We start from the raw sequence: 56348 nt of genomic DNA, 5'->3' as shown, positions 1-56348 counted from the left end.
ACAAGCCATTGAGGCGTTTGTAACCCGCTACAACGAAACAGCCGCCCCGTTTGTTTGGAGGAAACGTGAGGTTCGAGGTGCCCAACTCAGAAATACAATTGTTAATTTACGCAATTAAACACTAGCTCGGAAAGTGAGGTTATCCCCGTATTACCAACGGGGAGCGCTTCGCGCGGAGCGAGTGCGGCTTCGCCGCACATACCGCTTACCCGCGCTACGCGACGAAGGCCCATAGAGGCCAGCCATTGAACATCGAGAAAATCGGCCACTTGACGCCATTGATTCGCGTTGCGCGAACTGGTGCCGTTTTGAAGAGCTTGCTGTTCCATTTGGAGTTCTCTGTTAAAGTGCGTTTTATCGATTAATCGAAATTCGGTTTTTCGAAATGTACAGCACAATTTCGATTTATCGAAATTTAAGGAGAAAAAAAATGGATGTAAAAACCCTAATTGACACAGCGACAAAAGTATGCTCACAAACACAAGCGCAATTAGCCGCTGAAATGGGAAAGTCACCAGCCCGAATTAGTGACTGGAGAAAAGGGCACTGGAAACCAGACGCAAGCGAAATAGCTTTCCTCGCCGACAAAGCGGGACTACCCGTAATCCCGACCGTTATCGAGCTTCAAGCCGAAATGAATCCCCGCTACGCTTCCATTTGGAAGAAAGCTGTAAGCGAGTTACGACAAAATCAGGGTTAATCCTTAGGTTTTTCTGATTTTCCTGATTTAACTCAATGCAAAGAAGCCACTATGTCCCTCGATAACGTTACTCCCGGCAAAAACTGTCCCGAAGCCTTCAATGTCATTATTGAAATTCCGATGAACGCCGACCCCGTGAAGTACGAGGTGGACCATGAAACCCATGCCATCTTTGTGGATCGTTTCATGAGCACGGCGATGCATTACCCGACCAACTACGGTTATGTGCCCCAAACTATCAGCGGTGACGGCGACCCAGTGGACGTGCTGGTCATCACGCCGGTGCCGCTGATCCCGGGCGTGGTAGTGACCTGCCGCGCTATTGGTATCCTGAAGATGGAAGATGAAGCCGGCCAGGACGGCAAAGTACTGGCGGTGCCGATCGACAAGATTCTGTCGCTCTACACGCGCTGGCAAAAGCCCGAAGACCTGAGCCCGGTGCGCCTGAAGACCATTGCGCACTTTTTTGAGCACTACAAAGACCTGGAAGCCAACAAATGGGTCAAGATTTTGGGTTGGGAGGGGCCGGAATCTGCCAAGCAGGAAATCATGGATGGCATTGCCAACTACAACAAGACACTTCCCTGATCTATATCTTTTTAGCCTCTAGCCCCCGTCGAATGGGCGTGAGTAGCTATAATAAATGAAGCGCCTGCCGGTGGTAACACGGCAGGCATTTTTTTTTGGGCACAGGCTCAGCGCGCCGGATTCGGGAAGATCAGCCCATGCAAACCGCCCTTGTGCGCGAACGGCTGCCACTTGCCTTCAGCTTGTGCGAGGCGGTCGGCTACGGCCCACCAGGCGCTGGGGTTGAGCCCAAGCCCGACGTGGCTGGCAATGACTTCGATGTTTTCAGTCAGCCGATTGATCTTGCAAGGCGCCTGGATGCTGGCAGGCCAGGCGACGATGCCGTCGGTGCGGGAAAAAATGGAGGTGGTTGGCACCGGGGGCGCCACCGGCAAATCAAACTGTTCAACTTCGCCGTGAATGTCGCGCCCGCTGACGAGTTGGTACAAGTGCCAGGCGTTGGTGCTTTCGTGTGAACCGGCAAACGGTGTGCCCAGCGTGATGACGTCACGCACACAGTCAGGCAGTTCTTTGGCCAGTTCACGGGCGTAAATGCCGCCCAGGCTCCAGCCCACCAGGCTGACTTTTTGGCCCGTGACCTGACAGGTGTCGATGACTTGCTGGCGCGCGGCCTGCAGCACACCGGCGCGCGGACCAAAGTTGGTGCCCTGGTTCCAGCCAGAAACATCGTGCCCCAGGTTTTCAAGAAAGCTGCGCATCGGCAGGGTGGACGCGTCACTGGCTGACAGGCCAGGAAACACAATCACGGAGTGACCGTCTCCGGTTGGCGCCTGGCGCAAAAAAGGCCAGGCCGGAATGACCGCCCCCAGTTCCCAAAAAGCCCGGAACTCCAGCGCCATGAGCCAGGCGCTCGGCGCAGGCGCGTTGGCGCTAGCAGAAGTGTCTTTTTTTTGCTTGGTTGCCATGGTTGAAGGCTAGCATTCTTTGGGATAAATAAACTAGACGGGTATCGATTTGGCGCGTGATTTCTTGTTTGGAGTCGCCTTCGTGACCTTTTCAATCGGCCTCAGCAGCTCTCGCCCCGCTTGAAACGCGTCTTGTAACGCGTTGGTCAATTCGTGCATCTGAGGCAGCGCCTGTTTGTCGGCAATCAGGCCAAAATCCACGGAGCCGGCGTAGGTCTGGATCGTGATGTTGAGCGCGACACCATGGACCACAATCGACATCGGATGAAAGGTGAGCATTTTGGCGCCCGCCATGTACAGGGGCACTTGCGGGCCGGGCACATTGCTGATGACCAGATTGGCCAGCATCGGCAAGCGGTGCGACAGACCGGTGGCACTGTAGGCTTTGAAAGCCGCTTTTGCAATGCCGCCAACGATCCAGGGCGCGAGCAAGGACGGGTAATCGGTGGGGAGAAGCCCTTTGAGGTCAAGCATCGCAGTTTTGACCTTGGTGGTGGAGCTCATGATGGTCTTGAGGCGCTTCATCGGGTTGGCATATTGCGTTCCGAGTTCCACCACCGTCATCGACGCCTGGGTATTGAGGTCTTGATTGCCATCTTCGCGCAGGCTGATCGGCATGGCGGCCAGCAATGATTTTTTCGGGATGCCGCCATGTTGACTCAAGTAAGTTCGCAGCGCTGTGGCACAAAGCCATAAAACAATGTCGTTGAACGACCCGCCGACTGCTTTGGCCATGGCGCGGCAGTCGGCAAAGGGCAGGCTGACAGTACCAAAGCTGCGTTCTCGTGTGACCGCCACGTTGAAATCAGTCATGGGGGCGAGGCGCAGCGGCGACTTGGGCCGCCTGTTCTGGCCTGTGCCACTGAACGACTGCTTGACCAGCGTGCTGCCCAAGGCGCGCGCCGTCTGGGGAATGGCCTTGATCAGCTTCATGTATTGCGCCAGCGAATTGGAAAACACCGCGCCAATCATGTCGCCCATCTTGAGTTCGTGCTGCGCGTCGTCGCTGCGTCCCTTGCCCGGCGGCGGCACGTCCCGTGGCGTGGCGCTGATGTCCATGATGGCATGGGTCAGCACGGTTCCCGCCTTGCCGTCCAGCGCGGCATGGTGGACTTTGGAGTACACGCCCGCGCACAGGCTGCCGTCCGGACGTTTGATGCGCTCAAACACATGGAATTCCCACAACGGGCGCTCGCGATCCATCAGCTGCATGTGCAGTTCAGCGCAGACCGCCTTAGCCTGGCGCAGCGTCAGGACTTTTCCCTTCACCGGTCGAATATGAAAGTCAAGGTCGAGCTCTTCAACCGCAACCCAGATCGGATGTCCCAGATCCAGTGGCATGAAGCCGAGCCTATGGTTAAAGATGCCGGCCAGATGCAGGCGCTGTGCAATATGCGTCTGGAGCGCTTTGCGCAGTGTTCCCTTGAAGTCTGCGGGCAGTTCATAAAGACAAAATGAACCCACGTGCATCGGCATTTCGGGTGTCTCAAGGTAAAGGAAAGAGGCGTCAAGGCCGCTGAGTGTCTTCATGGTTTATCTCTCTTTATCAGGATAACGCCGCCTGGGTAAGGCACTACCGGGGGCTTGTCTTGCGCGTGTATCATGCCCTACCGACCTATCCGACGCAAAGGAATTGAAGCCATGGAAATGATGCAAAAGAAAACTGCCAACACCTTTCAATCGGGCACGCCTGCTGCTCAAACCGTGGTCGATGGCGGTCAATACCTCACGCTGCGGCTCGGCGGCGAAGAATATGCGATCGATATTTTGCGCGTGCAGGAAATTCGCTCCTATGAAGAGCCCACCCGCATGGTCAATGCGCCCTCGTTCATCAAGGGGGTGATCAATCTGCGTGGTGTCATCGTGCCGATTGTGGATCTGCGTCTCAAGCTCAATATCGACAAGGTCGAGTACAACGAATTTACGGTGGTCATCATTTTGAATGTGCGTGGCACCGTCATTGGCGCCGTGGTGGATTCGGTGTCGGATGTGGTCACGCTGACTTCGCAGGCCATCAAGGCGGCGCCACAATTTGACACTGCCATCGACTCGCGCTTTATCACCGGTCTGGCCAATATTGGCGATCGCATGCTGATTGTGATGAACATGGAGGCCTTGATGAGCAATGCCGAGATGGGCATGCTGGCGGCAGTGTCCTGAGCAAGATTGCCTCATCGGGAATGATTTTTGGCATGCTACAATTCACGCTTTCGCGGCTGTAGCTCAGTTGGATAGAGTACTTGGCTACGAACCAAGGGGTCGTGGGTTCAATTCCTGCCAGCCGCACCAGTAAAGACAAGGGTTAGCACGTTATCGCGTGCTAACCCTTTTGTCATTGGCGCATCAATACCCGTTCGCATGGCGGGTTTTATTTGGATAATTGGCCACCAGCCCTTATTCCAGAAGCGCTGGTAGCTACCAAATTTATAGCACAAAGATTTTGCCCGGATTCATGATGTTCTTCGGATCCAGTGCTTTTTTGATGCAGCGCATCATGTCCACGGCGCCAGCGCCGGTCTCCGTCACCAGAAAATCCATTTTGTGCAGGCCCACGCCGTGCTCGCCACTGCAGGTGCCGTCCAGCGCCAGGGCGCGTGCCACCAGGGCGTGGTTCAACTTTTCGGCGATGTTGCGTTCTTCGGGTTGCTTGGGGTCGATCAGATAGCCAAAGTGGAAGTTGCCGTCGCCGACGTGGCCGACCAGAAAGTAGGGGATGCCACTGGCCTCGGCCTCGGCCACCGAGTCCAGCAGGCAGTCGGCCAGGCGGGAAATCGGCACGCAAGTGTCGGTTGAAATGGCGCGGCAACCGGGCTTGGATTGGATGGCGGCAAAGTAGGCATTGTGGCGGGCGGTCCACAGCCGGGTGCGCTCTTCGGGCGTGGTTGCCCATTCAAATGCGTGGCTGCCGAATTCGCTGGCAATCTCCTGCACCATTTCAGCCTGTTCTTTCACACTGGCGGGCGAGCCGTGAAACTCCATCAGCAGCAAGGGCTCTTCCCTCAGACCCAATTTGGCGTAGTTGTTGACCATGCGCACCGTGTTGGCGTCAATCAGTTCCACGCGCGCAATGGGAATGCCCATCTGGATGATCTGGATGGTGGTGCGTACCGCCGCCTCGATGCTCGGAAACGAGCAGATCGCCGCCGAGATCGCCTCGGGCAGGGGATAGAGCTTGACGGTGACCTCGGTGATCACGCCCAGCGTGCCTTCACTGCCCACCAGCAGGCGCGTCAGGTCATAGCCAGCCGCGGATTTCTTGGCGCGGGTGCCGGTGCGGATGATGTCGCCTTGCGCCGTGACGACTTCCAGCGCCAGCACGTTTTCGCGCATGGTGCCGTAGCGCACGGCGTTGGTGCCGCTGGCGCGGGTGGCACTCATGCCGCCCAGGGTGGCGTCAGCGCCGGGGTCAATCGGGAAAAACAGGCCGGTACTCTTGACTGCTTCATTGAGCTGCTTGCGCGTGACCCCCGCTTGCACCGTCACCGTCAGGTCTTCGGCGTTGATCGACAGCACCTGGTTCATGCGACCGACGTCAAGGCTGATGCCACCCTGTACAGCCAGCAAATGTCCTTCAAGCGACGTGCCGACGCCAAAGGGAATGACCGGAACGCCATGGTCGCTGGCCATTTTCACGGTGAACGCGACATCGGCCGTGCTTTCGGCAAACACCACGGCCGCTGGCGGCGGTGCTTCAAAAGACGACTCATCGCGCCCGTGCTGCTCGCGCACCACCAAAGCGGTCGTGCAGCGCTCGGCAAAGCGTTTCTTTAGCGCGTCGATGAGGGCGGCGGGCACCGCGCGTTGCTGGGTGTCTGGTCGCAGGGGTGAGCTCTTGGCGAGAGGGTTCATGGGTTCTTTCAATCAGTTAGGGGACAGAGCTTTGCTGCGGCCTGTTCCACAAGTTATCAATCTGTATTTTGCTGCAACAATAGCTCAACTTCAGGAGTCATTTTTATGGGACAAAGACTGACGCAAATTGCCACCCGCACCGGCGACAACGGCACCACCGGGCTGGGGGACAACACCCGCGTGTCAAAAGACAGCCTGCGTGTGCACGCCATGGGCGACGTGGATGAGCTCAACTCCAACATTGGTGTGTTGCTGTGCGAAGCCATGCCGCAGGGTGTGCGCACCCTGTTGGTGGAGATCCAGCACCAGCTGTTTAACCTGGGTGGCGAGCTCTCCATCCCCGGTTTTGAGCTGCTCAAGCCCGAGGCGGTGCTGGCGCTCGATGCCGCGCTGGCCGAGCACAACGAGGCACTGCCACGGCTGCAGGAGTTCATCCTGCCTGCGGGTACGCGCGCGGCCTCCTTGGCCCATGTGTGTCGCACGGTGGCGCGTCGCGCCGAGCGCGCTGTGGTGGCGCTGGAAGGGCAGGAGAGCCTGAAAGACACGCCGCGCCAGTACCTCAACCGCTTGAGCGACCTGATGTTTGTGCTGGCCCGCGTGCTCAACCGCTATCGCACCGATGGCAGCGTAGGCGATGACGTGTACTGGAAGAGCGAAAAGCTGGCGCGAGCGTCTGCCGATTGAATGGGGGCTTAAACCGATTCGCGCGTATTCTTCATCTTCAGATTCTTGAGCAGGAATAGCCATGACAAACTCAATCCGGCGTATTGCCGTCAACACCGGCGGCGGTGACGCCCCCGGCCTCAACGCCGTCATCCAGTCGGTGATGATTGCCGCTGCCAACCGGGGCTGGGAGTGCTACGGCATCCGTGATGGTTTTAATGGCATCTTGTTTCCAGAGCGCTACCCGCAAGGCGGCGTGGTTCGGCTGACACGCGACAAGGTGCGCGGCATCGGGCATCTGGGGGGCACCATCCTGGGCACCACCAACAAAGGCGACCCTCTGCATTTTCCGATCACGCTGCCCGACGGTAGTACGCGGGAGATTGACCGCTCGGACGAAATTCTGACCTACTTTGCCACCCACCAGATTGACGCGCTGGTGGCTATCGGCGGCGACGGCTCGCTCACCATTGCGAATGCCCTGCACCAGAAAGGCCTGCGTGTGGTGGGCGTGCCCAAGACCATCGACAACGACCTGGACAAGACCTTTACCACCTTCGGTTTTGACACGGCGGTGGGCTTTGCCACCGAGTGCCTGGACCGCCTGCACAGTACGGCCGAGAGCCACCAGCGCGTGATGGTGGTCGAAGTGATGGGGCGCTATGCCGGCTGGATCGCCCTGCACTCGGGCATTGCGGGCAATGCGCACGTCATTTTGATGCCCGAGATCAGCTTCGATCTGGAGCAGGTGGCGGCCAAGATTCGCGCGCGTGACGCCGAAGGGCGGCTGTATTCCATTGTGCTGGTGGCCGAAGGGGCGCAGCCGGGCGACGGTCACCGCGAGTTGGCGGCCCCGGCCGAGGCGGGCCATGCCGAGCGTCTGGGTGGTATTGGCGAGCGCGTCGGCCGCGCGCTGGCCGAGCGCACCGGCAAAGACACGCGTGTGGTGGTGCTGGGGCATTTGCTGCGCGGTGGCAGTCCGACCGCCTTCGACCGGCTGGCGGCCCTGCGTTTTGGTGCGGCAGCGGTGCGCGCGCTGGACGAAGGGCAGTCCGGCATCATGGTGTCTCTGGGCTTGACCGGCGTCGATTACGTCGCGCTGGAAGAAGTGGCGGGCCACATGAAGGCGGTGCCGCTGGACAGCGACACGCTGCAAACCGGACGTGATCTGGGGATTTGTTTTGGCGATTGAACCACGCGCGATGATGGGTTACCGCTGAAAAATCACACGATTCTGCTGGCGCTTGCGAACGTCATGAGCTATAAAATATATAGCTATATGTGCTTATTTGACGGGGGCTAGAGCGCTATTTTGTTTAAAAAAAGCAGCTACCGGGGTTCCTGTGATCATCTGAGTAAAGCGCGAGGCGAGCCCTCACGCAAGGCTTGTGGCGGCGCGACACGCTGACCGTCATCGGTGCCGAGCTTGAAAACAGCGACCACTTGCACCAGATCCTGCGCCTGGGTTCTGAGGCTGCTAGCCGCCGCCGCCATCTCTTCGACCAGTGCAGCATTTTGCTGTGTCACCTGATCCATTTGGTTCACCGCCTCGCCCACTTGCGACACGCCGGCACTCTGCTGATGGCTGGCTGCACTGATCTCGCTCATGATGTCGGTGACTCGCCGGATGGCGCTAACCACCTCGGTCATGGTGGCTCCGGCCTGGTCCACCAAAGTGGAGCCCTGTTCCACCCGCTCGACACTGGCATTGATCAAGGACTTGATCTCTTTGGCCGCATCGGCTGAACGCCCGGCCAGGCTGCGCACTTCGCTTGCCACCACGGCAAAACCGCGACCCTGCTCACCGGCGCGGGCGGCTTCCACGGCGGCGTTGAGCGCCAGGATGTTGGTTTGAAAGGCGATGCCGTCAATGACGCTGATGATGTCGGAGATTTTTTTCGACGCGTCGTTAATGCCTTTCATGGTCTGCACCACTTGCGCCACGACTTGACCCCCCGTGACCGCCACGGTAGAAGCATTCATGGCGAGCTGGTTGGCTTGGGCGGCGCTGTCGGCGTTGTGCTTGACGTTCGAGTTGAGCTCTTCCATCGAGGCGGTGGTTTCTTCCAGTGAACTGGCCTGGGATTCCGTGCGCGCTGACAGGTCATGGTTGCCCTGCGCAATCTCGGCGCTGGCGCTGGAGACGCTTTGGGCTCCCTGGAGCACCTTGCAGACAACTTGCACCAAGCCGGTTTGCATCTCCTTGAGCGCCTGCAGCAATTGTGAAATTTCGTTTTTGCCGCTGGCGTCAAACTGCATGCTCAGGTCGCCTGCTGCCACCCCGCGAGCGAGTTGCACCGCTTGCAGGATCGGACGGGTGATGGAGCGAATAATCCAGACCGCCAGCAAGATGCCCACCGCCAAAGCAATTACCAGCGTGGCACCAATTACCAGCGGCATGCTCGCTGCCGCCGTCTGTGTAGCGGCCGTGGACTGATCGAGCAGTGTGTTTTGGTACTTGAGCAAACCGTCGAGCGCTTCAAAATAAGCCTGTTGTGCCGGGCGTACTTTGTCAAGCAGCATGGCCTTGGCCTCAAACACCTGTCCGCCGGCGGCCAGGTCCATGGTCTCGGCCTCCAGCGGATCGTATTGACTGCGGGTCGCGGTCACTTTCGCCAGCACGGCCTTGCCTTGGGCCTCGGTAATCTGTGTGTCCAGCTGTTTGAGCCGCTCACCGATGCGCGCACGGGCGGCCGGGATACGGGCGCCTTCCTTGGTGATTTTTTCCGTGTCGCTCAGGATGATCATGTTGCGCAGCGCATCGGCGATCAAGGTGACATCGCCCTTGATGTCGTTGATCAAGACGATTTTTGGGATGCGTTCCGCAATGACCTGGGCAAACAGCTGGTTCATCACGCTGACCTTGAACTGCGCGACTGCGCCCATAAAGGCAATCAACAGACCCAATGTGCCAAACCCGAGAATGAGCCGAGTAGCAATCTTCATATTGTCGAGTTTCATTCTTCGTCTCCTGAAAAACCAACTGCTGTTGACGTGGCACCTTGATTGACGCTCACGGGTACAGCAAAAAAAAACGGGCAGCGGCCAGGCGCAAAGCCTGAACGTGCCCGCTGACACTCGACCAATCGTTCAAGTCAAGCTACATCATTCCCAGCATGCGTGGGAACCAGGTTGACAAGGGCGGCCAGTAGGTCACCAGCACCAGGAAGCCCAGCATCGCCAGCAGCCACGGCCAGACCGCCACCGTCAGCTCGGTAATTCCCATCTTGGTAATGCCGGAGGCCACATACAGGTTCAGGCCCACCGGCGGGTGGCACATGCCCACTTCCATGTTCACCACCATGATGATGCCAAAGTGCACCGGGTCAATGCCCAGCTTCATGGCCACCGGGAACAGGATCGGTGCAAAGATCAGCACAATGGAGGAAGGCTCCATGAAGTTGCCCGCCAGCAGCAGCATCACGTTCACGGCCAGCAAGAAGCTGATCATGCCAAGGCCGTTGCCCAGCATCCAGTCGGCCAGCGCCTGCGGAATGTTCTCATTGGTCATGATGAACGAGAACAGCACCGCGTTGGTGATGATGTAGAGCAGCATCGCCGACATATTGGCCGAATTCAGCAGCACCCGGGGCACGTCCTTGAGCTTCATGTCTTTGTAGACAAACACCGCCACCACAAACGCATAGACCGCGCTCATGGCCGCCGCTTCAGTGGGCGTGAACATGCCGGTATAAATGCCGCCCATCACGATCACGATCAGCAGCAAGCCCCAGGCTGAGGCCTTGAATGTTTTCAGGCGCTCAGGCCAGCTGGCCTTGGGCAAGCGCGGGTAGTTGAACTTGCGGGCGCGGTAAAAAGTAACCCCCCCCAACACGCAGGCCAGTGCGAGGCCCGGTATCACGCCGGCCATGAACAAGGCGCCGACCGAGGTGTTGGTGGCCACCGAATACATCACCATCACGATCGAAGGCGGAATCAAAATGCCCAGCGCGCCTGAGGTGGTGATGACCCCGGCGCCGAAGCTCTTGGGGAAACCGGCTTTGGTCATGGCTGGCAGCAAGATCGAGCCGATCGCCACCACGGTCGCGGGCGAGGAACCCGACACCGCCGCAAACAGGGCGCAGGCCACCACGCCGGCCAGTCCCAGGCCACCGTACCAGTGGCCGACCATGCTGGAGGCAAAGTTGATCATGCGCCGCGCCACACCGCCATGGGTCAAAAAGTTACCCGCCAGGATGAAGAACGGGATCGCCATGATCTCGAACTTCTCAATGCCGGTAAAAAGCTTCAGCGCCACCGACTCCAGCGGCACATGGGTAAAGCCAAACAGGAAGGTCAGAACGGTCAAGCCGAGTGAAATCGAGATCGGCATGCCGGTGAGCATGAGCACCAGCAAGAGGACAAAAATAATGGCGGCATTCATTTCGAATCCCCTTCTTTATTCTGCAAATCAGAAGGGTGCAGGTTGTCATCCATGGCAAGCGGGTTGAAGTCGACCGGGGGTGTTTCGGCTTCCAGACCCTCGACATGGCCGTGGTCATGATGCGGCAGCTCACCGGTTTTAAGAAAATTGACCATGACCTGCAAAAAACGGAAACACATCAGGCTGGTGCCCAGCGGCACAGCGCTGTAAACCATCCAGGTTGGCATTTCGAGGTCGGGTGTGGTCGGGCCTTCGGGTATGCCTTCTACGGACAAACCCAACAGGTTGAACCAGGCATGGTGCGCGCCGTTGTCCCAGACAAAAGTGGCACCCAGGGTGGCCACAATGCCGGTAAACAGGGCGCCCGCACACAGCCCGAAGACGATGAATTTGCTCTTCATCTTGTCTTGCATGCGGTTGATCAGCACGTCCACCCCGACGTGAATGCCGGTGCGCACGCCATAGGCGGCGCCAAACTTGGCCATCCAGACAAACATGATGATGGTCAGCTCTTGCGCCCAGCTCAAGGAGAGCGACAAGAGCCAGTCTTGCACGCCGGGTATCGGCAAGCCAGCGGCGTAGCGGTGCACCACCGCCACAAAGATGATCAGCGTCGCAGCGCCCATCAGGAAGGTGACTAGCCACTCTTCCAGGTGATCAAGAAATTTCATGAATTGAGCTCCGACGCCTTGTCATCAATCTTGCGGTGAACGTCAAACCAGCTTAAAGCTTGGTCGGGTCAAAGCCAGTGGCCTGGTAGATGCTTTGCAGCGTGTCTTTGCCAACGCGATCGGCCATCTTGACGTGCACCGGTGCCATGGCTTTCTTCAGGGCCAGGCGCTCTTCTTTGGTGGGCACGTAAACCGTGGTCTTGCCGCTCGCCTTGACTCCGGCCAACGCCTTGTCGTTTTCGGCTTGGGCAATCTGGTTGGCATAGACGGTGGATTCCTTCATGGCCTGTTCGAGTTGGCCACGCACATCAGCGGGCAAACCGTCCCAGAACTTCTTGTTCACAATGACTGCATAGCCGAGATAGCCATGGTTGGTGAGCGAGAGGTGCTTTTGCACTTCATGCATCTTCTGGGTGAAGAAGTTGGAGATCGGGTTCTCGGTGCCATCGACCACGCCGGTTTGCAGCGCCTGATAAACCTCGGAGAACGCCATCACTTGCGGGATGCCGCCAACGGAGCGAATTTCTTCTTCCAGCACTTTGGAAGACTGAATGCGGAACTTTTTGCCCTTGAAATCAGCCGGGGTCTTCAGCGGTGTATTGGCCGAGAAGGCCTTGAAACCGTTGTCCCAGAACGCCAGGCCATGAATGCCTCTGGAATCGAGCTTGGCCAGTAGACCGGCACCGACCGGGCCTTGCGTGATCTTGTGCAGATCGGCCGTGTCATCAAAGATGAAGGGCAGGTCAAAAGCTTCGAACTCTTTCACGCCCAAGGGGCCAAACTTGGCCAGCGAGGGCGCCAGCATCTGCACTGAACCAATTTGCAGTGCTTCCATTTCTTCCTTGTCTTTGTACAAGGCGCTGTTGGCATAAACCTCGACCTTGACCTTGCCCTTGGTCAGTTCGTCCGCCTTCTTGGCAAAAAACAAAGCCGCCTGGCCCTTGGGTGTATCGACCGCAACGACGTGGCTGAACTTGATGATGGTTTGGGCACTTGCGCTCAAACCGATAGCCAGCAAAGCACTGGCAAGGACTAATTTCAATTTCATGAATGTCTCCTGAATAATAAAAAAACAACACTAACCAGTGAAGATTAACGCCCGCCCGAGGGTAGAGCAACTGTGGCGTTCAACAGCTAGGGTTAACCCGATAGTCGCTGATTCAGGGCCTGGCGCAGCTCGTCCATCCACTGCAAACCAATGCGGTTGGCCAGCGCCTGATGCACGGGTTCAACCGCATGCGCCAGGCGCACGCGCTGGCCATCGGTCAGGGTGTGGATGCGGGTGGTACCCGCCGCACGCAAGGCCGCCAGGGCCTTGTCGTTTTGGGTGTCGGCAATCAGGTTGCCAAAAGCGAGCGCCTCGCGCAGGGCCTGCCCGATCAGCGCGCGGTCGCTTTTGGCCAGACTCATCCAAAAGCGCTGATTGGTCACCACCGCATAACCCAGGTAGCCATGCTCGGTCAGGCTCAGGTCGGTTTGCACTTCGTGCATACGCTGGGTCCAGAAGTTGGACACCGGGTTTTCCGTGCCGTCCACGACCCCGCTGGCCAGTGCGCGGCGGGTTTCACTGAATGCAAGCGTGACCGGGCGCGCGCCCAGCGCGCGCATCTGCGCCGCAATCACGCGCGAGGCCTGCACCCGCATGCGCAAACCGACAAAATCAGCTGGAGCCAGCAAGGGGCGGTTGGCGCTCATTTGCTTGAAGCCGTTGTCAAAGTAACCCAGACCCACCAGGCCCTGTTGGCTTAGACGCGCCAGCAACCGTTTCCCAAGCGGACCTTGGGTGATCCGCCGCACATCAGCCACTTCTTCAAACAGGAACGGCAAGTCAAACAGCTCGAATTCCGGGAAACCGATGCGACCAAACTTGGACAGCGAGGGGGCCAGCAAGTCCACCGCACCGAGTTGCAGGGCCTGCATCTCGTCGTGGTCGCCGTAGAGTTGGGCATCGGGATAGATCAGTACCTGAATGCGCCCGCCGGAGCGCTGCTCCAGCAGCAGCTTGAAGCGGTTGGCCGCCAACCCTTTAGGCGTTTCCTCAGCCACCACGTGCGAAAACCGCAGCGTGATGCCGTGGGCTGGCGCCGCCTTCAGGGCGCCCGATGCCAGCGCGGTGGCGGCCAGCCCGCGCAGCCATTGACGGCGATCAGCGCGGGGTGAGCAGGCGGAAAAAACAGGAGGCGACATGCTGGCTATTATGCGAGGACTTGTTGGAAAAACTCGTGACCAAAACCGAACCTTTACCCACCTATCAGTCGCGCGACTTTGCCATGCTGCAGCAGACGCTGCCGCGCCATGCCAGCCGCAGCCGACGCACGCTCTTGTGGCTGTTGGGTTTGTTGCTGTTGCTGGTGGGCGCGGTGGTTACCCTGGTGCTGTACCTGAATAACTTTGAGGCCGAAGAAGAGACACGCCGTCGCGCCGCCGACGCGCAGTGGCTGGAGCAGAGCGTGCAGTTTCATTTTCGCCGACTGGAAGACGACTTGCTGGTATTGGCCCGTCAGTCCGTGCTGGGCGACGCAAATACCCGCCCCAAGAAGGCAAAGAGTGTTGAAGTACAAGGCGGTTTGCTGTGGCGCGAGCCAGGCGTGGTGTTGTCGCATGGCTGGCTGGCGGCTGGCCTGTCCCATGACGCCGGGGTGGGGCCGCAGCGCTGGCAACTGGACTGGGCGGCGCACCCAGCCAATGCGCAGGCGCTCGCCACCATGCGGGACACCACGCGCGGTCTGCGGCGCTCGGCTTACGCCGGACCGATGCAGCAAGCTGATGGGTCCTTGACGGATGTGGTCTGGCTGGCGGTGCCGTTCTTTGATCGCGGCCAGTTTGTGGGCAATTACCTGGCTGCCTTGTCGCTGGAGCGTGCGGTTCGGTCCTTGGTGCCTGCCTGGTTTGCGCAAAACCACAGCGTGCGGCTGGTCGCTGATGACATCGATGCAACGCCTGCGCAGGCGTCGGCTGCTCATTCGTACCGGGCCAGCATGAATTTGCCAGGGCCGGACCTGTTCCTGGAAGTCGCCCCCATCGGCGAGCAGCCGACCACGGTGCCGCGTATTTTCTTTTTGGTGGCACTGCTTTTTTTGCTGGGGATGCTGATCAGTCTGGTTGCGCTGCGGCGCGACTTTGTCAAACGCCAGCAGGTGCAGGCCCGCTTGCAAGCCGAGGTGGCCTTGCGCACAGCCATGGAAAATTCGGTCACCATCGGCCTGCGGGCCTGGGACCAGCACGGCAAAATCCTGTACGTGAATCAAGCTTTTTGCAGCATGGTGGGCTACCTGGCGACCGATCTGGTGGGCAAGTCTGCCCCCATGCCGTACTGGCCAGCCGATCAGGCCAATGAACTTCAGCTGGTGCATCGCGACATCATTGTTCAGGGTACGCAAGGCGACGGCGTAGAACTGCAGTTTCAACACCGCAACGGGAAACTGTTGGATGTGTTGATCCATGAAGCACCGCTTACCACCGTTAATGGCGAGCAGCTCGGCTGGATGAGCTCCGTATTGGATATCAGTGAGCGCAAACGGGCGCAACGCATGGCCGCCCTGCAACAAGAAAAACTCGAAGCGTCAGGCCGTCTGGTGGCCGTTGGAGAGGTTGCCTCCACCCTGGCGCATGAGCTCAATCAGCCGCTGGGTGCGCTCAGCAGCTTTGCCAACGGGCTACTCAATCGTCTGCGCGGGGGCAACATCACGTTGGACGAGTTGGAGCCGGTGGTGGCGCGCATGGCGCGTTTGGCGGAGCGCGCGGGGGGCGTCATTCAGCGCGTCAATGCCTTTGCGCGCCGGCGTGAACTTTCCCGTCAGCACCTGGACGTGGTGGCGGTCTTGCGGCGGGTTCTCGCCGGCACGGCAGACGCGCAGACACGCCAGGTGTCGCTGGTGGATAACAATCAAGCGATCTGGATTGATGCGGACGAATTGCTCCTGGAGCATCTGATCAACAACCTGGTGGATAACGCCCTGCACTGGGCACATCGGGGTCCGGGATTGGCGCAGGTGCGGGTCGAGATGGCCTGCGACCGGTCCCAAGGTCTCGCTACCCTGGTGGTGGCTGATTCCGGCCCCGGGGTGACGGAAGAAAATGAGGTGACTATTTTTAATGCTTTTTTCAGCACCAAGGAAGGCGGTATGGGCATGGGTCTGGCCATCTGCCGATCTATTGTGGAAGCCCATCATGGGCGGATCGAGGTCGGGCGTGACCCCGAGTTGGGCGGTGCGCGCTTTGTTGTTTGGCTGCCGCTAGCCGATGTGCCCTTGATCGCGCCAGTTTTGCCCAGCCTGCTCGTTGCCCAAGGAGTCCCATGAACCAACCCGCCATTCACATTGTTGACGATGACCCGGACATTCGGGATGGACTGGCCTGGCTGTTCGATTCGCGCGGCTACGTGGCAGCCACGTGGGACGGCGGCCCGGCGTTTTTGGACGCAGCGAAGGCGATGCTGGGTCATTGGGGTCATGCGGTGGTGTTGCTCGATGTCCGCATGACGCCCTTGTCCGGGTTGGTCACGTTTGAGCGGCTCAAGGCGCTGTGCTGCCCCTGGCCCGTGTTGTTTTTGACCGGCAACGGCGACGTTGGCATGGCGGTGGCGGCCGTCAAGAGCGGTGCCTGGGATTTTCTGGAAAAACCGTTTCAGGACAATGAGTTGGTCGACCGAGTGGAGCAAGCGCTGGCGGCGGCGTCAGCGATCAGTGACACCGATCTGGAGGTGTATCGCCTCAAGCAGGCGCTGACCAGCCTGAGCCCGCGTGAGCGTGAAGTTCTGGATGAACTGATTCGCGGTCACTACAACAAGACCATTGCGGACCATCTCGGCATTACCCCACGCACCGTCGAGTTCCACCGATCGCATATTTTTGAGAAAATGGGCGTCAGTTCGGCGGTTGAGCTGGCCCACAAGCTCGGGCGCCTGCAGCCGTTGTCGATCATCCAGCCGCCGCAGACTTGATGGCGCCTGCCTGCCTTTTGCAAGGCAACACATGCGGCTTGCTGCCAGGCGACGGACTGCCGGTACACTGCGCGGCGTTCGACATGAACCACCGCTGGTACCGACTCTGTGAGTGAAGCGGCTGTGTTCAAGAGAGATTTCAATATGTTTGTATTTTCCCGCAAGGCCCTGAAACTGCTGACGCTGGCCTTATGCGTGCCAACCCTGACCTTCGCGCAAGCGACCCAAACGCCCACATCGGCGCCGATCAAGATCGCCATGATCGAGGGCTTGAGTGGCCCGTTTGCCAACACGGGCGAGGCGGTGTTTCGCAACCTGATCTGGGCGGTGGAGCGCGTCAATGCGCGTGGCGGCGTCAAGATTGCCGCTTCCGGCGAGCCCGCTGGGGGCGGCCGACCTCTGGCGTTGGAGCGTTACGACAGCAAGGGTCAGAACGAGGAAGCGCTGACGGCCCTCAAGTCCGCCATCGACGATGGCGCGCAATTCATCATGCAGGGCAACTCATCCGCCACGGCGGCGGCGCTGATTGACGCCATCAACAAGCACAACGAACGAGAGCCCGGCAAACGTGTTCTGTTCATGAACTACTCGGCCGTCGATCCCATCTTGACCAACGAAAAATGCAGTTTTTGGCATTTTCGTTTTGATGCCCATGCCGACATGCGCATCACCGCGCTGATGGAAGTGCTAAAAGAAGACAAAGCCCTCAAGAGTGTTTACATCATTGGCCAGGACTACAGCTTTGGCCATGCCGTGGCACGTGAGGCGAAACGCCAGCTTGCGGCCTTGCGCCCGGATGTGCAGGTGGTGGGCGATGAGCTGCACCCGGTCGGACGCGTCAAGGACTTTTTGCCGTATGCCGCCAAAATCAAGGCCAGCGGCGCGCAGGCAGTCATTACCGGCAACTGGGGCAACGACCTGACGCTGCTGGTGAAGGCGGCGAAAGAAGTGGGTTTCGAAGGCAAGTTCTATACCTTCTACGGCAACGCGCTGGGTGCGCCAGCGGCCATCGGCGACGCGGGCATCGGTAAAGTGGTGGCGGTGGCCGACTGGCTGCCCAACGTCCAGACGGCGCAAAGCGAAGCCTTCTACCAGTCGTTTCGCCAGCGTTTTCCCAATCCGGCTGACGACTACGTTCACATGCGCATGCAACTGATGGTGGAATCACTGGCGCAGGCAATTGAAAAAGCAAATACTACGAATTCGATAGCTGTTGCCAAACAGCTGGAGAGGGCTAGAGTTGTTTTTGGCTCACAAAGCGGGGCGATGCGGGCGGCTGACCACCAGTTTCAGCAGCCGCTGGTGGTGGGTGTGATGGATAAACAAGGCGCGCCCGGCGTGAAGTTTGATGTTGAGGGCTCGGGCTACGGTTTTCGGGTTATTAAAAGCATTGCAGCTAGCCGTGCCGAGTTGCCCACCACCTGCAAAATGCAAAGGCCTGTGGAATAAACGAAGCCTGGATGGGTGGGCTATTCGCTGGAAAGGCCGACATGTTTGGGATATGTTGATGGGTTGGCTATAATCCAAGGCTCTGCAGATTGCAGCAGTGCACGTCAGGGGCAGTTCCAGCGCCTGACGCAAGTTCACATCAAACAGGAAATAAACATGATCGCATCCAGCATTAAAGCCGCTGTCGTCAAAGACAACGCACGTCAACCCGGCGATACCGGTAGTCCTGAAGTGCAAGTCGCACTTTTGACCGCCCGCATCAACGAACTCATGCCTCACTTCAAGACCCACGCCAAAGACCATCACGGTCGTCGTGGTCTGTTGCGCATGGTGAGTCGTCGCCGCAAGTTGCTGGACTATCTGAAGTCCAAAGACGCTGAACGTTACATCGCATTGATCGCCAAGCTGGGTCTGCGTAAGTAATCGTTGAATCAAATGATGAACGCCTGAGTTAGGTTCCTAGCTCAGGCGTTTTTTACTTCGGAGAAGCTGAAAACGGAGCGAAGCTGTGTCATTCCAGATGGATTCGATTTGAATTTTCCTGGAATGGCATCGTGTTCTGTGAGGCGTAATCCGGGCTCGGGTGAGGTGGCCTGCACTTCCCAAATTGACCAGGAGATAAAAATGAGCATATTCAACAAAGTCACCAAAACCTTCCAATGGGGCCAGAACACCGTCACCATGGAAACCGGCGAAATCGCCCGTCAAGCCAGCGGCGCCGTATTGCTGGACATGGATGGCACCGTGGTGCTGGCCACTGTGGTTGCCAAGACCGAAGGCAAAGCCGGTCAGGACTTCTTCCCCTTGACAGTGGACTATCTGGAGAAAACCTATGCTGCCGGCAAGATTCCGGGCAGCTTCTTCAAGCGTGAAGGCCGTCCCAGCGAGTTTGAAACGTTGACCAGCCGCCTGATCGACCGTCCGATCCGCCCGCTGTTCCCGGAAGGCTTCTTCAACGAAGTGCATGTCGTTGTTCACACGCTGTCCTTGAACCCTGAAGTGGACGCGGACATCGCGGCCTTGATCGCGGTCAGCGCTGCGCTGTCCGTTAGCGGCATTCCGTTCAGTGGCCCCATAGGCGCTGCTCGCGTGGGCTACATCAACGGTGAATACGTGCTCAATCCGGGCCAGACTGCCCGCAAAGATTCTGTCATGGATCTGGTGGTGGCCGGTACCGAAGCCGCTGTGCTGATGGTCGAATCCGAAGCCCAGCAACTGAGTGAAGAAATCATGCTCGGCGCCGTGGTGTTTGGCCACGAGCAAGGCAACATCGCCGTCAATGCGATCCATGAGCTGGTGCGTGATGCCGGCAAGCCGGTGTGGGACTGGAAGGCGCCTGCCAAGGACGAGCCATTGATCGCCAAGGTCGGCGCACTGGCCGCCCATAAGCTTGAGGCGGCTTACCAAATTCGCAACAAGCAGGCCCGTACCCGCGCCTGCCGCGAAGCTTATGCTGTCGTGATGGCAGACCTGAAGCTCGATGGTGTCGCGTTTGAAAGTGTTGCCGTTGAAGGCATGCTGTTTGACATTGAAGCCAAGATTGTTCGCAGCCAGATTCTGGCCGGTGAGCCGCGCATTGACGGCCGCGACACCCGTACCGTGCGTCCGATTGAAATCCGCAACAGCGTGCTGCCCCGCACCCACGGTTCTGCCTTGTTCACGCGCGGTGAAACGCAGGCCTTGGTGGTCACCACCCTGGGTACCGAGCGCGATGCCCAGCGCATTGACGCGCTGTCTGGCGACTATGAAGATCGCTTCATGCTGCACTACAACATGCCTCCCTTTGCCACTGGCGAAACCGGTCGCGTCGGTACGCCCAAGCGGCGTGAAATCGGCCACGGACGCCTGGCCAAGCGGGCTTTGATGGCGGTGTTGCCAAGCAAGGAAGAGTTCCCGTACACCATGCGTGTGGTCTCGGAGATCACCGAGTCCAATGGCTCTTCGTCCATGGCTTCGGTCTGCGGCGGCTGCCTCTCCTTGATGGACGCCGGTGTGCCCATGAAGGCGCATGTGGCCGGCATTGCCATGGGTCTGATCAAGGAAGAAAACCGCTTCGCCGTGCTGACCGACATTCTGGGTGATGAAGATCATCTGGGTGACATGGACTTCAAGGTAGCGGGTACGACCAACGGCATTACCGCGCTGCAAATGGACATCAAGATTCAGGGCATTACCAAGGAAATCATGCAAGTGGCATTGGCCCAGGCCAAGGAAGCGCGCATGCACATCCTGGGCAAGATGCAGGAAGCCATGGCCGAAGCCAAGACCGAAGTGTCGACCTTTGCACCGCGCCTGTTCACCATGAAGATCAATCCCGACAAGATCCGTGACGTGATCGGCAAGGGTGGTTCCGTCATCCGTGCGCTGACCGAAGAGACCGGCACCCAGATCAATATCGACGAAGACGGCACCATCACCATCGCGTCGGCTGATCCGGCCAAGGCCGAGGAAGCCAAACGCCGCATCCAGCAGATCACGGCTGAAGTTGAGATCGGCAAGATCTATGAAGGCCCGATCACCAAGATTCTGGACTTCGGTGCCCTGGTGAATCTGCTGCCGGGCAAAGATGGCTTGCTGCACATCAGCCAGATTGCGCACGAGCGTGTTGAAAAGGTGACTGACTATTTGTCAGAGGGCCAGATCGTCAAAGTCAAGGTGATGGAGACTGACGAAAAGGGCCGTATCAAGCTGTCCATGAAAGTGTTGCTGGATCGTCCGGGCCAGGGCGGCCCTGAGCACGTTTGATGGCTTGCTTTTTGATATGAAGTTGATAGCACCCCGTGCATATAACACGGGGGCTAGCGCCTGAAATGATCATGAAAGTCATCGAAATAGCCGCTTTTGGCGCCCCCGACGTTTTGCGCCTGGGTGAGCGTCCCATGCCGGTCCCTGGCGTTGGTGAACTGCTCATTCGAGTCGCGGCCAGCGGCGTCAACCGGCCGGATGTGCTGCAACGCACGGGTAACTACCCGGTGCCGCCGGGAGCTTCGGATATTCCGGGGCTGGAAGTGGCGGGCGTGATTGAACGCGGCGATGAGCAGGAACTGGCGAGTGCCGGATTCAAACTCGGTGAGCGCGTTTGTGCGCTGGTTGCCGGAGGCGGCTACGCCCAATATTGCATCGCCCCAGTGGGGCAGTGCCTGCCTGTGCCAAAAGGCTTGAGTGATGTCGAGGCGGCTTCGCTGCCCGAGACGTTTTTCACGGTCTGGAGCAATGTGTTTGACCGGGCGAAATTGCAGACAGGTGAAACCTTGTTAATTCAGGGGGGCTCCAGCGGCATTGGTGTCAGCGCCATTCAGTTGGCCAAGGCCCTGGGTTCCCGGGTCATCGTGACGGCGGGCAGCGACGAGAAATGTGCCGCTTGCCTGGCGTTGGGTGCCGATCATGCCATCAACTACAAGACGCACGATTTTCAGGAAGAGGTCAAGAGATTGACCGGTGGCCTGGGCGTGAATGTCATTCTCGACATGGTGGCTGGCAGCTATGTGGCCAAGGAGATTGAGTGTTTGAGTGAGGATGGCCGGCTGGTCATCATTGCCGTGCAGGGTGGCGTCAAGAGTGAGATCAACGCCGGTCTGGTGCTGCGTCGGCGCCTCACGGTGACGGGGTCGACCTTGCGGGCGCGACCGGTTGCCTTCAAGGCGGCGATTGCGCAGGCGCTTCTGAAAAATGTCTGGCCGTTGATTGAGTTGGGCCGCATCAAGCCGGTGATTCACAGCACATTTGCGGCGCAGGATGCCTTCAGGGCACACGCCCTGATGGAGTCCAATTTGCATGTTGGAAAAATTGTTTTGACTTGGGGTGTGGCATGAGAAAAAAGCTGATCGCAGGCAACTGGAAAATGAACGGCAGTCTGGCTGCCAATGAGGCCCTTGTGAAAGGTCTGCGGGTTGGGGTGGGCGCGTCAGTCTGTCAGGTCGCGTTGTGTGTGCCGTCGGTCTACCTGGCGCAATGCCAGGCGCTGCTTGCTGGCACTGCCATTGCTCTGGGTGCGCAGGATCTTTCCCAGCATGAGGTGGGCGCCTTCACGGGTGAAATTTCTGGGGCCATGCTGCAGGAATTTGGTGTACGTTATTGCATCGTTGGTCATTCCGAGCGTCGTCAATATCACTTCGAGACGGATGCCCTCGTTGCAGCCAAAGCGCAGCGGGCTCTGGCCTGTGGCATCACGCCGATTGTGTGTGTCGGCGAGACCCTGGCTGAGCGCGAAGCTGGCAGGACCGAAGAAGTCGTCAAGCGTCAACTGGCGGCGGTGATTCACGCCAATGGTCACTGCATCAGCGAGGTTGTGGTGGCCTACGAGCCGGTGTGGGCCATCGGAACGGGCAAGACAGCTAGCATCGAGCAAGCGCAGCAAGTGCACTCGGTGCTGCGCCAACAGTTGCAGGCTGCTTCAATCCAGGCGGATCGTATTCAGATAATTTACGGCGGCAGCATGAATGCTGCGAACGCCGCGGAGTTGCTGGCTCAGCCGGATATCGATGGTGGCCTGGTGGGTGGTGCCTCGCTCAAGGTCCCTGATTTTTTATCAATTATTGCTTCTGCTTGCTGATTTCAAGCAGAAGCGTCTATATATTTAGGAGTATTCGATGAGCGCTTTATTAACTATTCTTCTCGCTGTTCAGATGATTTCTGCAGTTGTCATGGTGGGTCTAATTTTGGTGCAGCATGGCAAGGGCGCGGACATGGGCGCAGCGTTTGGCAGCGGGGGTTCTGGTAGTCTTTTTGGTGCCAGTGGCAGCGCAAATTTTCTGTCGCGCACCACGGCTGTGCTGGCCACGGTGTTCTTTGTTAGCACCTTGCTACTTGCTTATTTTGGTACGGCCCGTCCAACGGTGAGTTCGGGCAGTGTGCTTGAGGGTGCCGCTGTTTCAGTACCTGTTCCGGCGGTCGTTCCACCCTCAGTGCCTGCGTCTGGTGCGGCACAAATCCCATCGAAATAATCGCGGTTGAAATTGCCTGCCGTCGCGGAGAATCTGCGGATTTAAGGGTAGACTATAGCTCTGTCCGGAGGGCTAGAAGTACAAGATATCTTGTGCAGTCCGGACACCTGAGAGCCGTCGTGGTGAAATTGGTAGACACGCTATCTTGAGGTGGTAGTGGCGAAAGCTTTGCGAGTTCGAGTCTCGCCGACGGCACCAAATAAACATGCTTGATGTGGATCAATGCAGCAAGCCAATACTTGGAACACAATATCCTTTTATGAGTCTTGATCAATACCTGCCAATTTTCTTGTTTATCCTGGTTGGCATCGGTGTCGGTGTTGCGCCACAGGTGCTTGGATACATCCTCGGACCCAATCTCCCTGATTCTGCAAAAAACTCGCCTTACGAATGCGGTTTTGAGGCCTTTGGGGATGCGCGCATGAAGTTCGATGTGCGCTACTACCTGGTTGCCATCCTTTTCATTTTGTTTGATCTTGAAATTGCATTCCTGTTTCCTTGGGCGGTGGCTCTCAAGGATATTGGTGCACTTGGTTTTTGGTCGGTCATGGTGTTTTTGGCTATCCTCGTCGTAGGGTTTATTTACGAGTGGAAAAAGGGAGCCCTTGACTGGGAGTGATGCGATGATCGAAGGCATATTAAAAGAAGGCTTTATCACCACCAGTTACGACTCGGTGATGAACTGGGCTAAAACTGGATCCCTTTGGCCGATGTCTTTTGGATTGGCTTGTTGCGCTGTGGAGATGATGCATGCGGCTAACGCCCGCTACGATATCAGTCGCTTTGGTGCAGAGGTGTTTCGCGCCAGTCCGCGCCAGTCAGACTTGATCATTGTGGCAGGCACGCTGTGCAACAAGATGGCGCCTGCATTTCGCAAGGTGTACGACCAAATGAGTGAACCTCGTCGAGTGATTTCCATGGGTTCGTGCGCCAATGGTGGGGGCTATTACCACTACAGTTATTCAGTGGTGCGGGGTTGTGATCGTATCGTTCCGGTAGATGTCTATGTACCTGGGTGTCCACCTACGGCGGAGGCTCTGCTGTATGGCATCATTCAGTTGCAGCACAAAATTCGCCGCACGCAAACCATTGCGCGCGCATGAGGGGGTGGTGATGACTTCATACGCTGTGAATCCACAATCTATCAAAGTTCATGTTGAGGCTGCGCTTGGCGACTTGCTTATCAGCAGTGTGCTTCGATTAGATGAACTTACCATCGTCGTAGACGGTGCTCATTATTTGCAGGCCGCAAAGATTCTGCGAGACGACCCAAACTGTCAGTTCGAGCAACTGATGGATTTGTGCGGCGTTGACTACTCTACCTACAAGGATCAGCCTCAAACCGGATTGCGTTATTGCGTGGTGTCCCACCTGTTGTCGGTAAGTCTGAACCAGCGCGTGCGGCTCAAGGTGTTTGCGCCCGATGACAATTTGCCGGTGGTGCAGTCCTTGTGTGATGTATGGAGTTCTGCGAACTGGTTTGAGCGGGAAGCTTTTGATTTGTTTGGCATCGTTTTCGAGGGTCATACTGATTTGCGCCGTATCCTGACCGACTACGGTTTCATCGGCCATCCGTTCCGAAAAGATTTTCCGGTTTCAGGTCATGTCGAGATGCGTTATGACGCCGAGCTAAAGCGCGTTGTGTATCAGCCCGTCACGATTGAGCCACGCGAGATTACACCGCGCATCATCCGTGAAGACAACTACGGGGGCTTGCACTAGGCGCTTTATGGCTGAAATAAAAAACTACACCCTTAACTTTGGGCCGCAGCATCCTGCAGCGCATGGCGTTTTGCGTCTCGTGCTGGAACTTGATGGCGAAGTGATTCAACGCGCTGACCCGCATATCGGGTTGTTGCATCGGGCCACTGAGAAGCTGGCCGAAACCAAGACCTATATCCAGGCCTTGCCTTATATGGATCGTCTCGACTACATGTCGATGATGTGCAATGAAAGCGCGTACTGTCTGGCAGTTGAAAAGATGCTGGGACTGGAAGTTCCCATCCGTGCGAAGTACATCCGCGTGATGTTTGCCGAGATTACCCGTTTGCTTAACCATTTGCTGTGTGTAGGCGCGGGCGCTCTGGATTGCGGAGCGATGACAGTCATGCTGTACGCATTTCGCGAGCGGGAGGATCTCCTGGATATGTATGAGGCGGTCAGCGGTGCCCGCATGCATGCGGCCTACTTCCGGCCGGGCGGTGTCTATCGCGATTTGCCCGACACCATGGCGCGGCATCAGCCCAACAAGATTCGTAGCGCCAAGTCCACTGAGAAGCTGAATCGTAATCGTGACGGTAGCTTGCTTGATTTCATTGATGACTTTACCCAACGCTTTCCAACCTACCTGGGTGAGTATCACACCCTGTTGACGGATAACCGTATCTGGAAACAGCGCACGGTAGGCATTGGCGTGGTGACCGCTGAGCGCGCGCTAAATCTGGGGTTTAGTGGCCCGATGTTGCGTGGTTCCGGGGTTGCTTGGGATCTGCGGAAAAAGCAGCCCTATGAAATTTATGACAGGTTGGACTTTGACATCCCAGTGGGTAAGACCGGTGACTGCTATGACCGCTATCTGGTGCGCATGGAAGAGATGAAACAGTCCAACCGTATCATCAAACAGTGTGTTGATTGGCTGCGTGTTAATCCTGGCCCTGTTATTACCGACAACCACAAGATCGCGCCGCCGAATCGTGAATCCATGAAATCCAACATGGAAGAATTGATTCACCACTTCAAGCTCTTTACCGAGGGCTTTTCCGTGCCGGAAGGTGAAGCCTACGCGACCATTGAGCATCCCAAAGGTGAGTTCGGCATCTACATGGTCAGCGATGGAGCCAATAAGCCTTACCGCATGAAAATTCGTCCACCTGCCTTTGTGCATCTGGCAGCGCTCGGTGAAATGGGGCGTGGGCACATGATTGGTGATGCTGTTGCCATTATTGGTTCGTTGGATATTGTGTTTGGGGAAGTTGATCGATGATTTCCGAAGAATCCAAAGTGCGCTTCGCTCAAGAAGTTGCCAAATACCCAGAGGACCAGAAGCAGTCCGCCGTCATGGCGTGCCTGGCGATTGTCCAGCAGGAGTCCGGTTATGTGAGCGCCGAGAGTGAAGCCATGGTGGCTGAATTCCTGGGTATGGCCCCCATGGCCGTGCACGAAGTCACGACGTTTTACAACATGTACAACCAGCAGCCGGTTGGCAAGTACAAACTGAATGTCTGTACCAATTTGCCATGTCAGTTGCGCGACGGCGGAAAGGCACTCAAGCATCTTGAGCACAGGCTGGACATCAAAATGGGCGAGACCACGCCTGATGGCATGTTCACTTTGCAACAGTGTGAATGTCTTGGTGCTTGTGCTGATTCACCTGTGTTGTTGGTGAACGATCAGACCATGTGCAGTTTCATGAGCGACGACAAGTTGGATCAACTGGTCGATGGCCTGCGTGCGGCGGGGGATAAGTAATGTTGGCTGAACAAGTCCTCTCCCAGTTTCAAGCCACCGGCGTACAATCCTGTTTTCATGGTCGTCATATCAACCCTCAGATTTATGCAGATTTGAATGGTTCGAATTGGCATTTGAAGGATTATGAATCTCGCGGTGGTTATCAGGCATTGCGAAAAATACTCGCAAAGAACAGCGGTGTAACTGCTGACGATGCTACTGCCTCAGGTATGACGCCGGATCAAGTGATTGCAGTCGTCAAGGAGTCCGGCTTGCGGGGGCGTGGCGGAGCAGGTTTTCCGACCGGGCTTAAGTGGAGCTTTATGCCACGTCAGTATGCCGGGCAAAAGTATCTCGTCTGCAACTCTGATGAGGGAGAGCCAGGCACTTGCAAGGACCGTGAAATACTGCAGTTCAATCCCCATATGGTGATCGAAGGCATGATCATCGCAGCCTACGCCATGGGCATTGCAGTGGGCTATAACTACATCCATGGTGAAATCTTCAAGACCTATCTGCGCTTTGAAGAGGCTATAGAAGAGGCGCGTGCGGCCGGTCTTCTTGGAAAGAATATTCTGGGTAGCGAATTCAGTTTCCAGTTGCATGCTGCGCATGGTTATGGCGCCTATATTTGCGGCGAAGAAACCTCATTGCTTGAGTCACTTGAAGGCAAAAAAGGACAACCTCGCTACAAGCCACCGTTCCCGGCCAGTTTTGGTCTTTACGGGAAACCCACCACCATTAACAACACGGAAACTTTCGCGGCTGTGCCGTGGATCATCCGCAATGGCGGGCAGGCTTATCTGGCGTGTGGAAAGCCCAATAGTGGCGGTACCAAAATATTTTCCATCAGTGGTGACGTGGAGCTTCCAGGTAATTATGAAGTGCCGATGGGTACGCCATTCTCCCAATTATTGGAGCTTGCCGGTGGGGTGCGCGGTGGGCGCCAACTCAAGGCCGTCATTCCCGGCGGATCCTCGTCGCCGGTGCTGCCTGGCAGCATCATGATGGACTGCACGATGGACTACGATTCGATTGCCAAGGCGGGTTCGATGCTGGGCTCTGGGGCAGTCATTGTTCTCGATGACAGCCGTTGCATGGTCAAGAGCCTGCAGCGTTTGAGCTACTTTTATATGCATGAGTCGTGTGGACAGTGCACCCCTTGCCGTGAGGGTACCGGCTGGCTGTCGCGGGTAGTGGACAGAATCGAAAATGGTCACGGTCGCGTCACAGACCTCGATCTGCTTGACAACGTCGCTGAAAATATCATGGGGCGTACCATTTGCGCGCTGGGAGATGCGGCAGCCATGCCCGTGCGCGCCATGATCAAGCATTTCCGCCCTGAATTTGAATACCACGTAGAGCATAAGACCTGCATGGTCCCGCTGTACGTTTGAACGAGCGTCTGAGCGAGCATACCTACATGATTGAAATTGAACTCGACGGCAAGAAGGTAGATGTTGTTGAAGGCAGCATGATCATGCATGCAGCCGACAAGGCCGGCACCTTCATACCGCATTTTTGCTACCACAAGAAGCTCAGCATTGCGGCAAGTTGCCGCATGTGTCTGGTGGATGTGGAAAAAATGCCGAAGCCCATGCCAGCCTGCGCTACGCAGGTTGCGCCGGGCATGATTGTTCGCACCAAGAGCGACAAGGCGATTAAGGCTCAGCAGTCAGTCATGGAATTCCTGCTGATCAATCACCCACTGGACTGCCCAATTTGTGACAAGGGCGGAGAGTGCCAGTTGCAGGATCTGGCGGTAGGTTATGGCGCCTCTTCTTCGCGTTACGAAGAGGAGAAGCGGGTGGTCGCAGTCAAGGATGTTGGCCCCCTGATTTCGATGCGGGAAATGAGTCGGTGCATTCATTGCACTCGTTGCATTCGCTTTGGCCAAGAGGTGGCCGGCGTCATGGAGTTTGGCATGTCGCATCGTGGCGAGCACGCCGAGATCGAAACTTTTGTTGGCCACTCGGTTGACTCGGAGCTTTCCGGCAACATGATTGACCTTTGCCCGGTTGGAGCCCTGACCAGCAAACCGTTTCGCTACAGTGCCCGCACTTGGGAGTTGTCCCGTCGCAAGTCTGTCAGTCCACACGATTCCACAGGTGCCAATCTGATTGTGCAGGTGAAGAACAACAAGGTTATGCGTGTCGTTCCTTTTGAGAACGAGGCTGTCAACGAATGCTGGATTGCAGACCGCGACCGTTTTTCCTACGAGGCCTTGAACAGCGATGAACGCCTGACCACACCCATGCTTAAGCAGGGTGGAGTCTGGAATCCTGTTGATTGGCAGACCGCGCTGGAGTATGTCGCCAACGGCCTGAAACAAATCAAGTCGGAGCATGGCGCTCAGAGCATCGGAGCCTTGCTTAGCCCGCATAGCACGCTGGAGGAACTATCTCTGGCCAGTGCTTTCATGCGCGGCCTGGGTAGCGAGAACGTCGATTGCCGTTTGCGTAACGCCGAGTTCCCTGCGTCTGAAGGCGTGCGATATCTTGGTACCTCGATTGCATCCTTGTCCGAGTTACAACGTGTGTTGGTGGTTGGGTCCAGCCTGCGCAAGGACCATCCCCTGTTTGCGCAACGAATTCGGCAGGCAGCCCGCAAAGGTTGTGCTGTGAATGCTATTGGTTCTGCAGCAGAAGACTGGGCTATGCCGATTGCCAACGTCCTGCTGTCTGATGCCAGTACCTGGGTGCAGGCGCTGGCCGACGTGGCCGTTGCAGTGGCAGCCGACAAAGGCGTTGAGTCACCAGTGCCCGGCAATGCTGGCGAAGCAGCGAAAGCCATCGCCAAGTCCTTGCTGAGCGGTGAACGCAAAGCAATTTTGTTGGGTAATGCGGCCGCGCATCACGCCAGGGCATCGAGCTTGCTGGCGCTCGCCAATTGGGTTGGCGCGCAAACAGGCGCCACGGTAGGCTACTTGACGGAGGCCGCAAACTCGGTCGGTGCACAAGTCGCGGGCGCGCTGCCCGGGCCAAATGGTCTGAATGCGGGGCAAATGCTCCGTGGTGATCTGAGGGCCGTATTTCTGTTAAACAACGAACCTGAATTTGATTCGGCGGCAGGCGCCTTGGCTTTGAGCGGTCTGTCAAAAACTGAGATGGTGGTCACGCTAAGTCCGTTCAAAGCCAATATGGCATTCAGTGATGTTTTGTTGCCCATTGCACCGTTTACCGAAACATCAGGCACCTATGTCAATGCCGAGGGGCGTGTGCAGAGTTTTCATGCTGTTGTCAAGCCCTTGGGCGAAACCCGTCCGGCCTGGAAGGTTTTGCGTGTGTTAGCCAACTTGCTTGGAATCCCGGATTTCGACTTCGAATCCTCTCAGGAAGTGCTCAAGCGTGTACCTGGATTGCCGGTTGACGGTGAGACACTTCTATCTGGCGATATTTTGAACAACACAACGCAAGCTGAAATTGACTTTACGCCTGCTGGCGTGGCACCGAAGGTTGTCGGTATCTATGCGCTTGATGGGATTGTGCGTCGAGCTGCCAGTTTGCAACTCACGGCAGACGCTAAACAACATGATGTGGCGCAGGAGGTGACAGCATGATTGACACCATTTTCGCTTTGGGTGAGGGTCTGCTGGCTGCGCCCTGGTGGTCGGCGATTGGCTGGCCAGTCGTCTGGGCCCTGATTAAGGTTACGCTGGTTCTGATGATTGTGATGGGCGCTGTGACCTACACGACACTGTGGGAACGCAGGCTACTGGCCTGGGCTCAGATCCGCATGGGTCCAAACCGCGTGGGGCCTTGGGGTCTGCTGCAACCCATAGCGGATGCGATGAAGTTAATGACCAAAGAGGTACTTAGACCTGCCGCCGCAGAAAAATTCTTGTTTTATCTCGGCCCGGTCATGACGGTGATGCCGGCCATGGCGGCGTGGGCCGTGATTCCGTTTGGTCCAGACATTGCTTTGGCGAACATCAACGCGGGCTTGCTGTTTCTGATGGCCATCACCTCCATGGAGGTGTATGGCGTGATCATCTCCGGGTGGTCATCCAATTCCAAATATCCATTTCTGGGCGCCTTGCGTGCATCCTCCCAGATGGTGAGCTACGAGATTGCAATGGGCTTTTGCCTGGTGGTGGTGCTCATGGTTTCTGCGAGTCTGAATCTGACAGATATTGTCGCGGGGCAAAATAAGGGCTATTTCGCGCAGATCGGTCTTAACTTCCTCTCCTGGAATTGGCTGCCGCTGTTGCCGATTTTCTTGATCTATTTTATTTCTGGCTTGGCGGAAACAAATCGACTTCCTTTTGACGTGATTGAAGGCGAGTCGGAAATTGTGGCGGGTCATATGGTCGAATACTCTGGCATGTCTTGGGCCATGTTTCAGATGGCAGAGTACGCCAACATATGGCTGGTATCGGTTTTGACGACGATCATGTTTCTCGGTGGATGGCTATCGCCGATTGATAGTGTTATGTTCAACTGGATTCCAGGTTGGATATGGCTGGGACTTAAATCGTTTTGCGTGGTGACAATGTTTATCTGGGTACGGGTTTCGTTTCCGCGATTTCGTTACGACCAAATTATGCGACTGGGATGGAAAATATTTATTCCGGTCACCCTTATCTGGTTGGTGGTTGTTGGGGGATGGATGCAGACCCCGTGGAACATTTGGAAGTAATTCGAGTTGTCTATGTCTACCCCTACTTCAAGTGCTATTGAAATTCCGAACGAGAGTGCTTTCTCGTTGAAGGATTTTCTATCCAGTTTCATGCTGAGCGAGCTATTCAAGGGCCTGGCGTTGACCGGAAAATATGCGTTTCGCAGCAAGATCACCCTGGAATACCCCGAAGAGAAGACGCCCCTGTCGCCCAGATTTCGGGGTCTGCATGCACTTCGTCGTTACGAGAATGGCGAAGAGCGCTGTATTGCCTGCAAGCTGTGCGAAGCTATTTGCCCGGCGATGGCGATTACTATCGAATCAGAGGTTCGAGCCGATGGCTCCCGTCGGACGACGCGCTATGACATCGATTTGAATAAGTGTATTTTCTGTGGTTTTTGTGAGGAGAGTTGCCCGGTCGACTCTATTGTGGAGACCTCAATTCTTGAGTACCACGGTGAATCTCGTAGTGACCTCTATTTCACGAAAGACATGCTGCTGGCGGTGGGCGATCGCTACGAACCTCAGATTGCGGCAGCCAGGGCGGCTGATGCCAAATACCGCTAATGACCTCATGAGCAGATATAACCTTTTGAACACCGGAAAAAAGTAACGACAAATGGACGTCAAGACGGGTTTTTTCTATTTTTTCTCGATCGTGCTGCTTTTTGCCGCCTTTCGGGTTATTACTTCTCGCAATCCGGTGTATGCCGTTTTGTATCTTGTGCTGGCATTTTTTCAGGCTGCGGCGATTTGGTTGTTGCTTAGGGCGGAGTTTTTGGCGATTGCGTTGGTTCTGGTGTATGTCGGGGCCGTAATGGTGCTGTTCCTGTTCGTGGTGATGATGCTGGACATCAAGGTAGATGGTTTGCGCGAAGGCTTCTGGAAACATTTTCCGTTAGCAGCCACGGTGGGCGTCTTTATTGCGCTGGAAATGGCTGCGGTATTGATGGGGGGATTTCGCGTCGGTGATGAACCGCAAAGTGCTGTGGCGATCGGTCAGGCAGGTATTGAGTTGTCCAATACTCGCGAACTGGGCAAAGTACTCTATAGCCAGTATGTCTATCCACTCGAAATTGCTGGAGCGATTCTTCTGGTGGGGATGATTGCAGCCATCGCATTGACCTTGCGCCAACGCAAGGACAGCAAGCAGCTGAGCCCATCTGTCCAGGTGCGGGTGAAAGCCAAAGATCGGATGATCGTGCTCAAGATGGCGTCGACCAAGGTGGCGGTGCTGGATGACGCATCAAGCGATGTGAACGCGGAGAAAAAAGAATGACTTTAACCCTTGGACATTTTCTGTCGCTCGGTGCCATGTTGTTTGCGCTGTCTGTGATTGGTATTTTTCTCAATCGGAAAAATTTGATTGTCTTATTGATGGCGATTGAACTGATGCTGCTGGCCGTCAATACCAATTTCGTGGCGTTCTCTTACTATTTGGGGGACATGCACGGGCAAATATTTGTGTTTTTTATTCTGACTGTTGCTGCTGCTGAATCAGCAATCGGTCTGGCCATTCTGGTGCTCTTGTTCCGCAACAAGTCAAGCATCAATGTGGATGAACTTAATACGCTCAAGGGTTAATAAGATGAGTCAAACCCTTTCCGCTTCAACGCTTCTCGCGGTGCCAATGGCGCCATTGGTGGGGGCTGTTCTGGCCGGCATTTTTGGTACCAAGTTTGGTGGCAACTGGATCGGTCGACGCCTGTCGCATTCGCTCACTATTCTGGGTGTTTTGATTGCTTTCATCCTGTCCGCCATGACACTCAAAAGTGTGGCACTTGATGGCGCACGCTTCAATGAAACCATTTACACCTGGATGGTGGTGGGCGACATGAGGATGCAAATTGGGTTCCTGGTGGATGGACTCACGGCCATGATGATGTGCGTGGTGACTTTTGTGTCCCTGATGGTCCACATCTACACGATTGGCTACATGGAAGAAGATGAAGGCTACAACCGCTTCTTTTCGTATATCTCGCTCTTTACATTTTCGATGCTGATGCTGGTCATGAGCAACAATCTGCTGCAGTTGTTCTTTGGCTGGGAGGGCGTTGGTTTGATGTCCTATCTCCTTATTGGCTTCTGGTTTAATAAGCCCACCGCGGTTTTCGCGAACATGAAGGCTTTTTTGGTTAATCGCGTTGGTGACTTCGGATTTATTCTGGGCATCGCATTGATCATCGCGTTTACCGGAACACTCAATTACACAGAGATATTCGCGCAGAAGGCTGAATTGGCCAAGCTCAGTTTCCCTGGTACCGAGTGGATGTTGGTGACGGTAATCTGTATCTGCCTGTTTATCGGTGCCATGGCCAAGTCAGCTCAATTCCCATTGCACGTCTGGCTGCCCGATTCCATGGAAGGCCCAACCCCAATCTCGGCTTTGATTCACGCGGCCACCATGGTTACCGCGGGTATTTTTATGGTGGCGCGCATGTCGCCTTTGTTTGAACTCAGCGACACTGCGTTGAACTTTGTATTGGTGATCGGTGCCATTACCGCCCTGTTCATGGGCCTGTTGGGCGTCATTCAGAATGACATCAAGCGCGTGGTGGCCTACTCCACGCTGTCCCAGTTGGGCTATATGACGGTAGCCCTGGGTGCATCTGCTTATTCGGTGGCGGTTTTTCACTTGATGACACACGCTTTCTTCAAGGCGCTCCTGTTCCTCGCCGCGGGCTCGGTCATTATGGGAATGCACCACAATCAGGACATTCGCTGGATGGGTGGGCTGCGCAAGTACATGCCTATTACCTGGATCACATCTTTGCTGGGATCGCTCGCACTCATTGGAGCCCCCTTGTTTGCGGGCTTCTATTCGAAAGACAGCATCATTGAGGCCGTCTATGAAAGTCATCTGCCCGGTGCCGGCTTCGCAACATTCGCTGTGCTCGGGGGTGTGTTTTTGACGGCGTTCTACTCCTTTCGCCTGTATTTTCTGGTTTTCCATGGTGCCGAACGCTATGACCAGAATCCAGACGCACACCATGATGCTCATCATGGCCATGGTAAAGAGGAGCACAAGCCGCATGAGTCACCCTGGGTTGTGACAGTGCCACTGATCCTGCTTGCGATTCCATCAGTTGTGATTGGGTTCATGACCATTGAGCCCATGTTGTACGGGGATTTTTTCAAGGATTCGATCTTCATCAATCTGGAAAAGCACGCGGCTATGGAAGAAATGGCCAAGCTGTTCCACGGCCCGGTGCAGATGGCTTTGCACGGGCTGATGACGATGCCCTTCTGGCTGGCGCTTTTCGGTGTGGCAAGTGCCTACTACATGTACATGGTCAATCCTGCATTGCCAGCGGCGATCAAGACTCGTTTCCAGCCGATCTACACCTTGCTTGAAAATAAATACTACCTGGACTGGTTCAACGAAAACGTGATTTCGCGTGCCGCACGTGCCTTGGGTGTCGGGCTGTGGAAGGGCGGCGATGAAGCTGTGATCGATGGCGCGCTGGTCAACGGCTCCTGGAAAGGAGTTGCTTGGGTGTCTGGCGTGATTCGCAGGGTGCAAACAGGTTACCTGTATCACTATGCGCTGGTCATGATATTGGGCGTTTTTGTGCTGATGACGTATTTCGTCTGGCTCAAGTAGGAGAATAAAAAAAATGGGTTTGTTGAGCCTGGCTATTTGGACACCGATTATTTTTGGTGTTGTGCTGCTGGCACTCGGTCGTGATGATCAGGCGCGCACCGTGCGCTGGGTTGCGCTGATTGGTGCCATCGTCAGTTTTCTGGTTACTTTGCCTTTGTACGCTGGCTTCAAGCTCGGCACGGCTGCGATGCAGTTTGTCGAAAAGGCGCCGTGGATAGAGCGCTTCAATGTGAATTACCACTTGGGTGTGGATGGCATTTCGCTTTGGATGGTGATCCTGACGGCATTTATCAACGTCGTGGTGGTCATCGCCGGCTGGGAAGTTATCACGCGACGGGTCAACCAGTACATGGGAGCGTTCCTTATCTTGAGTGGCTTGCAGATCGGTGTTTTCTGCGCACTCGATGGCATGTTGTTCTATGTGTTTTTTGAGGCCACCTTGGTTCCGATGTACTTGATCATCGGTATATGGGGAGGTCCAAACAAGATCTATGCCGCGTTCAAGTTCTTCTTGTACACCCTGCTCGGTTCGCTCCTGATGCTGGTTGCTCTGATTTTTCTGTATACCAAGTCGGGCGGCAGTTTCGACCTTGCAACGTGGCACCAACTTCCCTTGGCCGGCACTGCGCAGACTCTGTTGTTCTTTGCTTTCCTGGCGGCCTTTGCGGTCAAGGTGCCTATGTGGCCGGTACACACTTGGCTGCCTGATGTGCACGTTGAAGCACCTACCGGTGGGTCAGCCGTGTTGGCCGCGGTGATGCTCAAACTCGGTGCTTATGGTTTTCTTCGGTTCTCTTTACCTATTGCACCGGACGCGGCGCACGAATGGTCCGGGCTGATGATCGCTTTGTCGCTCATTGCTGTTGTTTATGTGGGCTTGGTGGCGCTGGTCCAGACGGATATGAAGAAGCTGGTGGCTTACGCCTCGGTTGCCCACATGGGGTTTGTGACCCTGGGCTTTTTCATTTTCAATGATCTGGGACTGTCGGGCGCCCTGGTGCAAATGGTTTCGCATGGATTTGTATCGGCCGCCATGTTCTTGTCAATTGGTGTGTTGTATGACCGCGCCCATTCGCGTGAGATCGCCAGTTATGGCGGCGTGGTCAACACAATGCCAAAGTTCACCGCTTTTGCCTTGTTGTTTGCCATGGCCAATTGCGGGTTGCCAGGGACAGCCGGTTTTGTTGGTGAGTGGATGGTGATCATTGGGGCCGTCAAGGCGAACTTCTGGTTGGGTTTTGCAGCTGCCAGTTCGCTGGTTTTTGGCGCTGCTTACACTTTGTGGATGGTCAAGCGTGTTTACCTGGGTCCAGTTGCCAATGATCACGTCAAGGCACTGAAAGACATTAACGCTCGTGAATTCTTGATGTTGAGCCTGTTGGCGATCGCGGTGTTGTACATGGGCCTCTATCCGAAGCCCTTTACCGATGTGATGGATACGTCAGTGGCGGAATTGCTCAAGCACGTAGCCCTGTCCAAGCTGATTTGATCAGTCTGAATCGACCAAATTGAATTAAGAGATAGAACATGATCGACAAACTCAGCTGGATTTCGGTTTACCCTGAAATCATTCTGCTTATTATGGCTTGCGTCATCGCGCTGGCCGATCTTGGCGTGAAAAGCCCGCGCCGCACACAGACCTATTTGCTGTCCCTGCTGACCCTGGCCATCGTGGCAGCTTTGCAGGCGAGTTACGCCGTTGGCGGTGTGACCGTCTACGGTTTTGGCAATATGGTGGTCAGCGATCCCATGGGCAACTGGCTCAAGTGCTTTGCAACCATTGCCGTCATGGTCACCTTGGTCTATGGCCGACCCTACGCGGCTGATCGCGACATGTTGCGCGGTGGCGAGATGTTCTCCTTGAGCCTGTTTGGCCTGTTAGGCATCTTTGTCATGATCTCCGGCAACAATTTCCTGGTGATCTACCTGGGGCTGGAGTTGCTGACGCTGTCCAGTTATGCGCTGGTGGCTTTGCGACGTGACAATGCCACGGCCACTGAAGCCGCCATGAAGTATTTTGTGTTGGGGGCGCTGGCGTCGGGTTTCCTGTTATACGGACTGTCGATGATGTATGGCGCCACCGGCTCGCTGGATGTGAATGCTGTGTTCAGGGCTATTAATTCCGGCCAGATTAAACATCAGGTGTTGGTGTTCGGCTTGGTGTTTGTGGTGTCGGGACTCGCTTTCAAGCTTGGCGTGGTGCCATTCCATATGTGGATCCCTGATGTCTACCAGGGCTCACCCACTGCTGTGACCCTGCTCATCGCCGGGGCACCCAAGCTGGCAGCCTTTGCCATCTGCATTCGGTTGCTGGTGGAGGGCATGCTGCCATTGGCCATTGACTGGCAGCAGATGTTGATGCTGTTGTCCGTCGGCTCGCTGCTGATTGGTAATCTGGCCGCCATTGCGCAGACCAATCTCAAGCGCATGCTGGCGTTCTCGACGATTTCGCACATGGGTTTTGTATTGCTGGGTCTGATGTCTGGCGTGGTGAACGGCGATGTCCACTATGCAGCGAACGCCTACAGCTCTTCCATGTTTTATGTCATCACCTACGTGTTGACAACGCTGGCAAGTTTTGGCGTGATTCTTTTGCTGGCCCGCGACGGTTTTGAAAGTGAAGAGATTTCTGACATGGCCGGTCTGAACGAGCGCAGCCCGCTTTATGCTGGCGTGATGGCGGTCTGTCTGTTTTCATTGGCTGGCATCCCGCCCATGGTCGGTTTTTATGCCAAGCTCGCAGTGTTACAGGCGCTGGTCGCCTCCGGCGGCGTCTTTCATATCGGTTTGGCCGTGTTTGCCGTCATGATGTCGCTGATTGGCGCCTTCTATTACTTGCGCGTCATCAAGGTGATGTACTTTGACAAGCCGCTGACGGCAGGTACCATGTCTGCACCTTTCGATGTACGCGCTGTGTTGTCTCTGAACGGCGCGTTGCTTCTGCTCCTCGGCCTATTGCCCGGTGGTCTGATGGCTTTGTGCGCCAACGCGGTTGTGCAAATGCTGGGCACCTGATAGGCGGCCTGAGGCTGATCCTGCCGACGGGTATTGAACTGTTTGGTCCGCCTGCTCGCAAGGCAAGCGTTGGGCAGTGTTGCTTGACACTGCCTTTGTGTTTGGCGCGATTAGTTCTTGCCACCTGCCATGGATGATCGTCATTTAGTCGAAGAAAAACTCAGCAGTGAAGAATTGGTCAAGGGCCATTTTCTTCACGCGTACCGCGATATCGTCAGACTTCCCAATGGGGCGACTACCAGCCGCGAATACATTGTGCATCCCGGGGCCGTCATGATTGTTCCCCTGCTTGAGGACGCAGAGGGTGGAATCAGGGTTGTACTTGAGCGTCAGTTTCGCTACCCGGTCGGCCAGGTGATGATTGAGTTTCCCGCGGGCAAGGTCGATTCAGGAGAAGACCTTCAGCTTTGCGCTCAGCGGGAGCTTCTGGAAGAAACCGGCTACACCGCGTCCCAGTGGTCGCATGCGGGTGTGTTGCACCCGGTCATTTCCTACTCCACGGAATTCATTGATATTTGGTTTGCCCGTGGTATGACCCCCGGGGAGCGTCAGCTCGATCATGGCGAGTTTTTGGATGTGTTTACAGCCACCCCGACAGAGTTGTTGCAATGGTGTCGGGATGGCCTGATCACGGACGGCAAAACCCTGACAGCGGCCCTGTGGTTACAGAACGTTCTGTCTGGCGCGTGGCTTTTGAATTGGCATCCAGCGGCGACTCCTGGCCAGGCGGGATAATGGCGTCATGAAAGTTCTGGACCTCCAGTGTCATAACCAGCATGTGTTTGAAGGCTGGTTCGCGTCCGAAGACGACTTCCTGGATCAGTGTGGGCGTGCCCTGGTCGAGTGCCCAGTATGCGGCGATGGATCGATCAGCAAGCGGCTGAGCGCGCCGCGTCTTAACCTGGGTGGCGGCCGCGGCGAGCCGTCACCTGCGCCGGACGTTGCCCGGCCGGATGGTGCGGAGCAAGCACTGCAGCTTGCCTGGATGGCGATGGCCCGCCGTATTGTGGCCAACACCGATGACGTGGGCGACAGGTTTGCCGAGGAAGCTCGCAAAATTCATTACGGGGAGGTCAAGGAGCGCGGCATTCGCGGACACGCCTCCCGCGCCGAAGCAGAGTCCCTTATTGAGGAGGGTATCTCCGTGATGCCCTTGTCGCTGCCGGCCGCCCTCAAGGGCCAGTTGCAGTAGCGACTTGTCGCCGCGCCGTTGGCGCACGGGGTTAATGCGACTCTTGCATAACGCCATGAACTCATGATCAAAGACAAGGTAATTCTGGACTGCACGCCTAGAATTTCGAAACATTCAAGATCAACCGGAGACACCATGACCCATCCCGCGCTTACCGAACTGCTGACCTATACCCAGGAGCATGCCGGGCCTGATGCCAACCGGCTTGCTGATTTTGTATTGGCCTATTTTGAGAATGCTGACCCGGATGAAATACAGGCCCGTGGTCCCGCAACTTTGTTAGCGATTGCCAATGCGCACTGGCGCTTGGCTGATGGCCCGTGTGCACCGCAAAGCGCCAGGATTCGCGTGTTCAATCCGACCCTGGCGGAAGATGGTTTTGTGAGCGAGCACACAGCCATTCAGATTGTTCACGACGACATGCCATTTTTGGTGGACTCGGTCACCATGGCTGTCAACCGCAGTGGCCGTACCGCGCACTGGATTGTCCATCCATTGCTCAGTGTGCAACGCGATAAACAAGGCCACTTGGTCAAGACCGCCAGCGCAGCGCATCTCGGTGAGCAAACCAGCCCGATGGCATCGTTCATTCTGGTGGAATGTGATCGCATTGTGAGCGAGGTTGATCGCGCTGCATTGGCCGGTGAACTGGCGCGCATCTTGGGGGATGTGCGTGCGACGGTGCAGGACTGGCAACCCATGTTGAATCGGCTGCGAGCCGTGGCCGATGCATCGGCACAGTCGTCGATCTCATCTGTCAGCCAGCAAGAAGGTGTTGAATTTTTGCGCTGGCTCGAAGCAAAGCATTTCACGTTCCTGGGGGCACGTGACTACAACGTGGTGCGTGATGACGATGGCGTGAGTCTGGTCGCGATTCCCGAATCTGGCTTGGGTGTGTTGCGCGGGGCGCCTCATACGCCGACAAGTCGCCTCCCTGCTGATGCCGTGGCTTTTCTTGATTCAGACCAACTGGTGCTCATTACCAAGGCCATGACGCGTTCCACCGTGCACCGTCCAGCCTGGCTGGACTACATTGGTGTCAAACGCTTCGACGATGCCGGTCGGGTGGTAGGGGAAACACGGTTTCTGGGCTTGTATACCTCTACCGCCTATGCAGCTCCGGTCAGCGATATACCGCAAGTTCGCCGTCGCACGGCCGAGGTGACCGCCGCTGCCGGTGTCGTGCCCGACAGCCATGCAGCCAAGTCGTTGCAGTCGATTCTGGATGCCTACCCGCGCGATGAGTTGTTTCAGATCGATACCGCCTTGCTCATAGAGCATGCAATCGGCATCTTGCGCTTGCAGGAGCGCCAGCGCACGCGCGTGTTCCTGCGCAGTGATCCGTTTGGGCGCTTTACCTCGGTGCAAGTATTTGTTCCACGTGACCGCTACAACACCGAGCTGCGCATCAAGATTGGTCAGGAGCTGGCCAGTGCGCTGGACGGCCAGTCAATTGAGTTCACCCCGATGCTCACCGATAGCCCGATGGCACGCATCCACTACCTTGTGCGGGCCAAGGAGCAAGTGCCAAGAAACCTTGATCTGCGAGCCCTGGAGGCGCGCATTGCCCGGCTGGCGCAGCGCTGGGAAGATGATTGCACGCAAGAGCTGCTGTATACCCATGGTGAGGGTCCGGGCTTGACACTGGCGCATCGCTTTGCCAATGCCTTCCCCACCGCTTACCGCGAGGACTTCTCGGCTCAGGTGGCTGCGGAGGACGCGCAGGCGCTGTCTGTCTTGACGCCCAGTTCGCCGTTGGCTGTCAAGCTGTATCGCCCGCTGGACGCTGGAGCGGGCCTGTTGCGTTTCAAAATCTACAACACCTCCAAAGTCGCCCTGTCTGATTCCCTGCCGGTGTTGGAGCGCATGGGTGCGCGCGTGCTGGACGAGCAGCCCTACCATGTCGGCAGCGGCAACGCAGACAAGGGTAAAAACGAGGTGTTCTGGATTCATGATCTGGGGTTGCAGTTGCCAGTGGGCACGGAGCTTTCCGTCATCAAGTCACGTTTTGAAGCGCTATTTGTTCAAGCCTGGAAAGGTGAGGTGGAAAGTGACGATCTGAACAAGCTCGTGCTCAACACCAGTCTGGACTCCCGAGCCATTGCTGTGCTGCGCGCTTACACGCGTTACTTCAAGCAGCTGGGCTTTGCCTTCAGCCAGAGCTACATTGAAACGACGTTGTACAAAAATGCCTTGATCGCCCAGGAAATCAGTGCATTGTTCGAGGCCCGCTTTAACCCCGCGCAGGAGGCTGATCGCAGTAGTGTGCAAGAGCAAATTGGCCAGCGCATCGAGGCGCTCCTGAGTGCCGTGGCCAGCCTGGACGAAGACCGGATATTGCGCCAGTTTTATGCCAGTGTCATGGCCACCCTGCGCACCAACGCGTGGCAAACCACTGACCTCGGTGTCGGCAAATCGTACCTGAGCTTCAAGCTGAATCCGCGCGAAGTACCGGGTGTGCCCGAGCCCAAGCCCTTGTTCGAAATTTGGGTCTATTCGCCGCGTGTCGAGGCCCTGCACTTGCGCTTGGGAAAAGTCGCCCGCGGTGGCCTTCGCTGGTCAGATCGGCCGGAAGATTTCCGCACTGAAATACTGGGCCTGGTTAAAGCCCAGCACGTCAAAAATACAGTCATCGTGCCGGTGGGTTCCAAGGGAGGGTTTGTCCTGAAGAAGGCGCCGCCTGCCAGTGAGCGCGAGGCTTATATGGCCGAAGGCATCGCCTGCTACAAACTGTTGCTGTCGGGCATGCTGGACTTGACCGACAACCTGGTGCAAGGCCAGGTGGTGCCCCCGCCCAAGGTGGTCCGCCATGACCCTGACGACCCTTACCTGGTGGTGGCAGCCGACAAAGGCACTGCCTCCTTCTCCGATATTGCCAACAGCGTGTCGGCTCAATACGGTTACTGGCTGGGCGATGCCTTTGCCTCCGGCGGCTCGGTGGGTTATGACCACAAAAAAATGGGGATCACGGCGCGCGGCGCCTGGGAGTCGGTTAAGCGGCACTTCCGCGCGTTGTCGATCAACACGCAAACCACGCCGTTCACCGTGGTCGGCATCGGTGATATGTCGGGCGACGTTTTTGGCAACGGCATGCTGCTGTCCGAACACATCCAGTTGGTGGTTGCGTTTGACCACCGCCACATCTTCATCGACCCCACGCCCGATGTTGCGCTCACCTTCGCTGAGCGCCAGCGCCTGTTTGCGCTGCCACGTTCGAGCTGGGACGATTTCGACAAGACCCTGATCTCTGAAGGGGGTGGCGTTTATTCACGTGCCGCCAAGTCGATCAAACTCTCGGCCCAGGCGCGCGCCGTTATCGGCACCGAGGCTGAGGAGCTCACGCCGGCGGCACTGCTGCATGCCGTTTTGCAGGCACCGGTAGACCTCATCTACAACGGCGGCATTGGCACCTATGTCAAGGCCGCTTATGAGTCTCATGCCCAGGTGGGTGACAAGGCGGGCGACGCATTCCGCGTCAATGGCAGCGAACTGCGCTGCAAGGTGCTGGTCGAAGGCGGTAACCTGGGTTGCACCCAACACGGCCGGGTCGAGTTCGCGCAAAAAGGCGGTTTGATCTACACCGACGCCATAGACAACTCGGCCGGTGTTGATTGCTCCGACCACGAGGTCAACATCAAGATATTGCTGGACCGGGTGGTGGAGGCGGGTGATTTGACGCTCAAGCAGCGCAACGATCTACTGGCCTCCATGACCGACGAAGTGGGTCATCTGGTGCTGGCGGACAACTACTATCAGACCCAGGCGCTTGACATCGCCTGCCATCGTCCGCTGTATGTGCTGGACGGCCAGCAGCGCCTGATGCAATGGCTTGAAGGGGCAGGGCGCCTGAACCGGGCGATTGAATTCCTGCCCAGTGACGAGGAGATCGCGTTGCGGCGGTCCCGCAAGCAGGGTTTGACAGCGCCAGAAGGTGCCGTGCTGTTGGCCTATGCCAAGATGTCGGTGTTTGACGACCTGGTGGCCAGCAACCTGCCCGATGACCCCTATTTCAGTGGTGCCCTGCGCGCCTACTTCCCCAAAGTCCTGAGTGAAAAATTTGCCGAGGCGATTGCCCGGCATCCACTCAAGCGCGAGATTATCTCGACTTTCATTGCCAACACGGTGGTCAACCGCACGGGTGCGACGTTCGTCAACTTTTTGGCGGCAGAAGCCGCCGCAACCGCCGCCGATGTGGTGCGCGCCTACACCTTGGCGCGTGAAATATTTGATCTGGAAACGCTGTGGGACCAGATTGACGCGCTCGACTACCAGGTCTCGACCTCTTTGCAACTGGACCTGTTGAGCAAATTGACCGCCATTGCGCAACGCGCTTCGCGCTGGATGCTGCGGCTGCGCGCCAAAGACACCGATCTGCCGACGCTGATCCAGCGTTACCAACCCGGTGCGCGTGAGTTGCGCGGCAATTTGGATCATTGGTTGCCAGCCCAGGCCATTGCGAACTGGCAGCAGGCGACCCAAATCCTGGTGCAGGCCGGTGTGGCGCAGGCGCTGGCGCAAAATCTGACGGCCCTGGAGTTCATATTCCCGGCGCTCGATCTGGTGGATTTGGCGCAAGTCACTAACGCCGACCTGGAGCAGGCGGCGCGCGCCTATTTCGGTGTTGAGCGTGCCCTTGGCCTGAGTGCCTGGCGGGCCCAAATCAACCGCTTGCCGACCGACAGCTTGTGGCAGACCCAAGCCAGGGGCAGTGCGCGTGACGACGTCTACTCGATTGCCAGCCAGGTCACACGCAGCTTGCTCTCAGGCACGCAAAGCCTGTCGGATTGGGAGGCGCAGCATCAAATCGCCATTGATCGTTTGTGCAAACTGTTGCAGAACATCGGCACCCAGAGTCCGGACCTGGCGCCGATCTCGGTGGCCCTGCGTGAACTGCGGCATCTGGCCTGAGTTCAGGGCCGCTCAGGAGCAGACGCTCAAGGATGGAGAATCCGGGCCTCTGGTCTTGGCCACGGCTCAAGCGTTGAACTGCAAAGCCGCCAGGCCCGCATAAACACCACCGTGCGCCACCAGTTCGGCGTGGGTGCCTTGCTCCACCAAGCGGCCGTGGTCCAGCACCACGATGTGGTCGGCCTTGATGACCGTGGCCAGGCGGTGCGCAATGACCAGCGTGGTGCGGCCGCGCATGGCGCTTTCCAGGGCCGCTTGCACCATGCGTTCGCTTTCGGCGTCGAGCGCGCTGGTGGCTTCGTCGAGCAGCAGCAGCGGCGGGTTCTTCAGCATGGCGCGGGCAATGGCTATGCGCTGGCGCTGGCCACCACTCAGGCGCACACCGCGCTCGCCCAGAAAGGTGTCGTAGCCTTGCGGCAGGGCGCTGATGAACTCGTCGGCAAAGGCCGCTTGCGCCGCCGCTTTGACCTCGGCATCGCTGGCCTCGGGTCGGCCATAGCGAATGTTCTCCAGTGCGCTGCTGGAAAAAATCACCGCATCCTGCGGCACGATGCCGATGCGCTGGCGAAGGTCGTGCAAAGACAGCTCGCGTGTCGCCACGCCGTCCAGATGGATATGACCCGAAGCGGGGTCGTAAAAGCGCAGCAGCAACTGGAACACGGTGCTCTTGCCGGCGCCGCTGGGCCCCACCAGCGCCACTGTCTGCCCCGGTTTCACCGCCAGTGAAAAATCAAACAGTGCGGCTTGTTGCGGGCGCGACGGATAGTTGAATGTGACATTGTCAAAACTTATAGCGCTTCCCGCACGCTGCACGGGGGCTGGAGCCGGATTTGAGGGTGAAGTGATGGGCGACCGGCTGCTGAGCAGCTCCATCAGCCGCTCGGTCGCACCGGCCGCGCGCAGCAAGTCGCCATAGACCTCGCCCAGAATGGCAAAGGCGCTGGCCAGGATGATGACGTAGACCACCGTCTGCCCCAAATGCCCGGCGCTGATGCGCCCGGCGATGACGGCCTGCGTGCCCTGGTACAAGCCCCACAAGAGCGCGGCGGACGTGGCAATGATGATGAATGCCACCAGGAACGAGCGCGCTTTGGTGCGCCGCACCGCGGTGTTGAAGGCGTTGTTGGTGGCGGCGTTGAAGCGCGCCGCTTCACGCGGCTCGGCGGTGTAGCTTTGCACCACCGGAATGGCGTTGAGCACTTCGGCCGCAATGGCGCTGGAGTCGGCCAGCCGGTCCTGGCTGGCGCGCGACAACTTGCGCACGCGCCGGCCGAACCACAGACTGGGCAGCACGATCAACACCAGCACCCCCAGCACCTGAACCATGACCATCGGGTTGGTCCAGATCAGCATGCCCAAGGCGCCGATGCCCATCACGGAGTTGCGCAAGCCCATGCTCAGCGACGAGCCCACCACGGTCTGGACCAGCGTGGTGTCCGCCGACAGGCGCGACAACACCTCACCGGTCTGGGTGGTTTCAAAAAACTCTGGGCTTTGCTGCAGCACATGGTTATAGACGGCGTTGCGCAAGTCAGCGGTGACACGCTCTCCCAGCCAACTCACCATGTAGAACCGTGCCGCGGAGAACAAGCCGAGCGCGACCGCCACGGCAAACAGCGCCACAAAGTGCTCACGCAAGGCCATCACCTGGGCGCCTTTGTCCGCTTGCACCAGGCCACCGTCAATCAGGCTGCGCAGTGCCACCGGAAAAGCCAGCGTGGCCATTGCCGCCAGCACCAAGAACACCAGCGCCAGACCGATACGGCCCTGGTAGGGGCGCAGAAACGGTAGTAGGCCGGAGAGTGATCTGGGGTTGGTGGGCCTGGGGCGTTCGCTGGTCATGAGGGCTCAGTTTGGGGTGAAAAGAGTGCGCTGCAAGTAGCGTTTTTTTTATATATATAAAATTGGCCTCTAGCCCTTATAAATACTTGGTTACTAGCTATGTAAATGATAGTAAATTGACCGACATGGCAACACTGCGGCAGGGCTGGCCTAGAGCCGCAGCGCACCGGCATAGCCGGTCATCTCCAGGTAGCCGCGCCCGACTCGCTGGCCCTGGCTGTCCAGCAACTCGCTCAAGCCTTCCCAGTAAACCGCGCCGGTGGAATTTCGGCTGTCGAGTTCCTGATCGTCGATGAGGGCTTGGACGCGGTAGACCGCAACCGGCGTGTGCACCCGCCACGCCACCGGGTAGCGCGCCTGTGTCACCGGGCTGTGCCAATAGCGCAGCGGCTCAAAAACCACCTCACCGGGCGCAAAGGCACGGGCTGGCGCCCCCCGCGTGGCCGGGCGAAACGAGCCGCCGTCCCAAACGGCGCCGCCAGTGGCGTCGCGCAAGCGAAACGCGGTCAGCGCACTGCCGTCTTGCAGGTTCATGCCGATCCAGTCCCAACCCACCGCCTGCGGCGACAGCGGCGACTGACTCCACTCATGGTCGAGCCAGGCCGCATTGGGCGCGGCGGTGTCCAGTTGAAACTGCTGGCCCTGCAGCGTGATCTGGCCGCTCACCGCCAGCTGCGGCAGGCTGTAGTAGTAGCTGGCCTGCGCTGGCAGGGGACCTTTGCGCGACAGCCCTTCGTCGCCTTGTAAGAGCCAGCTTTGCGTTTCGGTGCACTGCAAGTCCAATTGGAAGTCATTGCCCGCGACCCGCGCGCGGTAGCGTGAACGCGGTCCGTCGCCAACGTTGACGCCGGGCTTGGCCAGCGGCGCCGCAAGGATTGCCTCGCGCTTGAGCGACCAGTCGCGCAAACGCAGGTCGGTGTCGGTGTCGCTGGCGGCTGCAAGATCGATGTCGGCAGCGCCTGACGCGCGGGCAATGCGCTGGTCGTGCCAGAGCTTTTTGCCCTGCACATCGGTCACCGCCGCATGGGCAAAGATGAGTTGCCTGGCCGCAAAGCGCGAACGCATGGCCTGCGTCGCGGGCACACGCGAGCGAAAGAATGTAACTTGAAAGCCAAATTCCCGCATGCCCGAACTGGCGTAGCCGGTCAGGTACCACCACTCAATCGCGTAGTCGGGGTGGCTGCCCAGATCGCGTGGCGCTTGCAGCACGCGCCGCTGCAGCACGGGTGTCGCGTTTGTTTGCGCCAGGCCTGGCCAGGGCCACAGCGCGGCACCCAGGCCGGTGGCCAGCAGGTGTCGTCGCAACAGGCCAGGTGGCTCGGGCCGCATGGCAGCGTCAGGCCAATTGGGACTGGATGTGCGTCGCCGCCGCCGTGCAGTCACCCAGATGCTGGCGCACCCAGTCGGGATCAAAGTAGCTGGCAAGGTAGCGCTCGCCGGCGTCACACAGCAGCGACAGAATGGCGCCTTGCTGGCCTTGCGAGCGCATCTCGTTGGCCAGGACCAACATGCCGACAAAATTGGTGCCCGTTGAGGGCCCTACCTTGCGGCCGAGCAAGTGAGACAACACACGCATGGCGGCCACCGAATCGACGTCACTGACCTCCAGCATGCGGTCCACCAGCGTGCGGATAAAGCTGGCCTCCACCCGGGGGCGGCCGATGCCTTCGATGCGCGAACCCGGTCCCGTCAGGCTGGCGTCGCCCGTGCGGTGAAACTCGCCAAATACCGATCCTTGCGGGTCGGGCACGCAGACCTGGGTCGCATGGCGCTGGTGGCGCACATAACGGCCAATCGTGGCGCTGGTGCCGCCGGTGCCCGCACCGACCACAATCCAGCGCGGCACCGGGTGGCGCTCCCGTGCCATCTGCGTGAACATGCTTTGCGCAATGTTGTTGTTGCCGCGCCAGTCGGTGGCGCGCTCGGCATAGGTGAACTGGTCCATGTAATGGCCACCGGTCTGCGCGGCCAGCGTGCGAGCTTCGTCGTAGACCGCACTGGCGCTGTCCACCAGATGGCAGCGCCCGCCATAAAACGTGATTTGGGCGATTTTCTCGGGCGACGTGCTCTGCGGCATGACGGCAATAAACGGCAGGCCCAGCAGCCGCGCAAAGTAGGCTTCGCTCACCGCCGTGGAGCCACTGCTTGATTCCACCACGGTGGAGCCCGCGTGCAGCCAGCCATTGCACAGTGCGTACAAGAACAGCGAACGCGCCAATCGGTGCTTGAGGCTGCCGGTCGGGTGCGTGGACTCGTCTTTCAAATACAGGTCAATGCCGCAGCGGGCAAAGCCCGGCAGGGGCAGGGCGATCAGATGCGTGTCAGCGCTGCGCTGGTAGTCGGCTTCAATCAGCGCGATGGCGGTGTGCAACCAATTCATTGTTCGCCTACTTCAGGCTGCCGGACAAAAACTGCGCCAGTCGCTCACTTTTTGGGTTGGCCAGCACCTGCGCCGGCTTGCCTTCTTCCTCGATCAGCCCTTTGTGCAAGAAGATGAGATGGTTGGACACGTCGCGCGCAAAACCCATTTCATGCGTCACCACCACCATGGTGCGGCCCTCCAGCGCCAGGTTCTTCATGACCTTGAGCACCTCCGACACCAGCTCGGGGTCAAGCGCACTGGTGGGTTCGTCAAACAACATCACCTCGGGCTCCATCGCCAGCGCGCGGGCTATTGCCACGCGCTGCTGCTGGCCGCCGCTCATGTGCGCCGGGTAGCGGTCTTCCATGCCGGCCAGATCGACCCGCTTGAGGTACTTGCGCGCAATCTCCACCGCCTGATCGCGCGGAACCCCCATCACATGGACCGGCGCTTCGATGATGTTCTGCAACACCGTCATGTGCGCCCACAGGTTGAAGTGCTGGAACACCATGGCCAGCTTGGTGCGCATGCGCTGCAGCTGTTTGGGGTCGGAGGCACTGAGCTCGCCATTGGCGCCCGGCACCAGCTTGAGCTCTTCACCGGCCACCACAATGCGGCCCTGGTGCGGCTTTTCCAGCAGGTTGATGCAGCGCAAAAACGTGCTTTTGCCTGAACCTGAACTGCCGATGATGCTGATCACGTCACCGGCATGGGCGGTCAGCGATACACCTTTGAGTACCTCGACACTGCCGAAGCGTTTGTGAATGTTTTCTGCCTGGAGTTTGAGGGTGGAAGTGGTCATGGAAAAAAAGGTTGGGTGGGCAGGGAACAAAAAGGGCTCAGGCCCCCAGCAACTCGCCGGTTCTGAACGGCGTAGCGCCGGCAATCTTGCCCAGTTCGCCGCCGGTCATGATGTAGCGATCACGGATGCGGGCATAAAAAACACCGTCCACACCCGCCAGCACGCGATGTGTCTGGTTGGCAATCGGGTCAATCACCTGCGCCACCAGATCACCAACACGCAGGGTTTGGCCCACTTCGGCTGCAAACACAACCAGACCCGGGGCCGGTGCCTTCAGGGTTTCGGAGCCGGCCAGTGGCGTGGGTTGGCACTTGAAGGCGGGCACCGCAGGGGCTTCATGGCAAGCCAATAGCCGGGTGTGTTTGAGCCAGTCAACAACGGCTCGCGCATCCTGTTGTGCCAAGGCATGGCTGACGTCGAGCTCACCGCGCAACTCGATGGTGGTGCTGCAGCAGCCTTGCGGCAGCGGCACGTCTCGGCCCAGGCCGGCAAAAATATCAGCCAGCCGCCACCACGCGCCCGAGAGGCATTCGTCAAACGGCCCGCTGCCTGAATTCTTGGCCAGCAGTATGGCCTCGCTGCCCAGAAAGCGCGCCAGCGGCTCCAGCTGAGGCCAGCAGGCTTCTTCGGTGTAGAAATGCAGCACGCCTTCACAGTCGCAGTGCAGGTCCAGCACAAAGTCGGCGTCATGCGCCAGCGTCAGCAAGCGGTGGCGCAGGCTCTGCAGCTCGGTGTCGGGCAGCCAGTTGTCCAGGTACTTGCCCAAGGCCTGGCGCACCAGGCTAACGTTGGCTTGCGGGTCGTCGCCCAGCGCATCGCGTACCAGTGGCCCGACGGCGCTGGCCAGGTCCGGGTAATGGCGGTTGAAGTTTTCCGAGGTAGCGAGATCAAAGCGGCCCATCGGCTTGTGATCCACCCGCTGCGCCAGCCCCAACGGATTGGCTACTGGCACCAAAATGATTTCGCCTTGAATCTGGCCCGCAGCCTCCGCCGTTTCCAGCAAGGCGCGCAAGTGGTGCGCCACCAGCATGCCCGGCAATTCTTCGGCGTGCAGGCTGGCCTGGATGTAGACCTTGAGGCCGCTGCCGGGTTGGCCAAAATGAAAGCTGGTCAAGGTCTTTTGGCTGCCCAGGCTGTTGGACAGCAGGGGATGATCGATGCGAAGCATACGGTGTGACCTGTCCTTGAACTACAGCTTGCGCGGGGCCAGATAAGCCAGCAGGCGCCCTTCGCTGAACCTGAAGAAACCGATCAGGCAAAAAGAGGCGACGAGGTAGATCGCCGCGGCAGCCAGATAGGCCTCAAACGGCAGGTAATAGTCCGAGTAGATGCGACTCGCCGCCGCTGTCACGTCCAGCATGGCGGGCACCGCGCTGGCCAGGCTGGTGGCTTGCAGCATCATCACCACCTCGTTGCTGTAAGCCGGCAGCGTGCGCCGCATGGCGCTGGGCAGCACAATGTGCAGCATCACCTTGAAGCGGCTCATGCCATAAGCCTGCGCGGCTTCAATTTCACCCGCGCTGGTTTCCCGAATGGCACCGGCCAGCATCTCGGCGGTGTAGCCCGCGGTGTTCAGGCTGAAGGCCAGCAAGGCGCAGAAAAAAGGTTCCTTGAAATGCGTCCACGGCCACACCGTGTCCCAGCGCGCCTGAATCCACTCCAGTTGACCCAGGCCGTAGTAGATCAGGTAGACCTGAATCAAGAGCGGCGTGCCCCGCATCACATAGGTGTAGGCGCCCACCACCCAGCGCAGCGGCGCCCACGGGCCGGTCAGGGCCAGCGCACACAGCAGCGCCAGCACGGCGCCCACCGCCAGTGACGAAAACAGCAGGGCCAGGGTGGTCAGGATGCCGGTGCCGTAGAGCGCCAGGTTTTGCGGCTCGAAGATGACGGCGAAATTCATTACAACTGCACCCGTTTGGTACCCAGGCTGTAGCGGGCGTTGAGTCGGCGCAGCACCATGAGCGACACCGTGGTGTAGATCAAAAACAGCGCGGCGGTGAATAAAAAGTAGGCAAACGGCGAGCGCGTGGCCGCGCTGGCCTGCTTGGCCAGATAGGTCATTTCCTGCAAGCCAATCAGACTCACCAAGGCGGTGGCCTTGATCAGCACCAGCCAGTTATTGGTAAAGCCGGGCAGGGCGTAGCGCACCATTTGCGGCGCGGTGATGCGCATAAAGGTTTGCGTGCGGCCCATGCCAAAAGCCCAGGCGGCTTCTGCCTGCCCTTTGGGAATGGCCAGAATGGCGCCTCGAAAAGTCTCGGTCATGTAGGCGCCGTAGATGAAGCCGATGGTCAACACGCCGGCCAAAAACGGGTTGATGTCCACCGTGGCTTCGCTGCCCATGGCCTCCAACAAATTGTTCAGGCCGATGGTGCCGCCATAAAACACCAGCAGCATCAGCACCAGCTCCGGGATACCCCGGATGATGGTGGTGTAGAGCGTGGCCAGCGCCACCAGAATGGGACGCCCCGAGAGTTTGGCGCCCGCGCCTGCCAGGCCCAAAATAATCGCTACCAGCAGGGCTGCAAGGGACACGCCCACCGTGAGTACAGCACCATACAAGATGGAGGAGTAGTAGGAGGAACTCATCGGCGGGGTTGGTCGCTGGTGGCTTTACTTGCCGTAAACGTCAAACTTGAAGTATTTGTCGTTGATTTTCTTGTAAGTGCCATTGGCACGGATCGTCTTGATGCCGGCGTTCAATTCGTTTTTGAGCGCCGTTTCACCCTTGCGCAGGCCAATGCCGACGCCAGTACCAAAGTATTTTTCAGTGTAGAGCTCTGGGCCGACCAGGTTGTAGTCTTTGCCTTCGGGCTTGCTCAGGAAACCACCGGTGACTTCCACAAAGTCGGCCACGGTGCCGTCCAGACGACCGGACTTGATGTCCAGGTAAACCTGGTCCTGCGCTTCGTAGGGGACCACTTCCACGCCCACGGTCTTGAGTTCGCCCATGGCGTATTTTTCTTGTGTGCTGCCTTTGAGAACGCCGAGCTTTTTGCCCTTGAGCGAAGCCGGGCCATCGAACTTGACGTCTTTCTTCACCACGATGCGGCTCGGTGTGTTGTAGTACTTGTTGGTGAAATCAATCACCTTGAGCCGGTCAGCGGTGATCGACATCGAGCTGATGATGACGTCGTATTTTTTCGCCTGCAGGCCCGGAATCATGCTGTCCCAGACTTGCTCGACGAACACGCATTTGCGCTTGACCTGCTCGCACAGCGCGCTGGCGATGTCGACGTCGAAGCCGGTCGGCTTGCCGTCGGCGGTCTTGAACGTGAAGGGCTCGTAAGTCGGGTCGATGGCGACCTTGAGGTCTTTGCCTTGGGCAAACGAGACAGCGCAGAGCGATCCAATGGCGATAGCCAGGAGGAGTTTTTTCATGAGCAAATCCTAAAAAAAGCCGCAGACTGGCCACGGCGAGGTAAAAATGAACAGAGATTTCATTCTACGGTCTGTGAACTGCGAAAAATGGCATGGTTTTCCATAAGCCGGGATGATCTATTCACCAAAATCATGAGCATGTAGCGGAACTGAACTTGCGTCGACGCAGAAAAATGACGTCGTCCATCGTTGTTCAAGCTTGTTTGGCGATTTTTGCTTGATCCGCAAGGCGGTGGTCCGGCCGCCCGATGTGGCCTGGCAAGGCGTGTCCTGGGCGGGAAATGGGGCTCGTCAGGGCTGCGGCGCATAATCGGGCCAAGCTAGTTGTATCTTTTTGTAAGCGCGCAACAAGAGGGTGGCGCCTAACCCACTAATTTGCCAAGTTGCCTCGGTCATCGGTCGCTGGTATCTCACCATGAAGCACGCGATTCACTGGAATCTTTTGAGTCCCTTCATCCGCAATGCTCTGTTGTTGGCTGGCCTGATCAGCGCCGGTCTGGCTGTCTGGTTCCGCTATGGGTGGCTGGCGCTGGGTGGTCTGGCGGCCCTGGCCCTGATTGTGTGGCAAGGCACACGCTTATTCATGACGCGGCGCAGGCTGACGGAACAATATCGGTTGGTGCTGCTGCAAAAGAAGCGGCTCAGAGAAAGTGAATTCCGCTGGAAATTTGCCATTGAAGGCTCAGGTGACGGCCTGTGGGACTGGAACGTGGCCGACGGGAACGTCTATTTCAGCGCGCAATACAAACAAATGCTCGGTTTGACGGTTGACGAGATGGATCAACGCTTGCAGGAGTGGGAGACGCGCGTTCACCCCGATGACAAGGCCGGGAGCCTGATGGCATTGCAATCCCACCTTGATGGACAGAGCCCGGTGTATGCCGCCCAATACCGCATGCGCTGCAAGGATGGCAGCTACAAGTGGATTCTCGACCGTGGCATGGTGGTCAGCCGCAGTGATGCGGGCAAACCCCTGCGCATGATTGGCACCCATACCGACATTAGCGCGCACAAACAAGCCGAGGAAAAACTTCAACTCGCCGCCAGCGTTTTCACCCATGCGCTCGAAGGCATCATGATCACCGATGCGCAGGGCCTGATCATCGACGTCAATCAGGCCTTCAGTCGCATCACCGGCTACGAGCGTGACGAGGTGTTGGACCGCAACCCGCATCTTTTGAGCTCCGGTCGACAGAGCAAAGAGTTCTATGCCGCCATGTGGCGCGATCTGCAGGAAAACGGGTGCTGGTATGGCGAAGTCTGGAACCGGCGCAAAAGTGGCGAGGTCTATGCCCATCTGCAAAACATCAGCGCGGTGCGCGATGCCCAGGGCCAGACCCGGCAGTACGTCTCGCTGTTTTCCGACAACACCGCGCTCAAGGTGCATCAGCAGCAACTCCAGCACCTGGCCCATTTTGATGCGCTGACCGACCTGCCCAACCGCCTGTTGCTGGCCGATCGCCTGCACCAGGGCATGGTACAGGTGCAGCGGCGCGGACAGGTGCTGGCGCTGGCTTTTGTTGACCTGGACGGTTTCAAGCTGATCAACGACCGCCATGGACATGAAGCGGGGGACCACCTGCTGATGACGGTGGCCACTCGCATGAAGCAGGCCCTGCGCGAAGGGGACACCCTGGCCCGCCTGGGCGGCGACGAGTTTGTCGCCGTGATGCTCGATCTGGCAAACGAGGCGGCCTGCGAGCCGATGCTGCACCGCCTGCTGGCCGCCGTCGCCCAGCCGGCGCAATTTGGGGGACACAAGTTGCAGGTTTCAGGCAGTCTGGGCGTGACCTTCTATCCGCAGGCGCAGGAACTGGACGCCGATCAGTTGCTGCGCCAGGCCGACCAGGCCATGTACCAGGCCAAGCTGGCGGGCAAGAATCGCTACCAGTTCTTCGGGGTTGAATAATCCCGGCGTGTGATCAAGGCGCAGGGCCATCTGTATTTCAGGCTGCTAGCCCCCGTGTAGCCTGCCTAAGTAGCTACCTTATTGATAGTGATCTGGGGGTGACGCCGGTGGCACGCATTCTTCTCTTGCGCCGCGTCACCAGTCTTCCTTCACCGCCAGCACCGCGTCCTTGCCCGCTGCCGCACGGCCGGCCAGCCAGGCGGTGATGGTGCCCGCCAGCACCACGGCCAGGCACAGCAGGAGCAGGCGGCCCCACGGCAGCATCAGCTCCATGGTCCAGTGAAAGCTTTGCGGGTTCACCACATGCACCAGCACCACCGACACCGCCAGCCCCAAGCCGAGCCCGGTGATGGCGCCCACGCTGGTCCAGGCGCTGCCCTCCAGGGCGACCAATTGCAGAATCTGGCGGCGGCTCAAGCCCAGGTGGGCCAGCAGGCCGAACTCCTTGCGCCGCGACAACACCTGGGCGCTGAAGCTGGCCGCCACACCAAACAAGCCAATCGCAATCGCCACCGCTTGCAGCCAGTAGGTCACCGCGAAACTGCGGTCAAAAATGCGCAGCGAGGTGGTGCGGATCTGGCTGGCGGTGCCAAATTCGAGCAACTCGCTGGCGTTGCCCTGGCTGCCAGCAGCGGCAGCAGCCTCTTCGCCTTGGGCCACCCCAATGCCCCGATCGGCCAGCGCCCGCACCGCTTGCTGCACCGCCTCGGCCTCGTCCGGGTTGTTGAGCCACAGCGCCAGGTCGTTGGCGCGCTGGTCGCCGGTGAGACGTTCGAACACGCGCTGGTCCATCGCGATGGCGCCGCTTTGGCGGGCGTAGTCGCGCCACACACCTGCTACGAAAAAACTAGCTTCCTGCGCCCTATCGACGGGGGCTAGAGCCCTAAATGATGCTGAAAGCGGGGCAAACACCGTGCCCAGGCGGGCGCCATGCAGGTCCACCATCGCCTCGCTCACATAGATGCCAATCTGTCCCGCTGGCACCGCCAGCGCATCACCCACCAGCGGCAGGCTGCGCGCCGGCTCAAGCAGGTCGCGGGCGATCAGCGCCACCGGTGGCTGCGTGGGGTCCAGCTTGAGCGAGACCAGGCGCTGGGTCTGCACCTTTTGCACCCCCGGCAACTGGCCTGCGGCCCGCACAAATTCAGGCGTGAAGTACACCGTGTCACTGGCGCTCAAGGACCTGGAACTGCGCACATACAGGTCGGCTGGCAGCACGCGGTCCAGCCACACCGTCACCGATTCCCGAAAACTTGCCACCATCACCGTCAGCGCCACCGCCAGGCTGAGCGAGGCCACCACGCCGCTCACGACCACCGCCGCAGACTCGCGTTGCCGGCGCGCCCGCTCCACCGCCAGCAGTGGCAAGGTGTGCCGCGCCACCCGCGGCGCCAGCCGGTCCAGCAGCACGCCAATCAGCCAGGGCAGCGCCGTGATGCCGCCCACCAGCAGCAGCCCGACCGACACGTAGGCCGCCAGTGGTATGCCAAAAACGGCTGGAGCCCTCGTCAACAGGACGCTAGCAGCTATTAAAACGATACTGATCCAGTGGCTGCGGCGGACTCCCTGCGTGCTATCGAGCCCTTTGAGCGTTTGTGCCGGTGGCAGGCCCTGCGCCCGCCGCGCCGGCCACCAGCCGCCCACCAAGGCTGCCACCAGCCCCAGGACGCCGTAGCCCAGGGCGGCCCAGCCGCTCCACTGCAACTGGGGTGAGACCCCGGAAAAAAAACCGCCACCCAGATCGCCGCCGAGCAGACGCAGCGCCAGCGCGGCCAAGGCCGTGCCCAATGCAATACCGGCCGCGCTGCCAATCACGCCCAGCGCCAGCGACTCCCACAGCACCAGTGCCAGCCGCTTGCGCGCACTCAGGCCCAGCACCGCCAGCAAGGCAAACTGCTGCGCCCGCTTGGCCACGCTCAAAGACAGCACCGAAAACACCAGAAATGCCCCGGTGAACAGGGCAATCAGCGCCAGCACGCTGAGGTTGACGCGGTAGGCGCGCGACAGATCCTGGGCTTGGCGTTGCGCGTCGCCGGGTGGGCTCAAGCTCAGTCCGGGTGGCCAGTCCGGCGCGCCTTGCAGCGCGCGCACGAAAGCGCCGGCGTCGACGCCCGCTTGCAGCCTCAGGTCAATGCGGGTGAGTTGGCCCTGCTTGCCAAACAGCTCTTGCGC

The 56348-nt window shown here is 58.1% G+C and carries 49 protein-coding genes, 2 tRNA genes and 1 pseudogene; 34 read left to right on the top strand and 18 right to left on the bottom strand.

All coding sequences use genetic code 11. The features are described from left to right. Positions 1-118, top strand: a pseudogene (locus tag WA157_RS08865) (IS630 family transposase); the annotation flags it as partial. On the opposite strand, the gene WA157_RS08860 reads toward WA157_RS08865, so the two are convergent. Beyond that, positions 102-329: a hypothetical protein gene (locus WA157_RS08860; RefSeq protein WP_422620582.1), complete on the bottom strand. Its 228-nt coding sequence runs from the start codon at positions 327-329 to the stop codon at positions 102-104. The pseudogene WA157_RS08865 and the gene WA157_RS08860 sit on opposite strands and share 17 nt — an antisense overlap. A gap of 101 nt (positions 330-430) precedes the next feature. Here WA157_RS08860 and WA157_RS08855 point away from each other — a divergent pair, with 101 nt between their 5' ends. Then, positions 431-700, top strand: coding sequence for a helix-turn-helix domain-containing protein (locus tag WA157_RS08855; protein WP_422620581.1), 270 nt, complete (start codon positions 431-433; stop codon positions 698-700). A gap of 51 nt (positions 701-751) precedes the next feature. Beyond that, a complete protein-coding gene (gene ppa, locus WA157_RS08850) occupies positions 752-1288 on the top strand; it encodes an inorganic diphosphatase (protein WP_422620580.1) in 537 nt (178 codons plus the stop codon). 107 nt (positions 1289-1395) lie between these two features. Here the strand turns inward: ppa and WA157_RS08845 are convergent, their stop codons facing one another. Continuing rightward, positions 1396-2193, bottom strand: coding sequence for an esterase/lipase family protein (locus WA157_RS08845; protein ID WP_422620579.1), 798 nt, complete (start codon positions 2191-2193; stop codon positions 1396-1398). Between the two features lie 33 nt (positions 2194-2226). Then, the gene (locus WA157_RS08840) at positions 2227-3723 is read right to left on the bottom strand and encodes a wax ester/triacylglycerol synthase family O-acyltransferase (RefSeq protein WP_422620578.1); all 1497 of its coding nucleotides are present in this window, start codon (positions 3721-3723) and stop codon (positions 2227-2229) included. 117 nt (positions 3724-3840) lie between these two features. Here WA157_RS08840 and WA157_RS08835 point away from each other — a divergent pair, with 117 nt between their 5' ends. Both WA157_RS08835 and WA157_RS08830 read left to right on the top strand, forming a co-directional pair. Beyond that, complete coding sequence (locus tag WA157_RS08835) at positions 3841-4353, top strand: chemotaxis protein CheW (RefSeq protein ID WP_422620587.1); 513 nt, start codon at positions 3841-3843, stop codon at positions 4351-4353. 52 nt (positions 4354-4405) lie between these two features. Further along, positions 4406-4482, top strand: a tRNA-Arg gene (locus WA157_RS08830). A 135-nt stretch (positions 4483-4617) separates the two neighbouring features. On the opposite strand, the gene WA157_RS08825 is transcribed toward WA157_RS08830, so the two are convergent. Continuing rightward, a complete protein-coding gene (locus WA157_RS08825) occupies positions 4618-6042 on the bottom strand; it encodes an FAD-binding oxidoreductase (protein ID WP_422620577.1) in 1425 nt (474 codons plus the stop codon). Positions 6043-6147: 105 nt separating this feature from the next. On the opposite strand from WA157_RS08825, the gene WA157_RS08820 reads away from it, so the two are divergent. Both WA157_RS08820 and WA157_RS08815 read left to right on the top strand, forming a co-directional pair. After that, entirely contained in the window at positions 6148-6726 is a 579-nt protein-coding gene (locus WA157_RS08820; protein ID WP_011463779.1) for a cob(I)yrinic acid a,c-diamide adenosyltransferase, read from the top strand. Between the two features lie 61 nt (positions 6727-6787). Beyond that, positions 6788-7897, top strand: coding sequence for a 6-phosphofructokinase (locus WA157_RS08815; RefSeq protein ID WP_011463780.1), 1110 nt, complete (start codon positions 6788-6790; stop codon positions 7895-7897). Positions 7898-8052: 155 nt separating this feature from the next. Here WA157_RS08815 and WA157_RS08810 read toward each other — a convergent pair whose 3' ends face one another. The 5 genes from WA157_RS08810 to WA157_RS08790 form a co-directional block, all read right to left on the bottom strand. Then, entirely contained in the window at positions 8053-9666 is a 1614-nt protein-coding gene (locus WA157_RS08810; protein WP_422620576.1) for a methyl-accepting chemotaxis protein, read from the bottom strand. Positions 9667-9805: 139 nt separating this feature from the next. Further along, entirely contained in the window at positions 9806-11089 is a 1284-nt protein-coding gene (locus tag WA157_RS08805; RefSeq protein WP_422620575.1) for a TRAP transporter large permease, read from the bottom strand. Then, positions 11086-11760: a TRAP transporter small permease gene (locus WA157_RS08800; protein ID WP_011463783.1), complete on the bottom strand. Its 675-nt coding sequence runs from the start codon at positions 11758-11760 to the stop codon at positions 11086-11088. The genes WA157_RS08805 and WA157_RS08800 overlap by 4 nt, the downstream gene beginning before the upstream one ends. Positions 11761-11812: 52 nt before the next feature. Beyond that, positions 11813-12808, bottom strand: coding sequence for a TRAP transporter substrate-binding protein (locus tag WA157_RS08795; RefSeq protein WP_422620574.1), 996 nt, complete (start codon positions 12806-12808; stop codon positions 11813-11815). Positions 12809-12900: 92 nt separating this feature from the next. Continuing rightward, positions 12901-13947: a DctP family TRAP transporter solute-binding subunit gene (locus WA157_RS08790; RefSeq protein WP_422620573.1), complete on the bottom strand. Its 1047-nt coding sequence runs from the start codon at positions 13945-13947 to the stop codon at positions 12901-12903. Positions 13948-13982: 35 nt separating this feature from the next. On the opposite strand from WA157_RS08790, the gene WA157_RS08785 reads away from it, so the two are divergent. From WA157_RS08785 to WA157_RS08660, 26 genes are all read left to right on the top strand, one after another. Beyond that, positions 13983-16061 carry a sensor histidine kinase gene (locus WA157_RS08785; protein ID WP_422620572.1) on the top strand — a complete coding sequence of 693 codons (2079 nt, stop codon included), beginning with the start codon at positions 13983-13985 and terminating at the stop codon, positions 16059-16061. After that, positions 16058-16702, top strand: a complete 645-nt coding sequence (locus WA157_RS08780; RefSeq protein ID WP_011463787.1) for a response regulator transcription factor — start codon at positions 16058-16060, stop codon at positions 16700-16702. The genes WA157_RS08785 and WA157_RS08780 overlap by 4 nt, the downstream gene beginning before the upstream one ends. 144 nt (positions 16703-16846) lie before the next feature. Continuing rightward, complete coding sequence (locus tag WA157_RS08775; RefSeq protein ID WP_422620571.1) at positions 16847-18151, top strand: branched-chain amino acid ABC transporter substrate-binding protein; 1305 nt, start codon at positions 16847-16849, stop codon at positions 18149-18151. 156 nt (positions 18152-18307) lie between these two features. Then, complete coding sequence (gene rpsO, locus WA157_RS08770) at positions 18308-18574, top strand: 30S ribosomal protein S15 (protein ID WP_011463789.1); 267 nt, start codon at positions 18308-18310, stop codon at positions 18572-18574. 201 nt (positions 18575-18775) lie between these two features. Next, positions 18776-20896: a polyribonucleotide nucleotidyltransferase gene (pnp, locus tag WA157_RS08765; protein WP_422620570.1), complete on the top strand. Its 2121-nt coding sequence runs from the start codon at positions 18776-18778 to the stop codon at positions 20894-20896. Between the two features lie 71 nt (positions 20897-20967). Continuing rightward, on the top strand, positions 20968-21963 hold the full coding sequence (locus WA157_RS08760) for an NAD(P)H-quinone oxidoreductase (RefSeq protein WP_422620569.1): 996 nt from the start codon (positions 20968-20970) through the stop codon (positions 21961-21963). After that, a complete protein-coding gene (gene tpiA / locus WA157_RS08755) occupies positions 21960-22703 on the top strand; it encodes a triose-phosphate isomerase (RefSeq protein WP_318667456.1) in 744 nt (247 codons plus the stop codon). The genes WA157_RS08760 and tpiA overlap by 4 nt, the downstream gene beginning before the upstream one ends. A 37-nt stretch (positions 22704-22740) precedes the next feature. Beyond that, the gene (gene secG, locus WA157_RS08750) at positions 22741-23094 is read left to right on the top strand and encodes a preprotein translocase subunit SecG (protein ID WP_422620568.1); all 354 of its coding nucleotides are present in this window, start codon (positions 22741-22743) and stop codon (positions 23092-23094) included. A gap of 113 nt (positions 23095-23207) precedes the next feature. After that, positions 23208-23292: transfer RNA gene (locus tag WA157_RS08745), tRNA-Leu, on the top strand. A gap of 61 nt (positions 23293-23353) precedes the next feature. Continuing rightward, entirely contained in the window at positions 23354-23713 is a 360-nt protein-coding gene (locus tag WA157_RS08740; RefSeq protein ID WP_422620586.1) for an NADH-quinone oxidoreductase subunit A, read from the top strand. Between the two features lie 4 nt (positions 23714-23717). Continuing rightward, positions 23718-24197, top strand: coding sequence for a NuoB/complex I 20 kDa subunit family protein (locus WA157_RS08735; protein ID WP_011463795.1), 480 nt, complete (start codon positions 23718-23720; stop codon positions 24195-24197). A 10-nt stretch (positions 24198-24207) separates the two neighbouring features. After that, positions 24208-24816 (top strand): NADH-quinone oxidoreductase subunit C, encoded by a 609-nt coding sequence (locus WA157_RS08730; protein WP_422620585.1) that lies wholly within the window; start codon positions 24208-24210, stop codon positions 24814-24816. Positions 24817-24823: 7 nt separating this feature from the next. Beyond that, entirely contained in the window at positions 24824-26077 is a 1254-nt protein-coding gene (locus tag WA157_RS08725) for an NADH-quinone oxidoreductase subunit D (RefSeq protein ID WP_422620567.1), read from the top strand. Next, positions 26074-26562, top strand: coding sequence for an NADH-quinone oxidoreductase subunit NuoE (nuoE, locus tag WA157_RS08720; protein ID WP_422620566.1), 489 nt, complete (start codon positions 26074-26076; stop codon positions 26560-26562). The genes WA157_RS08725 and nuoE overlap by 4 nt, the downstream gene beginning before the upstream one ends. Then, complete coding sequence (gene nuoF, locus WA157_RS08715; protein ID WP_422620565.1) at positions 26562-27938, top strand: NADH-quinone oxidoreductase subunit NuoF; 1377 nt, start codon at positions 26562-26564, stop codon at positions 27936-27938. The genes nuoE and nuoF overlap by 1 nt, the downstream gene beginning before the upstream one ends. Positions 27939-27964: 26 nt before the next feature. Next, positions 27965-30100, top strand: a complete 2136-nt coding sequence (nuoG, locus tag WA157_RS08710; protein WP_422620584.1) for an NADH-quinone oxidoreductase subunit NuoG — start codon at positions 27965-27967, stop codon at positions 30098-30100. Further along, positions 30097-31179, top strand: coding sequence for an NADH-quinone oxidoreductase subunit NuoH (nuoH, locus tag WA157_RS08705; RefSeq protein ID WP_422620564.1), 1083 nt, complete (start codon positions 30097-30099; stop codon positions 31177-31179). The genes nuoG and nuoH overlap by 4 nt, the downstream gene beginning before the upstream one ends. A gap of 12 nt (positions 31180-31191) precedes the next feature. Continuing rightward, complete coding sequence (nuoI, locus tag WA157_RS08700; protein WP_422620563.1) at positions 31192-31725, top strand: NADH-quinone oxidoreductase subunit NuoI; 534 nt, start codon at positions 31192-31194, stop codon at positions 31723-31725. A 52-nt stretch (positions 31726-31777) separates the two neighbouring features. After that, on the top strand, positions 31778-32437 hold the full coding sequence (locus WA157_RS08695; protein ID WP_422620562.1) for an NADH-quinone oxidoreductase subunit J: 660 nt from the start codon (positions 31778-31780) through the stop codon (positions 32435-32437). Beyond that, on the top strand, positions 32434-32742 hold the full coding sequence (gene nuoK, locus WA157_RS08690) for an NADH-quinone oxidoreductase subunit NuoK (RefSeq protein ID WP_011463804.1): 309 nt from the start codon (positions 32434-32436) through the stop codon (positions 32740-32742). The genes WA157_RS08695 and nuoK overlap by 4 nt, the downstream gene beginning before the upstream one ends. Before the next feature lie 4 nt (positions 32743-32746). Further along, positions 32747-34762, top strand: coding sequence for an NADH-quinone oxidoreductase subunit L (gene nuoL, locus WA157_RS08685; protein WP_422620583.1), 2016 nt, complete (start codon positions 32747-32749; stop codon positions 34760-34762). A 13-nt stretch (positions 34763-34775) separates the two neighbouring features. After that, entirely contained in the window at positions 34776-36251 is a 1476-nt protein-coding gene (locus tag WA157_RS08680) for an NADH-quinone oxidoreductase subunit M (RefSeq protein ID WP_422620561.1), read from the top strand. A 38-nt stretch (positions 36252-36289) separates the two neighbouring features. Further along, positions 36290-37777 carry an NADH-quinone oxidoreductase subunit NuoN gene (gene nuoN, locus WA157_RS08675; protein ID WP_422620560.1) on the top strand — a complete coding sequence of 496 codons (1488 nt, stop codon included), beginning with the start codon at positions 36290-36292 and terminating at the stop codon, positions 37775-37777. Between the two features lie 129 nt (positions 37778-37906). Further along, positions 37907-38512, top strand: coding sequence for an NUDIX domain-containing protein (locus WA157_RS08670; protein WP_422620559.1), 606 nt, complete (start codon positions 37907-37909; stop codon positions 38510-38512). 7 nt (positions 38513-38519) lie between these two features. Next, on the top strand, positions 38520-38969 hold the full coding sequence (locus WA157_RS08665) for a DUF1178 family protein (RefSeq protein WP_422620558.1): 450 nt from the start codon (positions 38520-38522) through the stop codon (positions 38967-38969). 135 nt (positions 38970-39104) lie between these two features. Beyond that, positions 39105-43877: an NAD-glutamate dehydrogenase gene (locus WA157_RS08660; RefSeq protein ID WP_422620557.1), complete on the top strand. Its 4773-nt coding sequence runs from the start codon at positions 39105-39107 to the stop codon at positions 43875-43877. A gap of 66 nt (positions 43878-43943) precedes the next feature. Here the strand turns inward: WA157_RS08660 and WA157_RS08655 are convergent, their stop codons facing one another. The 8 genes from WA157_RS08655 to WA157_RS08620 all read right to left on the bottom strand — a co-directional run bounded on the left by WA157_RS08655 (position 43944) and on the right by WA157_RS08620 (position 52267). Next, the gene (locus tag WA157_RS08655) at positions 43944-45719 is read right to left on the bottom strand and encodes an ABC transporter transmembrane domain-containing protein (RefSeq protein ID WP_422620556.1); all 1776 of its coding nucleotides are present in this window, start codon (positions 45717-45719) and stop codon (positions 43944-43946) included. 150 nt (positions 45720-45869) lie between these two features. Beyond that, positions 45870-47048 carry a lipocalin-like domain-containing protein gene (locus WA157_RS08650; protein WP_422620555.1) on the bottom strand — a complete coding sequence of 393 codons (1179 nt, stop codon included), beginning with the start codon at positions 47046-47048 and terminating at the stop codon, positions 45870-45872. A 7-nt stretch (positions 47049-47055) separates the two neighbouring features. Beyond that, entirely contained in the window at positions 47056-48099 is a 1044-nt protein-coding gene (locus WA157_RS08645; RefSeq protein WP_422620554.1) for a PLP-dependent cysteine synthase family protein, read from the bottom strand. 7 nt (positions 48100-48106) lie between these two features. Continuing rightward, a complete protein-coding gene (locus tag WA157_RS08640) occupies positions 48107-48883 on the bottom strand; it encodes an ABC transporter ATP-binding protein (RefSeq protein ID WP_422620553.1) in 777 nt (258 codons plus the stop codon). 37 nt (positions 48884-48920) lie between these two features. Further along, complete coding sequence (locus WA157_RS08635) at positions 48921-50051, bottom strand: succinylglutamate desuccinylase/aspartoacylase family protein (protein ID WP_422620552.1); 1131 nt, start codon at positions 50049-50051, stop codon at positions 48921-48923. Positions 50052-50072: 21 nt separating this feature from the next. After that, positions 50073-50786, bottom strand: coding sequence for an ABC transporter permease (locus tag WA157_RS08630; protein WP_422620551.1), 714 nt, complete (start codon positions 50784-50786; stop codon positions 50073-50075). Continuing rightward, positions 50786-51475 (bottom strand): ABC transporter permease, encoded by a 690-nt coding sequence (locus WA157_RS08625; RefSeq protein ID WP_422620550.1) that lies wholly within the window; start codon positions 51473-51475, stop codon positions 50786-50788. The genes WA157_RS08630 and WA157_RS08625 overlap by 1 nt, the downstream gene beginning before the upstream one ends. A gap of 24 nt (positions 51476-51499) precedes the next feature. Next, on the bottom strand, positions 51500-52267 hold the full coding sequence (locus WA157_RS08620; RefSeq protein ID WP_422620549.1) for an ABC transporter substrate-binding protein: 768 nt from the start codon (positions 52265-52267) through the stop codon (positions 51500-51502). A gap of 415 nt (positions 52268-52682) precedes the next feature. Here WA157_RS08620 and WA157_RS08615 point away from each other — a divergent pair, with 415 nt between their 5' ends. Next, positions 52683-54176 (top strand): diguanylate cyclase domain-containing protein, encoded by a 1494-nt coding sequence (locus WA157_RS08615; RefSeq protein WP_422620548.1) that lies wholly within the window; start codon positions 52683-52685, stop codon positions 54174-54176. Between the two features lie 135 nt (positions 54177-54311). Here the strand turns inward: WA157_RS08615 and WA157_RS08610 are convergent. Next, a partial coding sequence (locus tag WA157_RS08610; RefSeq protein ID WP_422620547.1) for an FtsX-like permease family protein occupies positions 54312-56348 on the bottom strand: 2037 nt, incomplete at its 5' end.

Source organism: Rhodoferax ferrireducens, assembly GCF_049302455.1.
GTDB lineage: Bacteria > Pseudomonadota > Gammaproteobacteria > Burkholderiales > Burkholderiaceae_C > Rhodoferax > Rhodoferax ferrireducens_B.
The sequence above is the reverse complement of the archived record's forward strand: the minus strand, read 5'-3'. Positions and strand labels throughout refer to the sequence as shown.

Coding starts and splice junctions, on each gene's coding strand:
- WA157_RS08760 (WP_422620569.1), top strand. CDS start 20,968: ATGAAAGTCATCGAAATAGCCGCTTTTGGCGCCCCCGACGTTTTGCGC.
- WA157_RS08620 (WP_422620549.1), bottom strand. CDS start 52,267: ATGAAAAAACTCCTCCTGGCTATCGCCATTGGATCGCTCTGCGCTGTC.
- WA157_RS08665 (WP_422620558.1), top strand. CDS start 38,520: ATGAAAGTTCTGGACCTCCAGTGTCATAACCAGCATGTGTTTGAAGGC.
- WA157_RS08635 (WP_422620552.1), bottom strand. CDS start 50,051: ATGCTTCGCATCGATCATCCCCTGCTGTCCAACAGCCTGGGCAGCCAA.
- WA157_RS08655 (WP_422620556.1), bottom strand. CDS start 45,719: ATGACCAGCGAACGCCCCAGGCCCACCAACCCCAGATCACTCTCCGGC.
- WA157_RS08640 (WP_422620553.1), bottom strand. CDS start 48,883: ATGACCACTTCCACCCTCAAACTCCAGGCAGAAAACATTCACAAACGC.
- WA157_RS08795 (WP_422620574.1), bottom strand. CDS start 12,808: ATGAAATTGAAATTAGTCCTTGCCAGTGCTTTGCTGGCTATCGGTTTG.
- WA157_RS08780 (WP_011463787.1), top strand. CDS start 16,058: ATGAACCAACCCGCCATTCACATTGTTGACGATGACCCGGACATTCGG.
- WA157_RS08725 (WP_422620567.1), top strand. CDS start 24,824: ATGGCTGAAATAAAAAACTACACCCTTAACTTTGGGCCGCAGCATCCT.
- nuoI (WP_422620563.1), top strand. CDS start 31,192: ATGTCTACCCCTACTTCAAGTGCTATTGAAATTCCGAACGAGAGTGCT.
- nuoN (WP_422620560.1), top strand. CDS start 36,290: ATGATCGACAAACTCAGCTGGATTTCGGTTTACCCTGAAATCATTCTG.
- nuoH (WP_422620564.1), top strand. CDS start 30,097: ATGATTGACACCATTTTCGCTTTGGGTGAGGGTCTGCTGGCTGCGCCC.
- WA157_RS08695 (WP_422620562.1), top strand. CDS start 31,778: ATGGACGTCAAGACGGGTTTTTTCTATTTTTTCTCGATCGTGCTGCTT.
- WA157_RS08615 (WP_422620548.1), top strand. CDS start 52,683: ATGAAGCACGCGATTCACTGGAATCTTTTGAGTCCCTTCATCCGCAAT.
- WA157_RS08740 (WP_422620586.1), top strand. CDS start 23,354: ATGAGTCTTGATCAATACCTGCCAATTTTCTTGTTTATCCTGGTTGGC.
- nuoF (WP_422620565.1), top strand. CDS start 26,562: ATGTTGGCTGAACAAGTCCTCTCCCAGTTTCAAGCCACCGGCGTACAA.
- WA157_RS08670 (WP_422620559.1), top strand. CDS start 37,907: ATGGATGATCGTCATTTAGTCGAAGAAAAACTCAGCAGTGAAGAATTG.
- WA157_RS08815 (WP_011463780.1), top strand. CDS start 6,788: ATGACAAACTCAATCCGGCGTATTGCCGTCAACACCGGCGGCGGTGAC.
- WA157_RS08845 (WP_422620579.1), bottom strand. CDS start 2,193: ATGGCAACCAAGCAAAAAAAAGACACTTCTGCTAGCGCCAACGCGCCT.
- WA157_RS08735 (WP_011463795.1), top strand. CDS start 23,718: ATGATCGAAGGCATATTAAAAGAAGGCTTTATCACCACCAGTTACGAC.
- nuoL (WP_422620583.1), top strand. CDS start 32,747: ATGAGTCAAACCCTTTCCGCTTCAACGCTTCTCGCGGTGCCAATGGCG.
- WA157_RS08855 (WP_422620581.1), top strand. CDS start 431: ATGGATGTAAAAACCCTAATTGACACAGCGACAAAAGTATGCTCACAA.
- secG (WP_422620568.1), top strand. CDS start 22,741: ATGAGCGCTTTATTAACTATTCTTCTCGCTGTTCAGATGATTTCTGCA.
- WA157_RS08810 (WP_422620576.1), bottom strand. CDS start 9,666: ATGAAACTCGACAATATGAAGATTGCTACTCGGCTCATTCTCGGGTTT.
- nuoG (WP_422620584.1), top strand. CDS start 27,965: ATGATTGAAATTGAACTCGACGGCAAGAAGGTAGATGTTGTTGAAGGC.
- WA157_RS08645 (WP_422620554.1), bottom strand. CDS start 48,099: ATGAATTGGTTGCACACCGCCATCGCGCTGATTGAAGCCGACTACCAG.
- WA157_RS08680 (WP_422620561.1), top strand. CDS start 34,776: ATGGGTTTGTTGAGCCTGGCTATTTGGACACCGATTATTTTTGGTGTT.
- WA157_RS08860 (WP_422620582.1), bottom strand. CDS start 329: ATGGAACAGCAAGCTCTTCAAAACGGCACCAGTTCGCGCAACGCGAAT.
- ppa (WP_422620580.1), top strand. CDS start 752: ATGTCCCTCGATAACGTTACTCCCGGCAAAAACTGTCCCGAAGCCTTC.
- WA157_RS08820 (WP_011463779.1), top strand. CDS start 6,148: ATGGGACAAAGACTGACGCAAATTGCCACCCGCACCGGCGACAACGGC.
- nuoK (WP_011463804.1), top strand. CDS start 32,434: ATGACTTTAACCCTTGGACATTTTCTGTCGCTCGGTGCCATGTTGTTT.
- WA157_RS08835 (WP_422620587.1), top strand. CDS start 3,841: ATGATGCAAAAGAAAACTGCCAACACCTTTCAATCGGGCACGCCTGCT.
- WA157_RS08775 (WP_422620571.1), top strand. CDS start 16,847: ATGTTTGTATTTTCCCGCAAGGCCCTGAAACTGCTGACGCTGGCCTTA.
- tpiA (WP_318667456.1), top strand. CDS start 21,960: ATGAGAAAAAAGCTGATCGCAGGCAACTGGAAAATGAACGGCAGTCTG.
- WA157_RS08660 (WP_422620557.1), top strand. CDS start 39,105: ATGACCCATCCCGCGCTTACCGAACTGCTGACCTATACCCAGGAGCAT.
- WA157_RS08825 (WP_422620577.1), bottom strand. CDS start 6,042: ATGAACCCTCTCGCCAAGAGCTCACCCCTGCGACCAGACACCCAGCAA.
- WA157_RS08650 (WP_422620555.1), bottom strand. CDS start 47,048: ATGCGGCCCGAGCCACCTGGCCTGTTGCGACGACACCTGCTGGCCACC.
- WA157_RS08800 (WP_011463783.1), bottom strand. CDS start 11,760: ATGAAATTTCTTGATCACCTGGAAGAGTGGCTAGTCACCTTCCTGATG.
- WA157_RS08840 (WP_422620578.1), bottom strand. CDS start 3,723: ATGAAGACACTCAGCGGCCTTGACGCCTCTTTCCTTTACCTTGAGACA.
- pnp (WP_422620570.1), top strand. CDS start 18,776: ATGAGCATATTCAACAAAGTCACCAAAACCTTCCAATGGGGCCAGAAC.
- nuoE (WP_422620566.1), top strand. CDS start 26,074: ATGATTTCCGAAGAATCCAAAGTGCGCTTCGCTCAAGAAGTTGCCAAA.
- WA157_RS08625 (WP_422620550.1), bottom strand. CDS start 51,475: ATGAGTTCCTCCTACTACTCCTCCATCTTGTATGGTGCTGTACTCACG.
- WA157_RS08790 (WP_422620573.1), bottom strand. CDS start 13,947: ATGTCGCCTCCTGTTTTTTCCGCCTGCTCACCCCGCGCTGATCGCCGT.
- WA157_RS08630 (WP_422620551.1), bottom strand. CDS start 50,786: ATGAATTTCGCCGTCATCTTCGAGCCGCAAAACCTGGCGCTCTACGGC.
- WA157_RS08805 (WP_422620575.1), bottom strand. CDS start 11,089: ATGAATGCCGCCATTATTTTTGTCCTCTTGCTGGTGCTCATGCTCACC.
- rpsO (WP_011463789.1), top strand. CDS start 18,308: ATGATCGCATCCAGCATTAAAGCCGCTGTCGTCAAAGACAACGCACGT.
- WA157_RS08730 (WP_422620585.1), top strand. CDS start 24,208: ATGACTTCATACGCTGTGAATCCACAATCTATCAAAGTTCATGTTGAG.